Here is a 57,671-nt window from a genome sequence, read left to right as displayed (position 1 = left end):
GCGTGACCGAAGGTGTCCGACGCCCGTGCGGCTCCGTGACGCTACGCGCACGCAAGGGGGACGGCCATGGCCGATCCCAAGGGATTCATGTCCACTCCGCGCGAGGAGTATCCGCGCCGGCCCGTCGAGGAGCGGGTGCGGGACTGGAACGAGGTCTACGTCCCCGGTGCGCTGCTGCCGATCATCGGGCGCCAGGCCGACCGCTGCATGGACTGCGGGGTCCCCTTCTGCCACGAAGCCTGTCCGCTCGGCAACCTGATCCCCGAGTGGAACGACCTCGTCTCGCGCGACGACTGGCGTGCGGCGAGCGACCGGCTGCACGCGACGAACAACTTCCCCGAGTTCACCGGGCGGTTGTGCCCCGCGCCGTGCGAGGCGGGCTGTGTCCTCGCGATCAACCAGCCCGCGGTCACCATCAAGAACGTCGAGGTGGCCATCGCCGACCGTGCCTGGGCCGACGGCTTCACGCCGCCGAGTCCGCCGGAGCGGCTCTCCGGGCGGACGGTAGCGGTGGTCGGATCGGGGCCCACCGGGCTCGCCGCCGCCCAGCAGCTGACCCGGGCCGGACACACCGTCGCCGTCTACGAGCGGGCCGACAGGATCGGCGGCCTGCTGCGGTACGGCATCCCCGCGTTCAAGATGGAGAAGCGCCACCTGGACAGGCGGCTGGAGCAGATGCGGGCGGAGGGGACCAAGTTCCGCACCTCGACGACGATCGGGCGGGACCTCACGGCGTCGGAGCTGCGGATGCGCTACGACGCCGTCGTGCTCGCCACGGGGGCCACGGCCTGGCGTGAACTGGACGTGACAGGGCGCGAGTTGAGTGGCATCCATCAGGCGATGGAGTATCTGCCGTTCGCCGACCGGGTGTGCGAGGGCGATCTGGAGGTCTCGCCTTTGTCCGCGGCCGGCAAGCACGTCGTCATCGTCGGCGGCGGCGACACGGGGGCGGACTGTCTGGGGACGGCGGTGCGCGAGGGAGCCGCGTCCGTGACCCAGCTCGACATCTATCCGCAGCCGGAGGAGGAGCGCGACCACGACGTCGAACCGTGGCCCACGTATCCGAAGATCTACCGGCTCTCGGCCGCGCACGAGGAGGCCCGGGACCTGGAGACGGCGCCGGCGGCGCACGCGGACGCGCGGCTCTTCGCCGCGTCCACGCTCCACTTCACCGGGGACGCGAGGGGACGGGTGCGTTCGCTGCACCTGGTCGAGGTGGACGCGGGGCGCCGTCCCGTCCCGGGTTCCGGCCGGACCCTCCCGGCCGACCTCGTGCTGCTCGCCCTCGGTTTCTCGGGTCCGGACCGGCACGACGGTCTGATCGACCAGCTCGGTCTGGCCCTCGACCCGCGCGGCACGATCACCCGCGACGCCGGTTTCGCGACCAACGTTCCGCGGGTGTACGCCGCCGGGGACGCGGCCCGTGGCCAGTCCCTCATCGTGTGGGCCATCGCCGAGGGCCGTGCGGTGGCGGCCGCGGTGGATCGCGCGCTGACCGGAATCTCCAGCCTGCCGGCGCCGATCGGTCCGTTCGACCGTCCCATGACGGCGTAGGCCGGGACCGCACGACCGGGGCGGGCGCGTACGGACGCCCCGCGGGACCCGAGGCGACCCGCCGACCGCGCCCGGCGCCTCTTGTCCCGCGCCCCGCCAACCGCGTCCCGGGTCCCAGGCCCCGCGCCCCGCCACGCCCCGCGCCAGCCTCCCGGCCCCGGGCCCCGGGCCCCGGGCCCGGCCCCGGCTCCGGGCTCCGGGCTCCGGCTCCAGGCTCCAGGCTCCAGCTCCGGGCTCCGGCTCCAGCTCCGGGCTCCGGCTCCAGGCTCCAGCTCCGGGCTCCGGGCTCCGGCTCCGGGCTCCGGCTCCGGGCTCCGAGCTCCGGAGTCCGGACTCCGGCTCAGCGCGTGTCCGTTCCGGCGATCTTCGCCGTCGCCAGCGCGACCCGGTTCCAGGTGTTGATCGTGAGGATCACGGCGAGGACGTGGGCCAGTTCCTGGTCGTCGAAGACCGCGGCGGCCCGCGCGTAGACGTCGTCCGGGACTCCGCCGTCGGCGACCAGGGTGACCGCCTCGGTGAGGGCCAGGGCGGCCCGCTCCCGTTCGGTGAAGAAGTGGCCGGCCTCGCGCCACACCGGGACCATGTGCAGCCGGTCCTCGCTCTCACCTGCCTTGCGGGCGTCGTTGGTGTGCATGTGGAGGCAGTACGCGCAGTGGTTGAGGTGCGAGGAGCGGATCTGGATCAGTTCGACGAGGGCCGGGTCGAGCCCCTCCCGGGCCGCCGCGTCGAAGCCGATCAACGCACGGAAGACCCTCGGAGCGGACTTCGCGAGGTCGAGACGCGGGCTCCCGGCGACGGCCGGCGGACCCACCACCGGGTTCACCACCGAGTTCACGGCCGGGTCCGTCGCCGGGTCAACCGTCGGGTCCACTGTCGGGTCCGTCGCCGGGTCAACCGTCGGGGTCATGGTCGGCGCCGCGCCGGCGTTCGTGCTCGTGCTCGTGTTCGTCGTCATGACCATGAACCTACGGGCGGGAAAGACCAGTTGTAGAGTTCACTTCCATGGCGGAATCATGGGTCAATTCTGCGGAGCGGATCGGCGCCGACCTGTATGTGGAGCTGTCCGGTCCGGGCGGACGCCGGGCCGCCCTGATCCGCGCGCTGCGCGACGCCGTACGCGGCGGAAGGCTGGCGCCGGGCACGCGGCTGCCGCCGTACCGCTCACTCGCCGCCGACCTGGGCATGGCGCGCAACACGGTCGCCGACGCGTACGCCGAGTTGGTCGCCGAGGGCTGGCTGACCGCCCGCCAGGGTTCGGGCACCCGGGTCGCCACGCCCCTGAACCAGTGGGGGAACAGCGCACCGCGGGGCGCCGCCGCGCGCGTACCGAAGAAGGCCCCCGCACCGCCCCGGGGCCCCCGGCACGATCTGCGGCAGGGCACGCCGGACGCGTCGTCGTTCCCGCGTTCCGCCTGGCTCGCCTCGTACCGGCGGGCTCTCCGGCAGGCGCCCACCGAAGCGTTCGGGCCGGGCGATCCGGCGGGGCGGCGCGAGCTGCGCGAAGCCCTCGCCGAATACCTGACCCGCACGCGCGGGGTGCGCGCCGACCCGGAGCGGATCGTGATCTGCTCCGGGTTCGCGCACGCTCTGCGGCTGTTGTTCCCGCGGGTCCTGCGGGGGCCGCTGGCTGTCGAGTCGTACGGCCTCGGCTTCCACCGCGAGTTGCTGGCCGCCGCGTCCGTACGGACCGTGCCGCTGGCCCTGGACGAGGACGGCGCCCAGGTGGGCGGGCTGGACCGGGAGCGGGCCGTACTGCTCACGCCGGCACACCAGTTCCCGACCGGCGGCCCGCTGCATCCGGAACGGCGGGCCGCGGTGGTCGACTGGGCACGCGCGCGCGGCGGACTGGTGCTGGAGGACGACTACGACGGGGAGTTCCGCTACGACCGCCGGCCTGTCGGCGCTCTACAGGGACTGGACCCGGAGCGGGTGGTCCACATCGGCTCGGTCAGCAAGAGCCTGTCGCCCGCGCTGCGGCTCGGCTGGATGGTCCTTCCGCAGCGGTACGTCGACGCCGTCCTCGCGGCCAAGGGCGAGCGGGAGGCCTGGGCGAGCACCCTGGACCAGCTGACGCTCGCGGACTTCCTCGCCTCGGGGTCGTACGACCGTCATGTGCGCCGTATGCGGCAGCGGTACCGGACGCGGCGCGACCGGCTCGTCGCGGCGCTCGCCGAGCGGGCGCCGCACATCGAGGTCACCGGGATCGCGGCCGGACTGCACGCGGTGCTGAGACTGCCGCCCGGGACCGAACGCTCGGCGGTCAAGGCCGCGACCTGGCAGGGGGTCGCGCTGGACGGACTGGCCGAGTTCCGGCACCCGCGGGCGACGATGTCCGTGCCGGACGGACTGGTCGTGGGATACGCGACTCCTTCGGAACACGCGTACGGGGCGGCCCTGGAGGCGTTGTGCGAGGCGCTGCCCCCGGGCTGACCGCTCTCGCCGCCACCGGGACGGCCACGCCCCGCACCGTCGTGCTTCTGGGTTCTGCGTCGTGCCTCCGGATTTCTTCTCGTATCCCGACGGGTGGCCAATTCATCACTGTTTTAGGGGGGTTCAACAGCATTCAACGGAGTTCAGGAGAAGGGCAAGGGGGTCAGAAGGGCAGATGGGTCAGAGGAGGTGGATGGGCCAGAGGAGGTGGGTGGGCCAAGGAAGGCAGAGGGATCAGGAGAGAAGGAAGTCCGCCACCCCTTCCTTCGCACCCTGGATGAACGCGGTCATCTCACCGGGCGTGTAGATCAGGGCGGGTCCGTCCGGGTCCGCCGACTGACGCACCGCGATCCGTCCGTCGGCCAGTTTCATCGCCTCCAGGCAGTTGCCGCCGTTGCCTCCGCTCCAGGGCTTGTGCCAGCCCTCGCTGCCGAGTTCACGGGCCGGCATTCCGTTGTAGATCCGCTCGTTGCGCATCCGCTGCTTGATGTTGTCCATTCACAACTCCTTGCGGAGATCCCGGAGGATCTCCTTCGTGCGATGTGCCGTCGCGGCCTGCGCCGCCATGCGGTCCATGACCTCGAGGTGGGTCGCCACCTCGGAACGCTCGTCCAGATAGACGGCGCCGGTCAGGTACTCGCTGTAGACCATGTCCGGGAGCTCCGGCATGGCAAAGCGAAACAGCACGAAGGGCCCGTACGTACCGGGGTGCGGCCCTGTGGAGAACGGGACGACCTGGAGCGTGACGTTGGGCAGCTTCGTGGATTCGATGAGCTTGTCGATCTGGGCCCGCATCACCTCGGGGCCGCCGACGGCGCGGCGCAGGGCCGTCTCGTCCATCACGGCCCAGATCCGGGGTGCGCCCTCACGGGTGAGCAGATCCTGGCGTTGCATGCGCAGCGCCACATGGCGCTCGATGTCCTCGGGTCTGGTCTGGCCCACGGCGCCCGATTTCAGGACACCACGGGCGTAGTCCTCGGTCTGAAGGATCCCGGGGACGAAGTGGGGTTCGTACGACCGGATGAGGATGGCCGCGCCCTCCAGGCTGACGTACATCGAGAACCAGCCCGGCAGGATGTCGTGGAAGCGCTGCCACCACCCGGGACGGTTGGCCTCCTCCGCCAGTTGCACGAAGGCCTCGGCCTCTTCGTCGGAGATCCCGTACGACTTCAGCAGCAGCTGGAGGTACGGGATCTTGAGGGAGACCTCGGCCATCTCCATCCGCCGGACCGTGGCGGGCGCGACGCGCAGGATGCGCGCGGCCTCCTCACGTTTGAGACCGGCGCGTTCGCGCAGGTCCAGCAGGCGTCGGCCGAGCACGACCTGACCGACCGTCGGCGCGGACCGCGGTTCGCTCACGTCCCACCTCCACTGAAGTCCTGTGAGTCCCGAACGGCACTGAGCCCCGAACGACACCGTTCTGCGGGCCGGACACCGAGTCCTGACAGAACGGGCGGCGCCGTCCGGGTTCCTTACGTCTCTTTCGACGGGTCCCAACTGGCGCCGCTCGGCGTGCTGTTGTCTGCAGTGTGCCATGGCGCTTCACAGAGTCACACGGCACTCTGCATTTTTCAGAGTGACACTTGCCAAGTGTCCGCGGCGAGACGATAGTGGCACGCGTGACTCCGTCCGCGCCTTTAGGAACAGACACCGCCGAAGACCGTTCCGGTCTCCGTGCCATCGCAGGGCTGCGCTCGCGCGCGGTTCGCGGGCGCCGGTTCCGCTTCGAGCTGGCCGCACACCCGGCTTCCGTCGCTCGGGCGCGACAGCTGACGCGCGCCCGGCTGGCAGGCTGGGCCCTGTCCGACGACACCTGTGACACGGCCGTCCTCGTCGTGTCCGAGCTGGTCACCAACGCCATCCTGCACAGCGCGAGCAGTCGGGTGGTGTGCGAACTGCACGACAACGACGACCTGGTGCGGATAGCCGTACGGGACGAGGGCCGCGCTCCCGGCGAACCGCGCCCCTCGCCGCGGCGCCCCGACGAGGAGCACGGCCGGGGCCTGCCGCTCGTCGCGGCCATGTGCCGGGCCTGGGGCGCCCAGGACACCGGGCCGGGGCTGCTGGTCTGGGCGGATCTGCCGCGCTGCCCCTCGACCGGCGCCGAATCGGCCAGGTCCGACCTCGGCTGGACCGCGAAGAAGCCGGCGTCCGAAGGCCGGGGCACCGGGACGGAAGCGTCGCGGGGCACCGGCGCCGGCACGGAAGCGGCGTGGGGTACCGGGACGGAAACGTCGTGGGGTACGGGGACCGAATGGCTGTGAGGGGTACGTCAGCCGCAGGACCCGCCGCTCAGGTCCTTGGCCTGGACACCCTGGTCCGCCTGAAGCGCGCACGGACCGTGTCCGGAGCCGTCAGACGTCTCCCCGTACCCGAGGGAATGGCCGTGCCGCTGGGGTGCGACGCGGTGGCGGTGCCCGCCCCGTTCGGGCCGCTGCTGCTGTCACGGCTGCCCCGCGTGGGCTGTGTCTACGCCGACAGGGCGCAGTGGTGGTGGCTCGTGCCCTCCGAGTCCGACGTGGCCCTGGACTGGCCCGCGCCCGCCCGTTACGCCACCGGCGCGGTCGTACCCGACGCCCCGCTCGCCCCCGGACTCATCCACCGACCGCACGGCACCCTGCCGTACACCCCGCCGATCCCCCTCTATCTGGCCCTGTGCCGGATCACGGGGACCACCCCCGTCTGGTCGCGCCCGATCAGCGTGTAGGCCGCCGTCACCGGGGGCTCCCGGCGGGTCCGAAGTGCGCCGGTCGCCACCCGTGCCCCGTCGCCGCCGTGCGTGAAGTGCCGCGTTCCTGGGGAGGGCACCGTTCGTCCGTACCCGGGGGAGGCCCATGGTGGGGAGTTCGGCAGGAGAGCCGGTGCAGAGGGCGACGCACACACCGGCGCCCGAGGAAGCACGGGAAACAGCGCAGAAGGCACCGCCGGACCCCGCGCAGGCCGCACCACCCGAACCGGAACGGGCCGCACCACCCGAACCGGCACGGGAAGCGCCACCCGAACCGGCACGGGAAGCGCCACGCGAATCCGCGCGGAAGGCACCGCCCGGCCCGGCGCGGAAGGCACCGCCCGGCCCGGCGCGGGAGCCCGCGCCGGACACGGACCAGGGGCCGCCGCAGGAAGCGCCCCCGAAGAAGACGCGTGACCGCGGCAAGACGGCACCCTCCGCCTCCGAACGCCTGCTCTTCGGCGGCCCCCTGCGCTACGACATGGGATGGTCCCAGCACTCCGACGCGTTCATGGAGTTGAACTTCCGCGCGATGGTGACGCGGCTGCCCGCGCTGCTCGCCTCCAGTTTCCGGCTCGCCTGGACGGCGGACCGCCGCGCCGCCCGTATCGTGCTCGTCGCCGAGCTGGCGCGGGGCGCGGCGCAGGCGGTGAGCCTGCTGGCCGTCAACAACGTGCTGGGCCGGCTGGTGTCGAGCGGCCCGGTCCAGGACCGGCTGCGCGGAGCCGCCCCTGCGTTGATCACGGTCGCCGTCGTGATGCTGCTCTCCGCGCTGCTGCGGGCGGCCTCCACCTACGCCACCGGACGTCTGGAACCCAAGGTGGAGCGGGTGGCGACCGAGCTCTATCTGGAGCGGGCGGCGGCCGTGGAGCTGTCCGCGATCGAGGACGACGCCTTCCACAAGCTGCTGGACACCGCGCAGTACGGTGCCACTTCGGCCCGGCGCATGATCGCGATCGCGACCCGCGTCGTGAACGCGATGATCTCCCTGATCGCGGCCGCGGGCGTGCTGACCGTGCTGCACCCGGCCCTGCTGCCGCTGCTCGTGACGATGACCCTGCCGAGCGCCTGGAGTTCCCTGACCATCGCCCGGCGGCGCTACGAGTCCTTCCACACCTGGGTGCAGCACGCCCGGGCCGGGCATCTGATCAGCAACCTGCTGACCGAGCCCGAGGCGGCTCCGGAGATCCGCGTGCACGGGGTCGGCCCGTTCCTGCTGCGCCACTTCCGCTCGATGTCGGAGACCGCCGAGGCGGAACAGGCCCGACTGGCCCGTCTCTCCGCCCGGACCGGCCTGATCGCGGCGGCCTGGACGGGGCTGGCCACGGTGGCGACGTACGCGACCCTCGGCGCGCTGCTGGTCACCGGCGCGATGGCGCTCGCGGTGGCGGGGACGGCCGTACTCGCGATCCGCACCGGCTCCGCGAGCCTCGACACCCTCGTCCTGGAGGTCAACTCCCTGCACGAGGAGGCCCTGTTCGTGGGGGACCTCCAGCGCCTGTACGTCGAGGCCGCCGAGCGCGCGATACCGGTGGGCGGCGATCCGCTCCCCGAGGATCCGAGTGAGATCCGCTTCGAGAACGTCACATTCACCTACCCGGGCGCGTCGACCCGGCCGGCGCTCGCGGATGTCACCCTGCGGGTGCCGCTGGGCAGGATCGTGGCGCTCGTCGGCGAGAACGGTTCGGGCAAGACGACCCTGGTGAAGCTGCTCGCGGGACTCTACGCGCCCGAGCGGGGCCGGATCCTGTGGGACGACGTCGACGTGGTGACCGTCGACCGGCAGCAACTGGCCGGGCGCATCGCGATGGTGGCGCAGGACTTCAAGCGGTGGCCGTTCACGGCCCGTGTCAATGTCGCGGTCGGCCGGGCCTCGGCCCCGCTCACCGACGAGCGCGTCGCGTCGTCGGTCGCGGAGGCCGGTGCCGAGGACGTGGTCGCCGACCTGCCCCGCGGCCTGGACACGCTCCTCGCCCGGGGGTTCAGCGGTGGACACGAACTGTCGGGCGGCCAGTGGCAGCGGCTGGGCATCGCACGGGCCGCGTACCGCCGCGGCCGCATCCTGATCGTGGACGAGCCCACCGCGGCCCTCGACGCGCGGGCCGAGCTGGAGGTGTTCGAGAAGATCCGGGCGCTGGCGGGCAGCGGGCAGACGGTCATCCTCATCACACACCGGCTGGCCTCGGTCCGCCACGCCGATCTGGTGCACGTACTCGAACAGGGCCGTCTCGTGGAGTCCGGCAGCCCCGACGAACTGCTCGCCTCGGGCGGCGTCTACGCCGAGCTGTACTCGCTCCAGGCGGAGCAGTTCACCTCGAAGGTGCCCGCGCCGAAGGCGGGTTGAACCGGCACGCAGCGCTACTCGACGAGTTCCCCGCCGCGCACGATCACCAGGAACGCGTCCGAGGCGAGGTCCATGACGACCTCCGCGGCCTGACCCTCCAGGCGGCACGCGTGCGCGAACTCCTCGGCGGGCCACGAACCGCGTGGTCCGCCGGCGGGAAAGCGCTCCAGCACCATTCGCCCGTTCACCCTGTACCTCCATGCAGCGCTGTACTTCAAAAGTTGAGCGACTCATAGAGTTAAACGCCGGAGGCGGGGTGCAGGGCTCGCCCGGTGACAGGACTGAGACGTAGCCGACACCTGTTCATCGCTTGGTGTGAGGGAGCTCTCCTGCCGCGCGCGTTTCCTTTCACTCCTCGTACGCGGCCGGTCCGCGTGCCCGGCCAGATCCTCGTATCCGGCCCGGCCTTCGTATCCGGCCCGGCCTTCGTATCCGGCCCGGTACTCGTATTCCGGCTCAGTCCTCGTACTCATCGTGGTAGCGGATCCGCTCGCTGCCCGCCGGCGCGCCGAGTACGGACGCCCGTCCCGCGGGCCGCTCCCACTCCTCCTGCCGCCCGAGCGCCGTGAGATCCAGCAGGGTGGTGGTGGAACCGAGCCCGTCGAGTCCGCGCTCGTAGGTGGAGTACGTGTGGAACACCCGGTCGTGTTCCCGCAGGAAGCAGCTCATCCCCGGCCGCTCGTAGGGTTCGTCGCCCCCGAAGGATGCCTGGAAGTCGTAGTTGAAGTCGCTCTCCCGGGAGGAGTACCAGGGCAGCGTCCAGCCCATGCGGGCCTTGAACGGCAGGATCTTCGTGTACGGCGCCCGGGAGACGGCGGCGAACTCGGTGCCGCGGGCGCGCAGATGCGCGAGGTGCCCGATCTGGTCGAGGAAGGCCGAGCAGCTGCGACAGCCCGCATCCCACTCCGGCGCGAACATGAAGTGGTAGACGACGAGTTGGTGGCGCCCCGCGAAGAGGTCGAGGAGCGTCGCCTTCCCGTCGCCGCTCTCGAACACGTACTCCTTGTCGACCTCGACCATGGGCAGGCCGCGCCGCTCCGCGGCCAGCGCGTCCCGCGCACGCGTGGCGGCCTTCTCCTTGGCCAGCAGTTCCTCGCGCGCGGTGCGCCACTCCTCACGCGAGACGATCCTGGGAAGCGTCATGTGTCCCTCCTACCGAACGGTGCCTTCGGTGTGGTGACCGGACGCGGGCACGGAACTCATCGGTGGATCACCAAGATTTTTTGACCGCGTTCCGTGCCGTCCCGCCGGCGGCCGCGCCAGGCAGTCGCCGCGCCGTCGTCGGACCGCCGCCGCGGTGTCCCCGGCCTGCCGCCGCACTGTCGCCGTGTTGCCGCCGCGCTGTCCCCGGGCGGCGTTCAGCCCGCGAGCCGCGTGGGGGCGGGCCGCTGACCGTCCCGTGGTGGGGCCGCCGACCCCGCCCGTCGTCCGGCGAGTTCGTCGAGTTCTTCGAGGAGTTCGGCGACCCGCCCGGTGTGCCGGGAGGTGAGCCGCCCGGTGTCGTCGAGCTGTACGGCGCAGGCGGTCGTGGTGTCGACCAGCCGTTCGAGGGTGGCCGCGACCTCGTCCGTGCCCTCGGCGTGCCGGGCCAGCGCGGGAAGCTCCGCGGCGGCGACGTCGATCACGGCGCGGGCCTCGGCCAGCGACCGGTAGGCCTCACGGCGCAGCACCCACCGGCCTGTCCGGTCGTCCGTCGTGCCGTCGTCCAGGACATGGGCGAGATAGGCGTGGGCGGCCTCGGCGGCGCGGGTGAGCCGGGCCCGTACCCCTCCCGCGCGCTGCCCGAGCGCCGGCAGATGCCCGACGAGCAGCACGATCGCGCACGCCAGCAGCGTCTCGCCGATCCGGTTCCAGGAGGCCTGCGGTTCTCCTCCCACCACGACCAGGCAGAGCACGAGGACGGTGACGACGGCGGTCTGCGCGGCGAAGTGCCGGGTGGCGACGGGGATCAGCGCGCCGCAGAGCGCGACCAGGGCGACCGGCCCGGCCGGCCTCGGCAGCAGCGCGGCGAGGCCGGCGAAGACGACGGCGCCCAGCACGGTCCCCGCGGCCCGGCAGATCACCCGCGAGGCGAGCGGTCCGAGATCGGGCTTGACGAGGAAGACGGCCGTGGCGGGGAGCCAGTACCAGTGAGGGTGGCTGCCGTACCAGCGGGTGTGGTGCAGGGCCTGGGCGACGGCCGCGCCGGCGCCGAAGCAGAGACCGACGCGCAGCCCGTACTCGCGTCCGCCGGAACCGAAGGCGGTGCGCACGAGGGACGGGGCGGTCCGGCGCCGGATGTGCGGGCGCTGTCCGGCGCCGCTCCTGCCTCCTTGCTCTCCCTGCCCTCCCCGGGCTCCCTCGCCCCTCTGGCCCCTGTCACCTCTCAGGCCCCTTCCACCTCTCCGGCATCCGCCGCCCCTCCCGCCTTCACCGCCCCTCCGGCCCTCCCTGTCGAAGGTGTCGGCCGCGTGCAGCAGCGCGTCGTCGAGGGCGCGCAGGGCGGGCGCGGAGCGGGCGGGCGCGGGCAACGCGCCGGTGTGCGTGCCGGTGCGTACGGCGACGGCGAGTCGACGTGGCCCCTGCGCGGCCCGCGCTGGTAACGGGTCGCCCGCCCAGGCGAGGGCGGTCGCGGCCTCGGCGAGCGGCAGTGCGGCGGCGTACTGGGCGTGCAGTCGGCGCTCGGCCGCGCAACCGGCGCGGCGGCGCAGCCGGGGTCCGTCGAGCGCGTCCTGGGCGTGATCGAGTGCGGCGGTGAGCGCGGCCCGGTGGCGGGGCGCGTCCGGCCCCCCGACCGCTTCGAGCAGCGCGGCGACCGCCTCGTACACCGCGCCTACGGCGTGCCGCTCTCCGTCGAACCGGTAGTCCCCGGCGGTGGCTCCGGGGGTGGGCAGGGCGAGCCGCAACGCGAGCAGCCAGCCGGCCCCGCCGAGGAAGAGGAGCGCCCGCTGCCAGCCGGGCTCGGGCAGGGGCATCCCGGCCCCGATGGCGGAGGCGACGAGCAGCTGCGTCCCGGCCGCGCTCGCGACGGGACCGACCGCGCTGACGGCTCCGGCGAACAGCCCGAGCACCGTGAGAAGCAGGGTGAGCGTCACCGCCCCGGCGTACTGTCCCGCGTACGAACCCGCGAGCAGTCCACCGGCTCCCGCGAGCGCCGGCACTCCGAGCCGCCTGACCGCGGCCCGACGGCTTCCCGGCCGGTCGTTGATCCCGGCGAGCATGGCGCCGAGGGCCGCGACGACACCGGCGGAGGTGTCGTGGCTCAGTACGGCGACGAGCAGGAGGGGTCCGGCGGCCAGGGCACCTCGTACGACCGCGTTCCAGGGCACGGGGCCCCGCTGCGTGCGCAGGGCGTGGGCGAGCCAGGGCGGTACGGCGGCGCTGAGGCGGGACACGGGGCTCCAGTCGGGCGAGGGCGGGGTGCCTTCGGGCGACATCGGCCGGGCTCTTCAGGACCAGGGTAGTTCGCCTGCCCGGACGGAAAGGGCCGCGGGCGTTTCGACGAGGTGACGCTTTTCGGGAGATCCGCGTTCTTTATGAACGCAACTCCGTTCGCGCCCACGGAAAACGGATGCGGAACGGGAACGGGAAGCGTATCCGGGAACGGGAAGCGGGTCCGAGGGCGTAGCCGGCCCCCGGACCCTGTGATGCCACCCAATTCACACGCCGGCACGCTTGAGGACCCAGGTCAGTCGTTATGTCGCCGCGTCCTGCCTTTGGACCACCACGCATCGAGCTGCGCGGGCTGGACTTGAACCAGCATCTCGACGTACTGGGGCCTGGGCCCGGTCGATCCGGCGATCGGCGGCGAATGCTGAGTCTGGAGCAAGAGTCTGAGATTGATCACGGTCTGCCTCTGCCAATTGGGCTACCGCGGCGCGTGGGCACTGTGGGGGTGCCGTTGGGTGCCGCGGGGAGGGATCGAACCTCCACTGGAACCGTGCCTTTCACGACAAGCCTCAGTTTCAGCTTGCGCTCCTCGCGCGCCCCGGCCGTGGTGCGTCGTGGCCGGGGAGATCATGAGGCTACCCGAACAGGTAGCCGAAAACGGAGTCACCGACGCGCTGGTCGACGACGTCCACGCCGTTCGCCTCCTCACGGGCGAACTTGACGGCCTGCTGCAACTTCTCGACGCGGTCGAGGAGTTCGTTCACGCGCCGGGCGGGCAGGGCGCCGGAGAACTTCACGGTCGTCCAGTAGCCGACGGGAATGTCCTCGTAGTACACCTCGACCTGCGCGGGGTGCTTCTCGGTGGCCTCGGCCTTCACGTGGTTGCGCGGGACCTTCTTCGTCCGCAGGGTGCGGACGGGCTCGGTCTTCCACGCGTCGGTGGAGGGGTCCTGCACCCAGGACTCGGAGGCGTCGAGAACCGGCAGCTTCCTGACGAAGGTGTTGATGTCGGTGAGCTGCTTCTCGAGGAACAGCAGGTAGGAGACGGGCACATCGGCGACGAGCACCCGCCCGTCCACCTTCACGTCCGCGCGGGCCGCGCAGTTGGCCCAGTCCTTGGTGGCGGTCACATCGAACAGCCGCGTGAGCGTCCCCGCGGTGTCCCGCAGCACGTCCTCCGCCTGCACCTGCACCCGGGTGGACTCGGGCGGCAACTGCTCGCCCTCTTCGTCCTTCGGCTGATAGGTCCGCGAGATACCGGCCAGCAACGCGGGCTTCTGCAGCCCGTGATGGGCTGCCGTCAGGTCCTGATGGGACTTGGACTTGACGCCCTTCTCCACTGCGATGATCTGATTGAGTTTCGCCACGTCGGTGACGTTAGCAGTGACAACGGGACCTTTTCGAAGGGTTATTCGGCGCCGGCTTCCCGGACCCGGGTCACGGGCCCCTACGGAATGCGCCGGGCCACGAAGCCGACGAACTCGGTCCAGGCGACCGGCGTGAGGCTCACCACGGGTCCCGTCTTGTCCTTCGAGTCACGAACGTGCGTGACTCCCGGCCGGGAGGCGACCTCGACGCACTCGCCGCCCGCCCCGCTGCTGTAACTGCTCACGAACCAGGCCGACTCGGGGGTGGCGCTCACAGACTCTTCGACGCTCATGTCTCTCCCAGCAACTTCACAATGAGGACCAGCGATTCACGCGGAGTGAGCGCCTGTGCCCGGAGGATGCCGTACTGCTCCTCGATCTCCCGGACCGGCTTCCGCTCGGTGTAGAGGCGGCTGTCTTGTTGCGCCTCCACGTAGGCGATCCTCCGCCCTTCCTTCGTCTCGATCAAGGTGAACGGGCCGGCCAGTCCGGAGTGCTCTTCTCGCTCGGTCGGCATCACCTGGATTTCCACGTTACGCCTCTGTCCGTGGAGCAGGATCTGCTCAAGTTGCCCACGCATCACGCCCCGTCCACCCAGCGGGCGAAGCAGTACCGACTCCTCGATGACGAAGCTGAGAGTGGGCAGCGGCGAGCGGCAGAAAATGTGCTGCCGGGCCAGGCGTGCGGTGACCCTCTGTTCGACAGTCTCCTCATCCAGCAGTGGCCGCCAGTTCGCGAACACCGAGCGCGCGTATTCCTCCGTCTGCATGAGACCAGGTACCGCCTGATTCGCGTACACATGCAGCTCAACCGCCTCGGTCTCCAACCTGGCCGCATCCCTGAAGAACGCCGGATACTGCGCCCGAGCCACCTCCTCCTTCCCCGCCCTCAACACCCCACTCGCACCCAACACTTCATCGGCGCTGTCGATGAACCTGGGCGGAGGGATCCGCCTCCCCTGCTCGAACGAGGCGATCGTCGACGCCGAGTACCCCGTCCGCGCCCCCAACTCCGCCCGATCCACCCCGGCCCGCTCCCGGAACAGCTTCAGCTGACGCCCGAACACGTGCAGGATCCCCGCACCGGACTCGTACTCGCCCTCCGCCCGCTGCTCCTCCACGCGCGACACCTCCGTACGTACGCACCACCGGCACCCCGAACCCGCATCCGTTCCCGCAATCAACGGGGCGCGCGGGCGGCCGGTCACGCCTCACTCCGCGTACAACCGCACCGCCGGCCACGTACAACGGACGGCGGTCAGCGCGTCATGCCTGTTCAACGCTACGCACACGCCGCGACCGTTACCCCCATGAAGCCCGTGACTCCCCCACAAGGGCATATGCCGCAACGCCTCGCGCCCGCACGTGAGTTCGCCATGCGGTTCACGTCGACCCCACGCGGCGCACGGCTCGCCCGCCGTCTCGTCTCCCACCGCCTGAACGAATGGGGCCACCCGTACACCTCGCCCGCCAACGAGACCGTCACCCTCATCGCGGCGGAACTCACCGCGAACGCGGTCCGGCACGGCCACGTCCCCGGCCGCGACTTCCACCTCAGCCTCACCGGGACCGGGGGCGCCCTACGGATCGAGGTCACCGACACCCTTACCGAGAGGCTCCCCGTCCCGGGACCACAGGCGCCGGACGGCGAGTCCGGCCGCGGCCTGCTCCTCGTCGACGCCCTCGCCCACGACTGGGGACTCGCCCCGCGCCCCGCCGCACCCGGAAAAACGGTGTGGGCCGAGGTACGCCTCCCCCCGCCGGCGGACACGCCCTGAACACGTCACGCGGAGGCCTCTCACGGAACGCGCCCGCGCCCCCCTCTCGCCCAGGTACCGGAGGGCCGGGGGCGCGCGACGGAAGCACGGCCGGCGCAGGGTGCGCGGTGAACGAGGGAACCTGGGCGAGGGGGGAAGCCGGTCAGCGGAGGGCGTACCTGTCCGTCGCCGCCACCAGCGCGTCCACCACCCCGGTCGCTCCCATGGTGTGCCCCACGTCGTCCACGACGACCAACTCGCTGTCGGGCCAGGCCCGGTGGAGCCGCCAGACGACGCCCAGCAGGTTCCCGAAGTCGAGACTGCCCTGGACGAGCGTGCCGGGGATCCCCTTCAGCAGAGGAGCGTCCCGGAGCACCACGCCCTCGTCGTTCCCCTCCCCCAGGAAGTGGTCACTGCCGAAGTAGTGCGTGACGGTGCGCGCGAACCCCATACGGAACTCCGCGTCCTCGTACCGTGGCACGGATCGCGGCGGCGCCGGCGCGATCGCCGTCTCCCAGTCGGTCCAGGCGCGCGCCGCCCGTGCCCGCACCTCGGCGTCCGGCGATTCGAGCAGCCGGCTGTAGGCGGCCGCGAGATTCCCCCGGCGCTCGCCCTCGGGCAGTTCGGCGAGGAACCGCTCGAAGGCCTCGGGGAAGATCGTGCCGAGGCCCCGGGTCAGCAGGGCCACTTCGGGGTTCGAGCCGGTGGCCACCGCGGTCAGCACCAGCTCGGAGACGACGTCCGGACACGTCTGCGCGTAACGCAGTCCGAGCACCGAGCCCCAGGACACCCCCCACACCAGCCAGCGTTCGATGCCCAGACGGCGTCGCAGCAGTTCCAGGTCCCCGATCACGTGTGCGGTCGTGTTGACGCTCATGTCGGTGCCGTGGGCGCTCGCGTGCGGGGTGGAGCGTCCGCAGCCGCGCTGGTCGAGCAGCACGATCCGGTACTTGGCGGGGTCGCAATAGCGCCGGAACGAGGGGCCGCAGCCGGAGCCCGGGCCGCCGTGCAGCATGAGCGCAGGCTTCCCGTCCGGGTTTCCGCAGACCTCCCAGTGGACGCGGTTGCCGTCCCCGACGTCGAGCATTCCGTGGTCGTACGGTTCGATCTCCGGATACAGGCCCATCGGAGGAGGCTAGCCGCCCTGCGGCCGCGTCGTCAGCCCCGCCGCCGAGGCCGCCGTGCGCAGCACCTCCCGCAGCATGGCGGGGGTCAGCCGTCCCGTGAACGTGTTCCGCTGGCTGACGTGGAAGCAGCCGAAGACGTCGAGCGGCGTGGGCGACGTGAGGGTGACCCGGGCTCCGTGCGCGAACGCCGGGCGGGGCCGCGGCACCTCCCAGCCCGCCCGGGCGAAGGCGGGCAGCGCGGCCTGCCAGCCGAAGGCGCCGAGAACGACGACCGCGCGGAGGGAGGGCCGCAGCAGTTCCAGTTCGCGCACCAGCCAGGGCCGGCAGGTGTCGCGCTCCTCGGGGGTGGGCTTGTTGGCGGGCGGGGCGCAGCGCACGGGCGAGGTGATCCGTACGCCGCGCAGGGTCAGCCCGTCGTCCGCGCTGACGGCCGTTTCCCGCGAGGCCAGTCCCACCTCGTGCAGCGCCGCGTAGAGCACGTCTCCCGAGCGGTCCCCCGTGAACATGCGGCCGGTGCGGTTGGCGCCGTGCGCGGCCGGCGCGAGACCGACGATCAGCAGCGACGCGTCGGCCGGGCCGAAGCCCGGGACCGGGCGGCCCCAGTACGTCTGGTCGGCGAAGGCGGCACGTCGGGTGCGGGCCACTTCCTCGCGCCACTCCACCAGCCGCGGACAGGCCCGGCACCCCGCGATGCGTCCGTCCAGTTCCGCCAGGTCCGCCACGTCCGCCGCGGCGGCGGGATCGGGCGGGCCCGCGGGACCCGCCGGACCCCTGATGCCCGTGCGACCCGTGCCGCCTGTTCGATCTGCGGAACCCGTGAGATCGCCGCTGTCCATCGGGCCTCTGTCCATGACCCCCACCGTACGACCGGGACCCCACCGTGCGACCGGGAGGCCCCACCGGCCGCCGCCCCGCGTGGGTCGGCGTGACGGAAATGCGGCCCGGCCCGGCGACGTCTTCTAGAGTCGGGGCATGGCTTCTGAGGGTGCGGACGTCGAACGGGACGACGAGAAGAAGAGCGCGGACGACGGGACAACGGCTTCCGGCGACACGGTGGCTGCCGGCGACACGGTGGCTGCCGCCGTCGCCGCGCGCCCGGCGGGCGGCGAGAGCGTGCGCGTCGACAGCTGGATCTGGTCCGTACGTCTGGTCAAGACCCGCTCGACGGGCGCGACCGCGTGCAGGGGCGGTCATGTCCGGGTGAACGGCGAGCGCGTCAAACCCGCGTACGCGGTGCGCGTGGGCGACGAGGTCCGCCTGCGGCACGGGGGCCGGGAGCGGATCGTCGTGGTGAAGCGGGTGATCCGCAAGCGGGTCAGGCCGCCCGTCGCGGCCGAGTGCTACGTGGACAACAGCCCGCCGCCCCCGCCGCGCGAGGCCGTCGCCCCGGCCGGGGTCCGCGACCGGGGCGCGGGGCGCCCGACCAAGCGCGACCGTCGCGAGCTGGAGCGCCTCCGGGGCCTCGGTGGTCCCGAGGCCCCCTGACACCACGCCGTCACGGGTCGGCGGCAGACCGGCACGGGTCGGCACCAGGCCGTCACGGGTCGGCACCAGGCCGTCACGGGTCCCCGGCCCCGGAGACCTGGCCCCCGAGACCCTGCGGACCGGGCCTCCGGAGGCCTTGGCCCGGCGGCTCCGCGACGGCCGTCCCGGTCACCCGTGACCGGTCACCGATCACCGGTCACCGGTCGCGCTCGTGACCGGCCCCCGTCCCCGACGCGGTAGAGGGGCTCTCCGTCACCGCCGGAGAGCCCCTCGACCCCGTACAGCGCTCACGCCCGGCGTCGTACCAGCCGGACCAGCTCGGCATTGTGACTCCTGCGTGCCCACGCGATCAGCGCGAGCGGCAGGATCAGGACGAGCGGGGTCGCCACGTACGGTCCGTGCACCACCGTGACGTTGACGATGAAGGCGCCGACCATCAGCGCGCTGAGCGCCACCGCCGCCACCGAGGACAGCAGCGGGATCAACAGGGCCACGCCACCGGCGAGTTCGAGCGTGCCGATGATGTACATGCCCGCGCTGCCCCAGCCGAGCTTGTCGAAGGACTCGGCCGCCGACGGGTGCGCGATGAGCTTGGGCAGGGCGCTCGCGAACGCGTAGAAGAGACCGAGGACGATCTGCAGGGCGCTCAGCGCGATCCGCGGAGCCCGGCCGCGCGGGGTGCGGGAGCGCGACGCGGTGGCCGGGGTGGCGGGGACGGTGGTCTCGGACATGGGGTCTCCTGTGCGAAGCGGTACGAGGTGCTGTCGCAGGGATAGACCGGACGGGCATCGGGAACTCATCGCCAGCACCCGGGGCGGTTCTACAGCGCGAACCAGCCGTGTCCGACGTACCAGTGCCCGCCGTCCCGCAGATGGTCCCCCACCGCCCGCTCCACGGCACTCCGCCTCGGCAGGTCACGGGTCGGCAGCTCGGGGTCGCCGAAGACGAACCCGACCGGCACCCCGTCGTCCGGGGTCGTCTCCTGGTAGGCGACGCGGAAACGTTCCTGGAAGCGCATGATGTTCGAGTCCGCCGGCAGATACCGCCCGAGCTGCGGATCCAGCAGCCAGGAGTGGCACTCCGCCACCTCGTAGCGCTCGTCGGGGTAGTGCCGGGCGAAGAACTCCCGCGCCAGGGCGAGCGACCGCTCACAGGCGGCGGGCGACAGCGGCCCGCGGAAGTCGGCTATGTGCACGCTCAGACAGGGATCGCCCGGTCCTGAGCCGAGGCCCGCCGCCGCGACCGCACGGCCGGTGCGCCGGCCGAGCCGGGCCCGCTGGAACTGCAGCCGCCCCAGCTGGAACAGCTCGCCGTGGAAGTGCAGGGCGATCCACCAGGGGAAGAGCAGACCCGCCGTGCCGAGCCGTCTGCGATGGACCGCCACATGCCGCCCGAGGTCGGCGAGGGTGCGCCGGGACACGTCGTCGGGGATACCGCGAGCGTGGTGGTAGGCACGGACGTACGGGAGCGCCGCGACGAAGACGTAAAGGTGGAAGCAGCGCCCGAGGGGTCCCGTCGAGGCGGGGAACGCGGGCGGTTCCCATCCCCTGCCGATCTCCCCCATGTCCCGTACGAACCGGGCGACGCACCGCGTGAGCAGCGTCATCGCCTCCGGGTCCGCGGCGAGCCGGGAGCGCAGTGCGACGAACTCGTTGACGTGTTCGTGGGCCACGGACAGGTCGAGCAGGATGTCCGCCAGCTCGTCCGCGTCGGGAAGCACCGCCTCCGCCCGGGGCGCGCCCTCGCCCTCCAGGTCCCGCAGCCACTCGGCGAGCCTCGCGTCCGCCCGCAGCGCCTCCAGCAGCACTGTCGCCTCCCCCGTCGGTCCGGCCTTCGTCCCTTTGGTGAACGTGCACGACGAGAGTACGTTTTCGAGTAGGAACGGCGGTCCGGGAACGGTGATCCCGATGCGTACAGGCAGTGAACCGACGACAGCGCGCAGTGCTCTGCGGATGCGCTTCTGGCTGAGTGCCTGGGGCCTGGCGTGGGCGGTCTTCGGGACGGCCGCGTTCGCGCTGGCCGGACGGCCCGGGTGGGCCGCCGCCTGCGGCGTGCTGTGGCTGGTGGCCACCGTGGACATGACCATGATCCTGTGGCACATCCACCAGGGCCCGCACTACCAGCCCAGCCGTGACATCCCGCCGTACCGGCCGCCGGAGCACCATCCCTAGGCCCCTGCGGACGCCCTGTCCGCCGTCCATGGCCACGGCGGCCATCCGTACGGGCCCCGGCGCCCCCTGAGCCCCGGCGGGCTGCCGTGGGCCTCAGGTCGCCACCCGTGGGTCCGGTGCAGGGGTTCGCGAGGGCCGACGGATCGCGGGATCCCCGCGTACCGGCGGATCTCAGGGTGCCGCGTCCCGGCCACCCCGGACCGGTCCCGGGAGCGCGTGGCTCGCGGTCGCGGCGGCCTAGGAGTCGAAACGCGCGGCTTCCAGGTACTGCGGTTTCGGATCGAGTGCCGCCGCCAGTCTGAAGTGCCGCTTGGCCTGCTCGGGGCGGAGCTGGCGCTCATAGGTGCGGGCGAGCGCGAAATGCGCGAACGCGTTGTCCGGCTCGCGCTCCAGCACGATGGTGAACTCCAGCTCGGCGGGCCGCAGTTGCGCGGCGGCGAAGAAGGCACGCGCGCGCAGCAGCCGGGCCGCGGTGTTCTCCGGATGCGCGGCGATCACCGGGTCGAGCAGCTTCACCGCGCCCCGCGGGTCACGCGCGGCAAGCAGCTGCTCGGCGGCACGGAAGTCGATGACATGCGTCTCCGGAGTACGTCCGGTCGGTCCGCTGGTCTCGGGCACGGCTCAGTCCTTCCCTCACTTCACGGGTTCAACGCCCCGGACGAGGGCCGCTATTCCTCGCGAGCGTGCGCCCGGCGCACGAGATCCGCCCATACCTCCCCCACGCGCCGCTTCAGCTGCTCCAGGGGTACGTCGTTGTCGATGACGACATCGGCGATCGCGAGACGCTGCTCGCGGGTGGCCTGGGCGGCCATGCGGGCGCGGGCGTCCTCCTCGGTCATGCCGCGCAGCCGCACCAGCCGGTCGAGCTGGGTCCCGGGAGCGGCGTCCACGACGATCACGAGGTCGTACAGCCCTCCGAGGGCGTTCTCGGCGAGGAGGGGCACGTCGTGGACCACCACGGCGTCGGGCGGGGCGGCGCTCTCCAGGGCGCGGGATCGGGCCCCCACCAGAGGGTGCACGATCGAGTTCAGGACCGCGAGTCTCCCGGGGTCGGCGAAGACGATCGAGCCCAGTCCGGGGCGGTCCAGGCCGCCGTCCGGTGCGAGCACCTCCGTGCCGAAGGCCTCGACCACGGCCGCGAGCCCGGGAGTTCCGGGTTCGACGACCTCCCGCGCGATACGGTCCGCGTCGACCAGGACCGCGCCGTGCTCGACGAGGAGCCGCGACACCTCGCTCTTGCCGGCGCCGATACCGCCGGTCAGGCCCACCTTCAACATGCCGGAAAGACTAGGGCCTGCCCCAGGCGGACACCGGCGCGGCCCCCATCCGTCGAAGCGGCGCCCGGCCCGCGACGGCGCCGCGGCCGACCGGGCACGGTCCCCCGGCCGTGTCGGCCCTGACGCCGGGCCGTCGCGCTCAGCGTGTCGGACGTGGCGCGGGCCGTGGGCCCCGACCGTGCCGGACGTGGCCCACGGCCGTGTCCGACGTGGCGCCGGGCCGTGTCGGGCCCTTCCCACCGGGCGGGCGCGGCCCGGCGATCCGGTGCGAGGGGCCGGACACGGCCTACGAGTCGCCTTCGCGCTCCGCGAGGAATCGCTCGAACTCCAGCCCGATCTCGTCCGCCGACGGAATCTCCACCGGCTCCGCGAGCATGTTGCCCCGCGTCTCCGAGCCCGCCGCGGCGTCGTACTGGTGCTCAAGTCCCTGGACGAGGGAGACGAGTTCCTCGTCGCCCTCCTGGACCTGCCGGTCGATCTCCGTCTGGGTGCGGTGCGCCTCGTTGCGCAGCGAGTGCGCGATGCCGGGGAGCACCAGTCCCGTCGCGCCCGTGATGGCCTCCAGGACCGTCAGCGCGGCGTCCGGGTACGGGGAACGGGCGATGTAGTGCGGAACGTGCGCGGCGACGCCCAGCACGTCGTGCCCGGCCTCCATGAGGCGGTACTCGACGAGGGCCTCGGCGCTGCCCGGCACCTGCGCCTCGTCGAAGGGGCTGCGGTGACCGGGCACCAGGTCGGTGCGGTTGCCGTGCGGGGTGAGGCCCACGGGACGGGTGTGCGGAACGCCCATGGGGATGCCGTGGAAGTTCACCGCGAGCCGGACGCCGAGCCGCTCCACGATCTGCTGGACGGCGGCGGCGAAGCGCTCCCACTCGACGTCCGGCTCGGGGCCGGACAGCAACAGGAACGGCGCGCCTGTCGCGTCCTGGACGAGCCGCACGTCGAGCGCGGGCTCGTCGTAGTCGGTCCACCGGTCGTGCTTGAACGTCAGCAGCGGGCGGCGCGCCCGGTAGTCCACCAGCCGGTCGTGGTCGAATCGGGCCACGACCTGGTGGGGCAGCGAGTCGAGCAGCCGGTCGACGATCTGGTCGCCCGTCTCACCCGCGTCGATGTATCCGTCGAAGTGGTAGAGCATGACCAGTCCGGCCGACTCCTGGGCGAGCGCCATGTCCACCACGGCCAGGCCCTTCGGCTCCCATGCGTACAAACCCTGCGGATCAAGCACTGTGACCGCTCCTCCTCGTGTCCGTACTCGACAACAGGGCACCGAGCGCGGGCATTCCCGTCCCGCGCGCCGCGTCCCTGCCGCGTCTCCACCGCCGCCTCGTCGTTTCGTCCCGTCCGCCACGAGCGGCCGGGGGTGCCCCGCGGTGACGGGACCGCGGGTGCCGGCCGCGCGCACGCCACACGCCGGTGCGGGGACAGCACGCGCGCGTGGGGCGTCGCGTGGAACGTTACGACGCCGGCGCACGCGTGTGGAGCGCGGCGCTCGGTCCGGCGGGCCGCCGCCTCGGTGTCCCCGTCCGTGTTCGTGAACACCGCGACGGGGACGCCGAGCCCGGACGCGGAGGCGGGTCCGACGATGCCCCCGTCCACGACCACGACCTTCGCGGCACCCCTCCCGGTAGGCGTGAACTCGCCCGACTTCGGTGCGCGGGAGGGCTGTTCAGGCCGAGCGACCCGCACGGCGGGCGCGAGAACGAGGGCTCCCCCGGTGACGAGTCACCGTGCCCGCACCGCCGGTCCGACCGGTGGTGCGCGGGAACGCGCGCCGGCTCGGCGCACTCGATCGCTCCCGTGTCGCCACGCCGTCGGCCCCCCTCTCGCTCGCGAGTGACCCGGAGACCCCGGCAACAGCCGGCCGGGGCGGCGCGGTTGCTCGCGGATCCGCCACCTCTCCCTCCTCGCACACCGGCCAGGTACGGACCTTGACGCGGACCCAAGGCCCCCTTACGTTCATATAGGCGCCCAGAGTTCATGTACAGGAACACTCTTCTTGCGAACCGACGGGAAGGTCACCCCCACATGCGTATCCGACGCACGCTTCTCCTCCCCCTGCTCGGCGCGACCCTGGTCACGGGCGGGGTGCTGGCGTCAGCGCCCACCGCGGCCGCGGCCCAGACCATCGAGGTCGCCACGGCCGCGCAGCTGAAGTCGGCGCTCACCTCCGCCGCGCCCGGCGACACCATCCACCTCGCCGACGGCACGTACACCGGCAACTTCAAGACGACGACGGCCGCGAGCTCCGGCTCCCGCATCACCCTCACCGGCTCCTCGAAGGCCGTCCTCACTGCGGGTGGCGGCTACGGGCTGCACCTCAACGGCGCCTCGTACTGGACGGTCCGGGGCATCACCGTCACCGGCGGCCAGAAGGGCATCATGATCGACTCGGCGAAGGGCGTCGTGGTCGACACGGTCACCGTCCACGGCCTCGACATGGAGGGCGTCCACTTCCGCAACTCCAGCACGGACGGCGTGATCAGGAACTCGAGGATCTACGACACCGGCAACGACGGCCGCGGCATGGGCGAGGGCGTCTATGTCGGCACGGCCGGCGGGACCTCGGACAAGAGCGACCGCGTCGAGATCACCGGCAACACGATCGGCCCGGACGTGGGCGGCGAGAACGTCGACATCAAGGAGGGCACCACGGGTGCGCGCATCACCGGCAACACCTTCGACGGCAGCGGTCTGACCGGTGCCAACTTCGACGACTCCTGGGTCGACGTGAAGGGCAACGGCGTCCTCGTCGAGAACAACAAGGGCACGGCCACCACGAACGACGGCTACGAGACCCACACCCAGCAGTCCGGCTGGGGCTGCGGCACGGTGTTCCGCGGCAACACCTCCGACCTGCGGGGCGCGTCGGGCGACAAGCAGCTGGCGGTCAACGTCACGAACTACAGCGCCTCGTGCAGGACCACCGTGTACGCGTCGAACACGGTGACGGGCGGCAAGGGGCTCACCAACATCACCGTGACCCCCTGACCCGACCGGGAACAACGGCCCCCCATGGAAGTGGGCCCGCACCGAATCGGTGCGGGCCCACTTCTTTCAGCTACTGCCTAGCGGGGAGCCTTTCAGCTCTGGCCGCCGGCGAGCTTCTCGCGGAGGGCAGCCAGGGCCTCGTCCGACGCCAGGGCGCCGGAGGTGTCGTCCGACTCCGAGGAGTACGAACCGCCACCGGAGGCGGCCGGAGCCGCGCTGGAGGTGCTGGCACCCTCGGCCTCGGCCTGAGCGTCCGCCTCGCGGGACTTGATGACCTGGGCCTGGTGCTGCTCGAAGCGCGTCTGCGCCTCGGCGTACTGCGTCTCCCACACCTCACGCTGGGACTCGAAGCCCTCGAGCCAGTCGTTGGTCTCGGGGTCGAAGCCCTCGGGGTAGATGTAGTTGCCCTGGTCGTCGTAGGACGCCGCCATGCCGTACAGGGTCGGGTCGAAGTCGACCGACGCCGGGTCGGCACCGAAGGCCTCGTTGGCCTGCTTCAGCGAGAGGCTGATGCGACGGCGCTCGAGGTCGATGTCGATGACCTTGACGAAGATCTCGTCGTTGACCTGGACGACCTGCTCCGGAATCTCCACGTGGCGCTCGGCCAGCTCGGAGATGTGGACCAGACCCTCGATGCCCTCGTCCACGCGGACGAACGCACCGAACGGAACGAGCTTGGTGACCTTACCCGGGACGACCTGACCGATCTGGTGCGTCCGGGCGAACTGCTGCCACGGGTCTTCCTGCGTCGCCTTGAGCGACAGGGAGACACGCTCGCGGTCCATGTCGACGTCGAGGACCTCGACGGTGACTTCCTGGCCGACCTCGACAACCTCGGAGGGGTGGTCGATGTGCTTCCAGGAGAGCTCGGAGACGTGCACCAGACCGTCGACGCCACCCAGGTCCACGAAGGCACCGAAGTTGACGATCGAGGAGACGACGCCGGAGCGGACCTGACCCTTCTGGAGGGTGGTGAGGAACGTCTGGCGAACCTCGGACTGGGTCTGCTCCAGCCAGGCACGGCGGGACAGGACCACGTTGTTGCGGTTCTTGTCCAGCTCGATGATCTTGGCCTCGAGCTCCTTGCCCACATAGGGCTGGAGGTCGCGGACACGGCGCATCTCGACGAGGGAAGCCGGCAGGAAGCCACGGAGGCCGATGTCGAGGATGAGACCACCCTTGACGACCTCGATGACGGTACCGGTGACGATGCCGTCCTCTTCCTTGATCTTCTCGATGGTGCCCCAGGCGCGCTCGTACTGGGCGCGCTTCTTCGAGAGGATCAGGCGGCCTTCCTTGTCCTCCTTCTGGAGAACAAGGGCTTCGATCTCGTCACCGACGGCGACGACCTCGTTCGGGTCGACGTCGTGCTTGATCGAGAGCTCGCGGCTCGGGATGACACCTTCGGTCTTGTAACCGATGTCGAGCAGGACCTCGTCCCGGTCGACCTTCACGATGACGCCGTCGACGATGTCGCCGTCGTTGAAGTACTTGATCGTCTCGTCGATCGCGGCGAGGAAAGCTTCCTCGTTACCGATGTCGTTGACCGCTACCTGCGGCGTGGTAGAGGTGGTCTCGGTGCTGCTCGTCATGTGGGAAAGGGCTCCGGTACGGACAGAGAGTCGTAGGTACTGCTTACGCCGGGAGCCCGTTTCGCTCTGCAGAAGGCCGGACAGCCAAGGAAGCGCCGGACCGGACCGTGTTCTACCGAACACCACCGGTGGCGCCTCGAAAACCGAGGGGACATACATACAGATGCGAGCGCAGCCTGCTACGTCTGAGGAGCGCAGGCCCGCAGCGCAACTTGTAGCATACGGGGGCAGCCGGGCAGGGTCAATGCGCGAAGGCGCACACCCGGGGCGGATCGCCGCAATCCCGGCACAAGACCTGTCCCAAGAGGCCACGCGGGCCCTCATCGGCCCCTGCCGTGACACTCCCGGGGCGGGTCGAGGGGACGAGCCCGCAGATTAATACGAGGGAGCCGATCATCCAAGAGCCCGAACCGTTCGAACCCGGAGCCACCCGGCGCGACGCGGACGTCACGGAGAGTTCCCGTGCCAATCGCAGCTGGTGGGACCGGAACGCGGACGACTATCAGACAGAGCACGGCACGTTCCTCGGGGACGACCGATTCGTGTGGGGGCCCGAGGGTCTCGACGAGGTGGAGGCCGAACTGCTCGGCCCGCCGGAGGACCTCAAGGGGAAGGACGTCCTGGAGATCGGAGCCGGCGCGGCCCAGTGCTCACGCTGGCTGGCGGCCCAGGGCGCCCGCCCGGTCGCCCTGGACCTCTCCCACCGCCAGCTCCAGCACGCGCTGCGCATCGGCGGCGGGGTGCCGCTGGTGGAGGCCGACGCGGGCGCGCTGCCGTTCGCGGACGGCTCCTTCGACCTCGCGTGCTCCGCGTACGGGGCGCTGCCGTTCGTCGCCGACCCGGTGCGGGTGCTGCGCGACGTGCACCGCGTCCTGCGTCCCGGCGGCCGCTTCGTCTTCTCCGTGACGCATCCGGTCCGCTGGGCCTTCCCGGACGAACCCGGTCCGGAGGGACTGTCGGTCTCCGCCTCCTACTTCGACCGCACTCCCTACGTCGAGCAGGACGACGAGGGCCGCGCGCTGTACGTCGAACACCACAGGACGGTGGGCGACCGAGTGCGTGACGTGGTGGCCGGGGGCTTCCGGCTCGTGGACCTCGTCGAACCGCAGTGGCCCGCCTGGAACACCCAGGAGTGGGGCGGCTGGTCCCCGTTGCGCGGGAACCTGATCCCGGGGACCGCGATCTTCGTGTGCCTGCGGGACTGAGACCGCCCCCGCCCGTCCCGCCCCTCTCGCCCCTCTTGTCCGGGTCTCCCGTCTCCCCCGTCGCCTCCCCACCTCGCCGCGCGCGGTCGTACGCGCGAGGAGGCGTGTTTGACGCCCGTGAGAGACCTCGTACGAGACTGGGGGCGTGATCCGTACCGACGCCCTCGACCGGCTGCCCGTCCGTTCCGCCGTGCCCGCGCTGCGCGACGCCCTGGAGGAGCACGGTGCGGCGGTGCTGTGCGCGCCGCCGGGCACCGGCAAGACGACGCTCGTGCCACTGGTTCTCGCCGGGCTCGTCGGACGGGGCCCGGCACGCCGGGTGCTGGTCGCCGAACCACGGCGGATCGCGGCCCGGGCCGCGGCCCGGCGGATGGCGTGGCTGCTCGGCGAGCAGGTCGGCGCGAGCGTGGGTTACACGGTGCGCGGGGAGCGTGTCGTGGGGCCACGCGCGCGCGTGGAGGTCGTCACCACGGGAGTGCTCCTGCAACGGCTGCAGCGGGACCAGGAGCTCGCGGGCGTCGACGTGGTGATTCTCGACGAGTGCCACGAACGGCATCTGGACGCCGACACGGTGGCCGCCTTCCTCCTGGACGTCCGGGCCGCGCTCCGCCCCGAACTGCGGCTCGTGGCCGCGTCCGCCACGACCGACGCCGAGGGCTGGGCCCGGCTGCTGGGCGGGGCGCCCGTCGTCGAGGCGCGGGGGATCTCATATCCGGTGGAGGTGGTCTGGGCGCCTCCGGCACGGCCCGTGCGTCCGCCGCACGGCATGCGGGTCGATCCCGCTCTGCTCGCACACGTGGTGGCGGTGGTGCGGCGGGCGCTGGCCGAGTGCGACGGGGACGTGCTGTGCTTCCTGCCCGGCGTGGGGGAGATCGCACGGGTCGCCGGACAGCTCGGGCACCTCGGCGGGACCGACGTGCTCCAGGTGCACGGACGGGCGCCCGCGGCGGTGCAGGACGCGGTGCTGGCCCCGGGTACCGGGCGCCGGGTGGTCCTGGCCACCTCCGTCGCGGAGTCGTCGCTGACGGTTCCCGGGGTGCGGGTGGTCGTGGACTCGGGGCTCGCGCGCGAACCCCGGGTGGACCACGCGCGCGGGCTGAGCGCGCTGACGACCGTGCGGGCCGCGCAGGCCGCCGGCCGGCAGCGGGCGGGACGGGCCGGCCGTGAGGCGCCGGGACGGGTGTACCGCTGCTGGTCCGAGGCGGAGGACGCCCGCCTCCCGCGTTTTCCCGCACCGGAGATCAAGGTGGCCGACCTCACGGCGTTCGCCCTGCAGGCGGCCTGCTGGGGCGACCCGGACGCGGCGGGACTGGCACTCCTGGACCCGCCGCCGGGTGGCGCGATGGCGGCGGCGCGCTCCGTCCTGACGGCGGTGGGTGCCGTGGACCCGGCGGGCCGCGCCACGCGGCGGGGTGTCCGCATGTCCCGGCTGGGCCTGCACCCGCGGCTGGCCCGGGCCCTGCTGGACGCGGCCGCCGAGGTCGGCGCGGACCGGGCGGCCGAGGTGGTCGCCCTGCTGAGCGAGGAGCCGCCGCGGGAGTACGGGGACGATCTGGCGGCGGCCTGGCGGGCGGCCCGGCGCGGCGGTGACGCCTACGCGGCGCGCTGGCGCACCGAGGCGCGCCGGCTGCGTTCGGCCACCAGGGCCGGCACGGACGCCGTCGGGAAGGCGCCGGCGAACCCGCCGTCGGGCATGAACCCGCCGTCGGACATACCGGAGGGCCTGTCGTCCGCCCCGCCGTCGCCGCCCGTCCGCGGCGCGTCCGCACACGGTGTGGACGCGGGTGCCGCGCACGGGGGCGGCGGGGACGCGGGCGGCCGGGCCGGGCCCGGGGACGACCGGGTCGCCGGACTGGTCGCCGCCCTCGCGTTCCCCGAGCGCCTCGCACGGGCGCAGGGCGGCTCGTACCTGATGGTGAACGGGACCCGCGCCGACGTCGGCGACGGCTCCGCCCTGCGGGACGCGCCCTGGCTGGCCGTCGCCGTGGCCGACCGTCCCGTCGGCGCCGGGCACGCGCGCGTGCGGCTCGGGGCGGTGGTGGACGAGGGGACGGCCCGGCGCGCCGCCGCGAGCTTCGCCACCGGCGGCGAGGAGGTCCACTGGTCCGAGGGCGATGTCGTCGCACGGCGGGTCGAGCGGCTCGGCGCGCTGGAGCTGGCGGTGCGCCCGCTCACGAACGCCGCCCCCGGGCTCGTACGCGAGGCGCTGCTGGAGGGGCTGCGGGCGGACGGGCTCGGGCTGCTGCGGTGGTCCCCGGACGCCGAGGCGCTGCGCCGGCGGCTCGCCTTCCTGCGGCTGCGTGTCGGCGCTCCCTGGCCCGACGTCGGCGACGACGGGCTCCACGCGCGCGTGGACGAGTGGCTGGAGCCGGAACTGAGCCGCGCGCGGCGGCGGGCCGATCTGGCCCGCATCGACGCCGGGCAGGCACTGGCCCGGCTGCTGCCCTGGGCCACCGGTGAGGCCGCCCGGCTGGACGAGCTCGCGCCCGAGCGGATCGAGGTGCCCAGCGGGTCCAGGATCCGGGTCGACTACGGCAATCCCGAACAGCCCGTCCTCGCCGTCAAGTTGCAGGAGATGTTCGGCCTCCACGAGTCACCCGCCGTGGCCGGGGTGCCCGTCCTCGTCCATCTGCTGTCGCCCGCCGGGCGGCCCGCGGCGGTCACCGCCGACCTCGCCTCCTTCTGGAAGGACGGTTACCGGGCGGTGCGGGCCGAACTGCGCGGCCGTTACCCGAAGCATCCGTGGCCCGAGGACCCGGCGTCCGCCGAGCCGACCCGCCATACGAACGCGCGGCTCAGGCGCTGACCGGTTCGGGCCGTGCCGCGCGGGTGGGCGTGGGATCGTCCGGGCGCCGGCCGCGTGCCTCCAGGTAGAGGGAGAGGGACAGCAGGGCCGCGCCCAGGAGCAGCAGGCCCCAGGGGAGGTAGGAGGTCATCACGAGGACCAGGGTGCGGTTCGACTTGACCAGGGCGACGGTGTGTTCGATGTAGTCCTCGCGCATCTTCACGTGCCCGGAGAAGGCGGTCACCTTGGCGCGGCCGCCGAGCAGTGTGCCGCCGCGCAGTTCCTCCTTGTGGATCTCCTCGCCGTAGACCGGCGCGCCGGTGACCGGTTCGACCCAGAACCTGCGGACGGTCGTGTACCAGCGTGTCGTACCGGTCTTGGCGACGGACCGCGCGGTGATCCCCTGGACGGGCATGACCTTGGGGAACGCGACCTTCGTCCAGGGGATCGTCTGCTCGAAGTAGTAGACCGCGACGCCGCGGAAGGTCCGGGTGCCCTCGTAGTGGATGGGGGCCGAGGTGCGGGTCTGCGCGTCGAAGTACTCGTAGTCCCGCTTCTCCGTCCGGAAGGGCCACTTGAACTCGATGCCGTCGCGCCGGACGGGGTCGCCGTCGACCGACTCGCCGGTCGCGTGGACGGGTTCCTGGGTGTGGGCGTCGAAGATGTAGCGCTCGGGGAGCTTGGAGACCATCTTCCCGTCGGGGCCCTGCACATAGGAGAGGGAGTCCCAGACGACGACGTCGCGGCCCGCCGTCCGCTCGATCCGGTCGGAGGCCTCGACGTTGCCCCTGAGGGTCTGCACGACGGTGACCTCGGGGACCTTCTTCGCCTTCATGGTGGCGTAGTCGAGCAGGGTCGCGTCCTTCGCCTCCAGGACCATGTCCTGGTACTGGTTCGCGGGGATCTTCGCCACCCGCGGGAACACGTACCAGCGCAGCAGCGGGGACAGCGCCGCGCAGAACACGGCGAGGGCGAGCAGGATCAGGCTGGCCTTGCGGCGCATCTCGACGGCCCTCCCGGCTGGTCACGGATGCTTGGGGACGGTGGTGAGCAGCGGCTTCGGCGACGTCCCGCCGGCCGGTGAGCCCAGGGCGGTGATGGTGAACACCAGGGCCAGTGCCACGGCGAGACCGGTCGCGGCGGCGATGAGGGCACGCATACGGGGCCTCCCGGAAGCCTGGAGCTGATGCACCGTCAGGTCGGGCACGGTAGCAACGGGGGGCCGAGATGAGAACACGTCGCGCACACGACGAGGGCGCCCCTCCGCCGGAAGCGGAGGGGCGCCCTGGTGGCACGGGGGCCGCGGGTGGTCCTGGCGGGGACCACGGGGGCGTGGTGGGCGTGGTGGCCGTGCGGTCCCGGTGGGGACTGCGCGGCCGCGCCCGACTACGGCGTGGCCGAAGCGGACGGGGTGGCCGAGGAGGACGGCGTGGCCGGGTCGGACGGCGTGTCCGTGGCGGCCGGGGCCACCTTCAGCTCGACCGTCAGCGTCGCGCCGCCCGTCGTGGTGACGCGGAGCAGGAACGTGCCGGCCGTGTCGTCCGCGTACAGCTTGGGGAGCACGAGCGCGCCGTCCGCGTCGGTCGTGAGGTCCGTGAGGGTGCGGACCGTCTTGCCGTCCGCGTCCTTGAAGTACGGGCCCTTGTCGTTCTCGGTCGCGTCGTCCGCCGACTTCACGAGCGTGGCGGTGGCCGCGACCTTCCCCGCGACGGCACCCTTGTAGGTGGCCTTCAGCCGGACCTGGTCGGCGAACTCGCCGCCCGGTACGCAGGTCAGCTCGGTGTCGCCGGTGCGGGTCAGGGCGTCGGCCTGGCGCGCGGTGACCGTCGCCGCGTAGTCGAGGCCGCTCAGAGTGCGGCCCACGACGGTGGCGCGGACGGTGAACGCGCCGGTCTTCTCGCCCGCCACGAGCGCCGGCGCGGTCGCCGTGCCCTTGCTGTCGGTGACCACCGTGGCGACGCTCTCGCCGCCCGTGAAGGTGCTGTCCGTGTCGCCGACGATCAGGAACCGGACGCGGACCTTCGCGACCGCCTTGCCCGCCTTGGTCTCGGTGCGCACCGCGACCTTGGAGGCGAACGTCCGGCCCGCCGTCGCGGTGAGCTTCCCGGAGCCCGCGTCCTCCAGGTGGTCCACCGTCTCGGTGGGCGTGGGAGGCGTGGCGGGCGGCGAGGTCGAGGGGGAATCGGGCGTGGTGGGGTTCGAGGGGCTCGTCGAACCGCCGCCGCCGGGCTTGGTGGTGCTCGGCTTCGAGTCGGGCGTCGACGGCGTTGAGGGCGACGGGTCCGGGCTCGCCGTGGAGTCGCCGCTGCCGTGCGAAGGCAGGGTGCCCGTGCCGTCCGGCACCTCGTGGGTGCCCTTGCGGTAGTACTCCAGCCACGACAGCACCGTGTCGAGGTAGGCCGTCGAGTTGTTGTAGCCGAGGATCGCCGCGTTCATCTGCGCCTGCACGGACAGGTCACGCCCGGACCGGCACAGGTAGTGACCGGCCGCGAGTGCCGCGTCGTAGACGTTGTTGGGGTCCTTCTTGCCGTCGCCGTTGCCGTCGCGGCCCGCCCACGCCCAGGTGGAGGGGATGAACTGCATGGGGCCCACCGCGCGGTCGTACGCGCTGTCGCCGTCGTACGCGCCGTTGTCCGTGTCGGCGATCAGCGCGAAGCCGTTGCCGTCGAGCTTGGGACCGAGGATCGGCGAGAACGTCGTACCGTTCGCGTCGACCCGGCCGCCGCGCGCCTGCCCGGACTCGACCTTCCCGATGGCCGCGAGGAGTTGCCAGGGCAGATTGCACTCCGGCTTGGACGCGCGCAGCGAGGTCTCGGCCCGCTTGTAGGCGTCGAGCACCGTCGCCGGTATGCCGGCCTCGGCCTCGCCCACCGAGACGGGCGTCCCGATGGTCGGCGACGGGCTCGGATTGGGACTCTTCAGCGGCGGCAGGTCGGTGTAGTAGGGCGAGTTGCCGGTCGCGCCACCCTCACCGCCGAGGGCGCCGGCGCTCGCGTCGGCCGAGGGCTGGGCGCCGCTCGCCTGTCTGCCGAGGTCCTCGGTGGCCACTCCGGGTGCCTGGGAAGCGGACAGAGCCGCCACCGCTGCCGCGGCCACGGCGGTGGACGCCGCGCCCTTGCGCAGTCTGCCGAAATGCGCCGCCATTGAGTGAACCCCTCCCGTGGACGACCGTCCGCGCTCCGCGCGTTCGCCTGCACTGTGACGCAGGTGACCCTACGACAACTTCCGTCGCCCGGGCACCCGTTCGTGCCCGATTTTCACCGGTTGGCCATGTTCGATTGTCCGGTGGGACACCCACCCCGAGCGGGCCGTCCGGACCTTCTCACGCGTCTCTCATAATGGCCTCCGGTGATCACCGGAGACGATGCCTTCGAACGATGTCAGTCACAGGGGGACGTTTTGCCCTTCACCCTCAGCCACGCGGCGGCCGTACTGCCCGCCGTGCGCGGCGACGGAAGCGGCCGGAGCCGACTCGTGCCGGCGGTCCTGGTGGCCGGCTCGTTCGCTCCCGACATGACCTATTACGCGGCGAGCGTGCTACCCGGAGCGATGGAATTCGGCGAGTTCACCCACTCGTTCACCGGTGTCCTCACCTTCGACGTGCTCGTCGCCTGGGCCCTCGTGGGAGTCTGGCTGGTCCTGCGTGAGCCGTTGGTGGCCCTGCTGCCGCGGACCCGTCAGGGACGGCCCGCGGGGTTGCTGCGCTGCGGGACGGCCCGCCGCGAGCCCGGTGCGTCCCTGACGCTGTGGTGGTACGTGTCCGCGGTGCTCGGCGCGCTGACGCATGTCGTGTGGGACGCGTTCACGCATCACGACCGGTGGGGGGTGCGGCTGCTGCCCGCGCTGGGGCGGGACGTCGGGGGCACGCCCCTGTTCATGTACGCGCAGTACGGCACCTCGATGGCGGCGGCCGTGGTGATCGTGGTCTTCGTGGTCGTCGCGCTGCGCCGGACGCCTCCCGGCGATCCGGTGGGGGTACCCGTGCTGTCGCGTCCCGACCGGTGGTTCGCGGCGGCCGTGATCGGCGGCTGCGCGGTCGCCGCCGCCGGGCAGCGGGCCGCGCGCTGGTGGGCCTACCGGGGCTCTCGCGCGAAGCCTTGGGAACTGATCCCGACCCTGTGCTTCGGCGCGGGCGCGGGTCTCGTCCTCGGCCTCGCGCTGTACGCCGTCGCCGTCAGGGTGTGGCGTCCCGTTCCGGTCCTTCCCGGCCCGGCAGCCACGCGTACGGAGCCGAGCCGTACGGCACCTCGCTGACCCCGTCCCGCGCGGCCGGGCTCCGGACGGCGCCGCGCCCCTGACCCAGGCCGCGGTGGACGGCCCGGGCGATGCGCTCGATGGTGCGGGCCCCGTACGCCGTCGTCGGGTTGTCGTGCGAGAGGACGACGATGCGGCAGGTCCTGCCGGTGCTCGTGAACGCGCCGACGCTGTGCACCCGCCAGCCGTGCGCGGACCGGGGCAGCCGGCCGTTCTCCGGGTGCGCCCTCGGACCGCCCGGCGTGCCGGCGCGACTGCTCCGGCGCGACGCGCCGCGGAGGTGACCGAGCAGGTCCAGTCCGTGCACGCGGGCCTTCAGGAAGGAGCCCGAGCCGGCGACCATGTCCGGCAGGCGCAGCGCCGCGATGCCGTCCGCGACGGTGACCAGGGGGCTGAGGGTGGCGAGCTCCCACCGGTCCAGGGTGTGCCGGAGCCGCTCCGCCCCGCGCGGGGCGGCCCTCGTCGCCGCGGCCTCGGCGAAGCTCTCCGGGTCGTACTGGCACTCGCTCGCGAGGTCGCAGGTCGCCCCGGCGCCGTCGGCACGCACCGCCGGGGCGAAGGTGTCCCGGTGTGCGGCCGGTGCCGGCCCGACGTCACGGGACGCGGGCCCGGCGGGCCCGGCGGGATCGGGGGCGCGGCCGGGACGGCGGGCTTCGGGCGTCTGAGCGGTGCTCGCGTCCGCGGCCACCGCGGGCACCGGCGCGGACAGCGCGGGGGCGATGCCCGCGGGCAGGGCCGTGCGGCGGTGGAGTATGCGTATACCCATGCCCGCATCCTCGCGGTCCCCCTGCGCGGGGGGCGTCTTTGCGGGGGCCACGCGGGTGACGGGCTCTCCGAGGGATGAACGGGAGACGGCCGATCCCTGATCCCGGGGCGCTCGGCCTCCCTGTTTCCGGGGCTCGGCCACCCCTGGTCTCGCTGCTTCCGGGGTTTCGGGTCCCCGGTGTTTCCAGGCTTTCGGGTCCCCCGGTCCCCGGTCCGCCTGCTTCCGGGCACCCGGCTCCCGGCTTCTGGGCTCCCCGGCTCACGGCTCACGGCTCACCGCTCACCGCTCACCGCTCACCGCTCACCGCTCACCGCTCACGGCTCACGGCTCACGGCTCACGGCTCACGGCTCACGGGCAGGGTGCCGGATCCGGCACGGGGAGGCGGCTCCGGCATCGGGGCGGCTCCCGCACGGGAAGGCGGCTCCGGCGCAGGAAGCCGGGTTCCGGCGCGGGGCGACGGGGCGGTGCCGTCGCCCGTGGGCGCACCCGGTGTTTCAGCGGGTACCGGCAGCCACCCATCGGTTCCGGTCAAGGCCGGCCGGTTCGCCGCCGGAGGTCCTGGCTCACGGCGCCGACGTCGTGGCGGGGCATCCGGCCCGGCACCAGGTGGTACCGGGCCGTGGCCCGAGAACCCCGGGTTCCTGGAATCCCGAGGAACCCCGGGAACCCCCCGAGAGCCCTGATCCAGCCGGCGCCGCGACTAGTGCGCCGCCGATTCCCAGTCGGCTCCCGAGCCGACGGAGACGTCGAGCGGGGCCCGGAGCGCGACGGCCGACGCCATCTCGCGGCGGAGCAGCTCCTCGGTCTTCGCACGCTCACCCGGGGCGATCTCCAGGACGATTTCGTCGTGGACCTGGAGGAGCATGCGGGACTTCAGACCGGCCTCGCGCAGGGCCCGGTCGACGTTCAGCATCGCGATCTTGACGATGTCCGCGGCCGTGCCCTGGATCGGCGCGTTCAGTGCCATGCGCTCGGCCATCTCGCGACGCTGGCGGTTGTCGCTGTTCAGGTCGGGCAGATAACGGCGCCGCCCGAAGAGGGTCTCCGTGTAACCCGTGGCACGCGCCTCGTCCACGACCCGGCGCAGATAGTCCCGGACACCACCGAAGCGCTCGAAGTACGTGTCCATCAGGGCACGCGCCTCACCCGCCTCGATGTTCAGCTGCTGGGACAGGCCGAACGCCGACAGCCCGTACGCCAGGCCGTACGACATGGCCTTGATCTTGCGGCGCATCTCCGCGTCGACCGCCGAACGCTCGACCGAGAACACCTGGGACGCCACCGTCGTGTGCAGGTCCTCACCCGAGGTGAACGCCTCCAGCAGGCCCTCGTCCTCGGACAGGTGGGCCATCACCCGCAGTTCGATCTGGCTGTAGTCCGCGGTCATCAGCGACTCGAAGCCCTCGCCGACGACGAAGCCGCGGCGGATCGCGCGGCCCTCCTCCGTACGCACCGGGATGTTCTGCAGGTTCGGGTCCACCGACGACAGACGGCCCGTCGCGGCCACCGTCTGGTTGAACGTGGTGTGGATACGGTGGTCCGCGGCGATCGTCTTGATCAGGCCCTCGACGGTCACACGCAGCTTCGCCTGCTCGCGGTGGCGGAGCATGATGACGGGCAGCTCGTGGTCGGTCCGCGTGGCCAGCCAGGCCAGCGCGTCCGCGTCCGTCGTGTACCCCGTCTTCGTCTTCTTCGTCTTGGGCAGGTCGAGCTCCCCGAAGAAGACCTCCTGGAGCTGCTTGGGCGAGCCGAGGTTGAACTCGTGGCCCACGGAGGCGTGCGCCTCCTTCACCGCCTGCTGCACGGCGGCCCCGAACATCTGCTCCATGGCTTCCAGGTGCGCCCGGTCGGCCGCGATGCCGTACCGCTCCAACCGCGCCAGCAGCGCCGACGTGGGCAGCTCCATGTCCCGCAGCAGATCGGCCGCGCCGACCTCCGGCAGCTTCTCGTCGAACGCCTCGCCGAGGTCGAGGATCGTGCGGGCCTGCGCCATCAGCGCCTCGGCCTCGGCCCCGTCGTCCGCGCCGAAGGCCAGCTGCCCGTCGGCCGCGGCGGCCGGACCCAGCTCCCGCCCGAGGTACTCCAGCGACAGCGCGTCCAGAGCGAAGGAACGCCGGCCCGGCTTGACCAGATACGCGGCGAGCGCGGTGTCCATGGACACGCCCTCGACGCTCCAGCCGTGCTCGGCGAAGACCCGCATCACACCCTTGGCGTTGTGCAGCACCTTCGGCTTCGCGGGGTCGGCGACCCACCGCGCGAACGCGTTCTCGTCGGCCTCGTCCAGCTCCGAGGGGTCGAACCAGGCGGCGGCCCCCTCCGCCGCGGCGAGCGCGATCTCCGTCACCGAACCGGCGCCCAGCGCCCACGCGTCGACCGTGGCCAGACCCAGGACCGCGTCGCCGTGCTCGGCGAGCCACGGCTTCAGCTCGCCCGCGCCCAGCACCACACCGTCCAGCTCGACACCCGCGACGACCGGCGCCGCGGTCTCGGCCTCCTGCGCCCCCGGGTCGACGGCGAACAGCCGCTCCCGCAGCGAGGGGTTACGGATCTCCAGGGTGTCCAGGACCATCGACACGGCCGTACGGTCGTACGCCGCACGCTCCAGGTCGGTGACCGCCCCCGGCAGCTCCACGTCCTTCACCATCTCCGTGAGACGGCGGTTGAGGCGCACCGCATCCAGGTGGTCGCGGAGGTTCTGGCCGGCCTTGCCCTTCACCTCGTCGACGCGCTCGACCAGCTCCGCGAACGAACCGAACTGGTTGATCCACTTCGCGGCCGTCTTCTCACCGACACCCGGAATGCCCGGCAGGTTGTCCGACGGGTCACCGCGCAGCGCCGCGAAGTCCGGGTACTGCGCCGGCGTCAACCCGTACTTCTCGACGACCTTCTCCGGAGTGAACCGGGTCAGCTCGGAGACACCCTTCGTCGGATAGAGGACCGTCGTGTGCTCCGAGACCAGCTGGAAGGAGTCACGGTCACCGGTGACGATCAGGACCTCGAAGCCCTCGGCCTCGGCCTGCGTGGCGAGCGTGGCGATGATGTCGTCGGCCTCGAAGCCGTCCACCGCGAACCGCCGCGCGTGCATCGCGTCCAGCAGCTCACCGATCAGCTCGACCTGGCCCTTGAACTCGTCCGGGGTCTTCGACCGGTTCGCCTTGTACTCCGTGAACTCCTCGGAGCGCCAGGTCTTGCGTGAGACGTCGAACGCCACCGCGAAATGCGTGGGCGACTCGTCACGCAGCGTGTTCGCCAGCATCGACGCGAAACCGTAGATCGCGTTCGTCGGCTGGCCGCTCGCGGTCGTGAAATTCTCCGCGGGCAGCGCGAAGAACGCGCGGTACGCCAGCGAGTGCCCATCCATGAGCATCAGACGCGGACGGCTCGTACCTGCGGTCTTCTCGGTCTTCTTCGATGCTGTCTCTGCCACACCCCCGATCCTGCCACGCCCCACTGACAGCGCGGACCGTCCGCGACCGACCGCACGCATCACCACCGGCGCGTGCGAGGATCGAACAGGTACCGCACACAGGCACGCGAAGGGGTTCAGCGATGGCCAGCAAGCCGCCCAAGAGCGATCCGGTCCAGGACGCGCCACAGGTCGCCGAACCGAAGCACGCGGCGGCCGGGCTGCCCGCGATCGGACACACCCTGCGGATCGCCCAGCAGCAGATGGGCGTGCGCCGCACCGCGCTCACCCTGCTCAGGGTCAACCAGAAGGACGGCTTCGACTGCCCCGGCTGCGCCTGGCCCGAGCCGGAGCACCGGCACACGGCGGAGTTCTGCGAGAACGGCGCGAAGGCGGTCGCCGAGGAGGCGACCCTGCGCCGGGTCACCCCCGGCTTCTTCGCCGAGCACCCCGTCACCGACCTCGCCGGCCGCAGCGGCTACTGGCTCGGACAACAGGGCCGCCTCACCCACCCCATGTATTTGCCCGAGGGCGCCGACCACTACGAGCCGGTGACCTGGGAACGCGCCTTCGACATCGTCGCCGACGAGCTCACCGCGCTCGACTCGCCCGACGAGGCCCTTTTCTACACCTCCGGACGGACGAGCAACGAGGCCGCCTTCCTCTACCAGCTCTTCGCCCGCGAGCTCGGCACGAACAACCTCCCCGACTGCTCGAACATGTGCCACGAGTCCTCGGGTTCCGCCCTCTCGGAGACCATAGGCATAGGCAAGGGCAGCGTCCTGCTCGACGACCTCCACCAGGCGGACCTCATCATCGTCGCCGGGCAGAACCCCGGCACGAACCACCCCCGCATGCTCTCCGCCCTGGAGAAGGCCAAGGCCAACGGCGCGAAGATCATCAGCGTGAACCCGCTCCCCGAAGCGGGCCTGGAGCGCTTCAAGAACCCGCAGACCCCACAGGGCATGCTCAAGGGCGCCGCCCTCACGGACCTGTTCCTGCAGATCCGCCTCGGCGGCGACCAAGCCCTCTTCCGCCTCCTGAACAAGCTCGTCCTCGACACCGAAGGCGCCGTCGACGAGGACTTCGTCGCCGAGCACACCCACGGATACGAGGAGTTCGCGGCCACCGCCCGCGCCGCCGACTGGGACGAGACACTCACCGCGACCGGCCTCACCCGCGCGAAGATCGACGAAGCCCTGGCCATGGTCCTCGCCTCGCGGCGCACCATCGTCTGCTGGGCCATGGGCCTCACCCAGCACAAGCACTCCGTGCCGACCATCCGCGAAGTCGTCAACTTCCTGCTGCTGCGCGGCAACATAGGCCGCCCCGGCGCGGGCGTCTGCCCGGTCCGCGGCCACTCGAACGTGCAGGGCGACCGCACCATGGGCATCTTCGAACGCCCCGCCCCCGCCTTCCTGGACGCCCTGGAGAAGGAGTTCGGCTTCGCCCCGCCCCGCGAACACGGCTACGACGTCGTCCGCGCCATCCGCGCCCTGCGCGACGGCGACGCGAAGGTCTTCTTCGCCATGGGCGGCAACTTCGTGTCCGCGTCCCCCGACACCGAGGTGACCGAGGCCGCCATGCGCCGCGCCCGCCTCACCGTGCACGTGTCGACGAAGCTCAACCGTTCGCACGTGGTCACCGGCGCCCGCGCGCTGATCCTGCCCACCGTCGGCCGCACCGAACGCGACCTCCAGGGCAGCGGCGAACAGTTCGTCACCGTCGAGGACTCCATGGGCATGGTCCACGCCTCACGCGGCCGCCTGGAGCCCGCGAGCACCCACCTGCTGTCCGAACCGGCCATCGTGTGCCGCCTCGCCCGCCGCGTGCTCGGCGACGACTCCCGCACCCCCTGGGAGGAGTTCGAGAAGGACTACGCGACCGTGCGCGACCGCATCGCCCGCGTGGTCCCCGGCTTCGACGACTTCAACGCGCGCGTGGCCGACCCCGCGGGATTCGCCCTCCCCCACGCCCCGCGCGACGAACGCCGCTTCCCCACCGCCACGGGCAAGGCCAACTTCACCGCCGCGCCCGTCGAGTACCCGAAGCTCCCCGAGGGCCGGCTGCTGCTGCAGACCCTGCGCTCGCACGACCAGTACAACACCACGATCTACGGCCTGGACGACCGCTACCGGGGCATCAAGAACGGCCGCCGGGTCGTCCTGGTCAACCCCGAGGACGCGCGCGCGCTCGGCGTCGCCGACGGCTCGTACGTCGACCTGGTCAGCGAATGGCAGGACGGCCTCGAACGGCGCGCCCCCGGATTCCGCGTCGTGCACTACCCGACCGCCCTCGGCTGCGCCGCCTCCTACTACCCCGAGACCAACGTCCTCGTCCCCCTCGACGCCACCGCCGACACCAGCAACACCCCGGCCAGCAAGTCCGTCGTGATCCGTCTGGAACAATCGGCCACCGACTGAGCGTTCGCTCAGGACGTCAGCAAGAGAGATCGACGACGATCGGAGCCGGCCCCCATGGGCGAGCAGAGCCACGTGAAGTTCCCGCAAGAGGTCCTCGACGAGTACGCCGCGCTCGGCGTCGACCTGCCCGCCCTCTTCTCCGCGGGCCACCTCGGCACCCGCATGGGCGTCCAGATCGTCGAGGCCTCCGCGGACCGGGTCGTCGGCACCATGCCCGTGGAGGGCAACACCCAGCCGTACGGACTCCTGCACGGCGGCGCCTCCGCCGTCCTCGCGGAGACCCTCGGCTCCGTCGGCTCCATGCTGCACGGCGGCAGCTCCAAGATCGCCGTCGGCGTCGACCTGAACTGCACCCACCACCGCGGAGCACGCTCCGGCCTCGTCACGGGCGTGGCCACACCCGTCCACCGGGGACGCTCCACGGCCACGTACGAGATCGTCATCACGGACGAGGACGGCAAGCGCGTGTGCACCGCGCGGCTGACCTGTCTGCTCCGGGACGTACGCCCCGGCGACGAACAGCACGTGCGCCCCCAGGACTGACGCCCGCCCCGCACGGACACCGGATCCGTCCGCCGGCCCCGCCCGTCACATCGACGGACGGGCGGACGGCGGACACCCGGACCCGTCGAACACAGGCGCGGACGCGGCCGATCAGTACGGGCACAGCCAACGGACACGGGCGCACCGCGCGACTCCCGGCCGAGTGGGCACGGCACCAGGGGAGTTGAACCCCACCCCGGCACCGGCGCCCGCCCGTCACCCCGTCACAAGGACCCGACGACACGGGAGTTGCGACCCGCCGAACCCGTGGACCCGGGAACCCGGCACGGACAGGCCCGGACGAACACCCGCACGACGAATCCCCGCAGCGCCAACTCCCCCGCGCCTCAGCCGAATCACGCCCCGTCGTCCCCGACTCGGCGCGCCCGCGGCACAGTTGTGACGTCTCCCCCGCATACGGGACCATCACCACCTTCACCGGACTTCACGCCCGGACCCCACCGCATGCGATCTTTACCGCGCGGCCCGGGACAACCCACCGGATCACGGCCCACACCTCCGTGACCGAGCGTTCCGGACTCCCTCACGACACCGAACTCCTCCACGCCCGACGTAACGCTGCGTAACACGCACGCAATACAGCACCGGAGTTCGCCCTTCGAAGCCCAGTACTCCGGGGATCTTTCCGCGTTCCTCCGCCCGACCTGCGATGCCTTCCCACCCTGACGCTCACCTACGCACAACCGGAAGTGCGGATTCTCAACATGTGGACTTCGCAGAATTTCCGCCAAACCGGCTGAGAGCACCCTTCCTCGAAGCTCACCAACCAGCACGTCATAACAAGAAAGTCACAAGCCAGCCCACCACGATGCCGGGGCCCACAGACAGGCTTAGAGTCACGGCCAGTCACCGCGCCGCCGGGCGCGTCTGCAGCACGGCATCTGTAACACCAGTACGGCCCGGCGAGACTCACAGCGGCTCAGCCGAGCTGCTGCGCCAGGGAGAGGAATCATCGTGCGACAGCGTTCTTTGGTCATACTCACCTCCGTGCTCACCACTGGAGCACTCACGCTGACCGCCTGCGGTTCGCGCGACGACGGTGGGAACAAGGACAGCGGCAAGAAGACCGAGATCATCATCGGTGTCGACGCCCCGCTGACCGGTCAGAACTCCGCCACCGGCCTCGGCATCCAGGGCGGCGTCCAGATCGCCGTCGACGACGCCAACAAGAACAACACCGTTCCCGGCGTGACCTTCAAGGTCCAGGCGCTCGACGACAAGGCGATCCCCGCCAGCGGCCAGCAGAACGCCACCGCCCTCGTCGGCAACGACAAGGTGCTCGGCGTCGTCGGCCCGCTCAACTCCGGTGTCGCCACCCAGATGCAGCAGGTCTTCGCGACCGCCGGCCTGGTCGAGATCTCGCCCTCCAACACGGCGCCCGAACTCACCCAGGGCAAGAACTGGCAGACCTCGAAGTCCCGCCCGTTCAAGACGTACTTCCGCACCGCCACCACCGACGCCCTCCAGGGCGGCTTCGCGGCCGAGTACGCGACCACCACGCTCAAGAAGAAGAACGTCTTCGTCGTCGACGACAAGCAGACCTACGGCGCCGGTCTGGCCAAGCTGTTCAAGGCCGGCTTCACCAAGGGTGGCGGCAAGGTCGCGGGCGAGGACCACGTCAACACCGGCGACACCGACTTCTCCGCCCTCGTCACCAAGATCAAGAACTCCAAGGCCGACCTCGTCTACTACGGCGGCCAGTACGACGAGTCCGAGAAGCTCACCAAGCAGCTCAAGGACGGCGGCGCCAAGATCCCGGTGTTCGGTGGCGACGGCATGTTCAGCGACACCTACATCCAGACCGCCGGCAAGACCTCCGAGGGCGACCTCGTCACCTCGGTCGGCCAGCCCGTCGACTCCCTGGCCTCCGCCGCGGACTTCATCAAGAAGTACAAGGCTTCCGGCCTCAAGGGCGACTACGGCACCTACGGCGGTTACTCCTACGACGCCGCCACCGCCATCATCAAGGCGATCGGCAACGTCGTGAAGGACGGCAAGGTCCCCGACGGCGCCCGCGCCAAGATCGTCGACGAGGTCCAGAAGACGAAGTTCGACGGCATCGCCGGCCCCGTCTCCTTCGACGAGTTCGGTGACACCACCAACAAGCAGCTCACCGTCTACCAGGTCGTGGCCGGCAAGTGGAAGGCCGTCAAGAGCGGCACGTTCAACGGCTGATCCGATCTGATCCCCTCGGATCCGATCCGCCGCTAGCACAACCCCAGGGCCGCGCGGCCTCGACCACACGTCACCGCGCGGCCCGCTCCATACTCCCTTTCACTCTCCCCACCCACATGGAGGCCATGCGGTGAACACCCTGCCGCAGCAGCTGGCCAACGGGCTGTTCCTCGGCTCGATGTACGGGCTGATCGCCATCGGCTACACGATGGTGTACGGCATCGTCCAGCTCATCAACTTCGCCCACGGCGAGATCTTCATGACCGGAGGCTTCGGCGCACTCACGGTCTACCTCTACGTCCTGCCCGACGGCACATCCATGTGGATAGCCCTTCCGGCGATGCTCATCGGCGGAGGCCTCGTCGCCGTCCTGATCGCCGTCGGGGCGGAACGGTTCGCCTACCGTCCACTGCGCGGCGCACCACGCCTCGCACCCCTCATCACCGCCATCGGCCTCTCCCTCGCCCTCCAGCAGGCCGTCTTCAACTGGTACCCGGACGCCAAGACCGACCGCAAGTTCCCCCAACTCGACTTCGGCCCCTGGCACCTCGGCTCCATCAGCGTCCAGAGCGGCTCCGTCTTCGTCATCATCGCCGCCCCCCTCTGCATGGCGGCCCTCGCGATCTTCGTCCGCATGTCCCGCACCGGCCGCGCCATGCAGGCCACCGCCCAGGACCCGGACACCGCCCAGCTCATGGGCATCGACACCAACAAGATCATCGTGATCGCCTTCGCGATCGGCGGCTTCTTCGCCGCCGTGGCCGCCATCGCCTACGGCCTGCGCTACGGCACCATCCAGTACAACATGGGCTTCCAGATGGGCCTCAAGGCCTTCACCGCGGCCGTCCTCGGCGGCATCGGCAACATCTACGGCGCCATGATCGGCGGCCTCGTCCTCGGCCTCGCCGAAACCATGGCCACCTCCTACATCGACGGCATCCCCGGCATGCAGCAGCTCGGCGGCGGCGGCTGGTCCTCCGTCTGGGCCTTCGTCCTCCTCATCCTCGTACTGCTGTTCAGACCACAGGGTCTGGTCGGCGAACGCGTCGCGGACAGGGCGTGAGCACCATGGCAACCACCGAGAACACCGCAGAGAACACCACCGGGGTCGCCGCACCCACGGCCGGCCTGATCGCCCTCCCGCAGACGGTCGCCCGCGTCCTCATCGCCGTCGGCGCCATCGGCACCATCGCCAGCGCCTTCATGTCGTGGACCTACACGGCCGACTTCCCCGGCGACCTCACCTACTACGGCTCCCCCGCCGGCCTCCAGGTCCTCGCCCTCGTCGCGGGCGCCCTCGCCCTCCTCTTCGCGCTCACCCACTACGGCATCCGCGGACTGCGCTGGCTCAACCCGACCGCCGCCACCGCACCGGTCGTCCTCGCCACCGCCTCCGCGTTCGCCATCAGCTGGTTCAGCGCCATCGCCATCGCCGTCGACCTCAAGGGCATCGTCGCCCTCGACCCCGGCGCCTACGTCGCCGCCGTCGCCTCCCTCATCGCCCTCCTCGGCGCCCTGGCACTCCCCAAGCCCGGTGACACCTTCAAGGACTACGTCACCAAACCCGAACACCTCCCCGCCGCCGCACAACTCCCCGCCTGGGGCGAGCGCCTCGTCATCACCGGCGCCACCGCCGTCGCACTGATCGTCTTCACCTACGGCATCGGCGTCGACCCCGACGCCAGCGAGACCTTCATCGGCTACCTGCTGCTCGTCGTCCTCGGCGTCTGGGCCCTCCAGTCCGCCGGACTCTTCGACCGCTTCGCCGAACTCAACGTCCGCCACAAGGGATTCGCCACCTCCATGGCGTTCCTCGCCGCGGCGATCTTCCCCTTCGTCGAGAACGACGAACACAACGCCAACCTCGGCGTGAACATCCTCGTCGTCGCCACCGTCGCCCTCGGCCTCAACATCGTCGTCGGCCTCACCGGCCTCCTCGACCTCGGATACGTCGCCTTCCTCGGCGTCGGCGCCTACGCCGCCGCCCTCGTCTCCGGCTCCGAGTTCTCCCGCTTCTCCGGCGTCCAGTTCCCCTTCTGGGCCGCCATGCTCACCGGCATGGCAGCGTCGCTCGTCTTCGGCGTCCTCATCGGCGCCCCCACCCTGCGACTGCGCGGCGACTACCTCGCCATCGTCACCCTCGGCTTCGGAGAGATCTTCCGCATCACCGTCAACAACCTCGACGGCTCCTCCGGACCCAACCTCACCAACGGCCCCAACGGCATCTCGATGATCCCGGACCTCAACATCTTCGGGTTCAACTTCGGCAACGCCCACGAGATCGGCTCGCTCACCCTCGGCCGCTTCGCCAACTACTTCCTGCTGATGCTGATCATCACCGGCATCGTCGTGATCGTCTTCAACCGCGCCGCGGACTCCCGCATCGGCCGCTCCTGGATCGCCATCCGCGAGGACGAGACCGCCGCCACCGCCATGGGCATCAACGGCTTCCGCGTCAAGCTCATCGCCTTCGCACTCGGCGCCTCCCTCGCCGGCCTCGCCGGCACCGTCAGCGCCCACGTCGGCTACAGCGTCAACCCGGCCCCGTACCAGTTCGCCGGCTCCGTGCCCCCGAACTCCGCGTTCCTGCTCGCCGCGGTCGTCCTCGGCGGCATGGGCACCGTCAACGGCCCCATCCTCGGCGCCACCCTGCTCTACCTCCTCCCCGAGAAGCTCGGCTTCCTGAAGGAGTACCAGCTCTTCGCCTTCGGCCTCGCGCTCGTCATCCTCATGCGCTTCCGCCCCGAAGGCATCATCGCCAACCGTCGCCGCCAACTCGAGTTCCACGAGGCCGACGAGACCATCGACATCCCCGAACAGGGCCTGCCCGACTCCACCGTCGGCGTCACCAAGGCAGGGGCGTGACCCACATGACCACCACCACAGCCCCCAGCCCCGTCCTCGAGGCCAGCGGCGTCACCATGCGCTTCGGCGGCCTCACCGCCGTACGCAGCGTCGACCTCACCGTCAACAGCGGCGAGATCGTCGGCCTCATCGGCCCCAACGGCGCCGGCAAGACCACCTTCTTCAACTGCCTCACCGGCCTCTACGTCCCCACCGAGGGCAAGGTCTCCTACAAGGGCACGGTCCTGCCGCCCAAGCCCCACCTCGTCACCAGCGCCGGCATCGCCCGCACCTTCCAGAACATCCGGCTCTTCGCCAACATGACCGTCCTGGAGAACGTGCTCGTCGGCCGCCACACCCGCACCAAGGAAGGCCTCTGGTCCGCCCTCCTGCGCGGCCCCGGCTTCCGCAAGGCCGAAGCCACCTCCCGCGAACGCGCCATGGAACTGCTGGAGTTCATCGGCCTCGCCCACAAGGCCGACCACCTCTCCCGCAACCTCCCCTACGGCGAACAGCGCAAGCTCGAGATCGCCCGCGCCATGGCCAGCGAACCCGGCCTCCTCCTCCTGGACGAGCCCACCGCCGGCATGAACCCGCAGGAGACCCGCGCGACCGAAGACCTCGTCTTCGCCATCCGCGACCGCGGCATCGCCGTCCTCGTCATCGAGCACGACATGCGCTTCATCTTCAACCTCTCCGACCGCGTCGCCTGCCTCGTCCAGGGCGAGAAGCTCGTCGAAGGCACCTCGGACGTCGTCCAGGGCGACGAACGCGTCATCGCCGCCTACCTCGGCACCCCCTTCGAAGGCGCCCCCGGCGCCGACGAACTCGCCGAGGTCGAGGCAGCCGAAGCCGGCGGCGCCGGCACAGCGGCGACCACACCGGCCGACGCCACCGTGCCCGCACAGGCCACGGAACCGGACGCGGAGACGGAGACGCCGGAGACCACGGAAACGGCACCGGCCACGGAGACCGCGGAACCGGCAACGGCCTCGGACACACCGGAGACCACGGAACCCGGCGAAACCCCGGACGCCCCCGACGCCCCGGCAGTCCCCGCCACCACCGAGACCCCGGAAGCCGCCCAGGACGACGCCTCCGCGGAGAGCACCACCAGCAAGGAAGGAAACGCCCAGTGACCGCACTGCTCGAGGTCGAAGACCTCAAGGTCGCCTACGGCAAGATCGAAGCCGTCAAGGGCATCTCCTTCTCCGTCGAAGCCGGCCAGATCGTCACCCTCATCGGCACCAACGGCGCGGGCAAGACCACCACCCTGCGCACCCTCTCCGGCCTCCTCAAGCCGACCTCCGGCCGCATCACCTTCGACGGCCAACCCCTGGACGGCATCCCCGCCCACAAGATCGTCTCCCTGGGCCTCGCCCACTCCCCCGAGGGACGCCACATCTTCCCCCGGCTGACGATCACCGAGAACCTCCAGCTCGGAGCCTTCCTCCGCACCGACAAGGCAGGCATCGAGAAGGACATCCAGCGCGCCTACGACCTCTTCCCCATCCTCGGGGAACGCCGCAAGCAGGCCGCCGGAACCCTCTCGGGCGGCGAACAGCAGATGCTCGCCATGGGCCGCGCGCTCATGTCCCAGCCCAAACTGCTCATGCTCGACGAACCCTCCATGGGCCTCTCACCGATCATGATGCAGAAGATCATGGCCACCATCGCCGAACTCAAGTCCGACGGCACGACCATCCTCCTCGTCGAACAGAACGCCCAGGCGGCGCTCTCCCTCGCCGACCAGGGACACGTCATGGAAGTCGGCAACATCGTGCTCTCCGGAACCGGACAGGACCTCCTGCACGACGAGTCCGTACGCAAGGCCTACCTCGGCGAGGACTAGAACCCCGCCCACAGCCGAAGAGGCCCGCGCCCCTCGTGGGGACGCGGGCCTCTTCGCGCGCTCGCACGCGACGGGACTAACCCTTCGGCGACTTCTTCTCCGCGGCGTCCGCGATGACCGCCTCCGCGACCTGCTGCATCGACATCCGACGGTCCATCGACGTCTTCTGGATCCACCGGAACGCCGCCGGCTCCGTCAGGCCGTACTCCGTCTGGAGCACCGACTTCGCCCGGTCCACCAGCTTCCGCGTCTCCAGCCGCAGACTCAGGTCCGCGACCTCCTGCTCCAACTGCTTCAGCTCCGCGAACCGGGACACGGCCATCTCGATCGCCGGCACGACATCGCTCTTGCTGAACGGCTTCACCAGGTACGCCATCGCACCCGCGTCACGCGCCCGCTCCACCAGATCGCGCTGCGAGAACGCCGTCAGCATCAGAACCGGGGCGATGCCCTCCTCCGCGATCTTCTCCGCCGCCGAGATCCCGTCCAGCTTCGGCATCTTCACGTCGAGGATCACGAGGTCCGGCTTGTGCTCACGGGCCAGCTCGACTGCCTGCTCACCGTCCCCCGCCTCACCCACGACGGAGTAGCCCTCTTCCTCGAGCATCTCTTTCAGGTCGAGACGGATCAGCGCCTCGTCCTCGGCGATGACGACACGGGTCGTCAGCGGAGGCACGTGCGACTTGTCGTCGTCGGCGACGGGCTGGGGCGACTCGGGGGCGGTCACGGGGGCTCCTCGTTCAGGGGCGGGTACTGCTCCCAAGAGCGTACCTAGCTGCGGTAAGGTGGTCACACGGCGGGTGACCGCTGACCTTCGTTTCGAAGGAAGCCCCGGTAGCCCAGCGGCAGAGGCGATGGATTCAAAACCCATACAGCGTCGGTTCGAATCCGACTCGGGGCACTTTTCTTTGGATTCCAAGGTCGTCAATCAAAAGCGGATGTTCCCATTCTGGTGAACATCCGCTTTTCGCTGCGTGCCATTCACTCCGTTTCCGCAGAGTGGCCACATGTACGACATCGGCACGCGCAAGCGAGCGCTGACACTGGTCGCGCAGGGGCACAGCCTCAACTCCGCGAGCAGGGCGACCGGCGCCTCCCGGTCCGCGATCCGTTCCTGGCAGTCACGCCTGGACCCGCTACCACGGATGCGGAACACGCCCTGTTCCAGATGCGGCCCCCTCACCGAGGCGCCTCCGGACACAGCGGCCTACAGCTACCTCCTCGGGCTCTACCTCGGAGACGGCTGCATCAGTCCTGGCGTGCGAGCGGGCCACTTTCTCCGCATCGCCTGCGCTGACAGCTGGCCGGGCCTGATCGAGACATGCGCCGCCGCCGTCGAAGCGGTCAACCCCAGCGCGAGGTCGAGCCGGTCGCAAGCGGGCGGGTACGTGTCCGTCGTCGCGTACAGCCGGCACTGGCGCTGCCTCTTCCCCCGGCACGGCCCCGGCAAGAAGCACGAGCGCCTCATCGTCCTCGAACCCTGGCAGCAGGAGATCGTCGGCGCCCACCCCTGGGAATTCGTCCGGGGCCTCATCCACTCCGACGGATGCCGGATCACCAACTGGACCACCCGTATGGTCGGCGGTGAACGCAAGCGCTACGAATATCCCCGGTACTTCTTCACCAACGTGTCGGACGACATCCGGCGGCTCTGCACCGACACCCTCGACACGCTCGGCGTCCGGTGGACGCACTGCACCCGCGGTGGAAACCCGTACAACATCTCCGTCGCCCAGAAGGCCTCCGTCGCCCTCATGGACACCCACGTCGGCCCCAAGTACTGACGGGGATCGCCTACTTGGGGCTGTCGTCCTCGCCGACGTGGTGGACGCGGACCAGGTTCGTCGTGCCGGAGACGCCGGGCGGGGAGCCGGCCGTGATGACCACGATGTCGCCCTTCTTGCAGCGGCCGTACTTCAGCAGCAGTTCGTCCACCTGGTCGACCATCGCGTCCGTGGAGCCGACGTGCGGGCCGAGGAAGGTCTCCACGCCCCACGTCAGGCTGAGCTGGGAGCGGGTCGCCGGGTCGGAGGTGAAGGCGAGCAGCGGGATCGGGGAGCGGTAGCGGGAGAGGCGGCGGACGGTGTCGCCGGACTGGGTGAAGGCGACGAGGAACTTGGCGCCGAGGAAGTCGCCCATCTCGGCCGCGGCGCGGGCGACGGCGCCGCCCTGGGTGCGGGGTTTGTTGCGTTCGGTGAGGGGTGGCAGGCCGGTGGCGAGGAGGTCCTCTTCGGCGGCGGTGACGATGCGGGCCATGGTGCGGACGGTCGCGACGGGGTATTTGCCGACGCTGGTCTCGCCGGAGAGCATGACGGCGTCGGTGCCGTCGATGACGGCGTTGGCGACGTCGGAGGCTTCGGCGCGGGTGGGGCGGGAGTGGTCGATCATCGAGTCGAGCATCTGGGTGGCGACGATGACCGGTTTGGCGTTGCGCCTGGCGAGCTTGATGGCGCGCTTCTGGACGATGGGCACCTGTTCGAGGGGCATTTCGACGCCGAGGTCGCCGCGGGCGACCATGATGCCGTCGAAGGCGGCGACGATGCCGTCGATGTTCTCGACGGCCTGGGGCTTCTCGACCTTGGCGATGACGGGGAGGCGGCGGCCTTCCTCGTCCATGATGCGGTGGACGTCGTGGATGTCGTCGCCGGTGCGGACGAAGGAGAGGGCGATGACGTCGAAGCCCATGCGCAGGGCCCAGCGGAGGTCTGCTTCGTCCTTGTCGGAGAGGGCGGGGACGGAGACGGCGACGCCGGGGAGGTTGAGGCCCTTGTGGTCGGAGACCATGCCGCCTTCGATGACGGTGGTGTGGACGCGGGGGCCGTCGACGGTGGTGACTTCGAGGCAGACCTTGCCGTCGTCGACGAGGATGCGCTCACCGGGGGTGACGTCGGTGGCGAGTCCGGTGTAGGTGGTGCCGCAGGTGTGGCGGTCGCCTTCGGCGCCTTCTTCGACGGTGATGGTGAAGGTGTCTCCGCGTTCAAGGAGTACGGGACCTTCGGTGAAGCGGCCGAGTCGGATCTTCGGGCCTTGAAGGTCGGCGAGGAGTCCGATGCTGCGGCCCGTTTCGTCGGCGGCCTTTCGCACCCGCTGGTAGCGGTCCTCGTGTTCGGCGTAGGTGCCGTGGCTGAGGTTGAAGCGGGCTACGTCCATTCCGGCGTCGACCAGGGCTTTGATCTGGTCGTAGGAGTCGGTGGCGGGGCCCAGGGTGCAGACGATTTTTGCTCGGCGCATGGTTTGAGCCTAGGCCTTACCCGTGGGTAGAGAATTGGCCGTGCATGACTACTCAACAACCTTTGCGTGAAGGATTATTGACAACTGTTGAATTGTGCGTGCGGCCGCTCCTATGAGCGGATGAGAGGCGGCGGGTGCGCGCCGCGGCCGTCCGGGGTTGCGCGGAGCGGCCTCCCGATGGTCCGGGTGGGGGATCGCCCGGTCACCGAGGGTGATGGTTTCGGGGGTCAGAGCCGGGGTGGGGCCATCGTGAACCGGGCGTTGACCTGGGCGTGGATGTGCTGGCGTTGGGGTTCGAGGTCGAGGGGCGGGGCTTCTTCGGGGGCGGCTCCGGCGAAGGACATGGAGCGCATGGCGCGGCCGGGGGCTGCGGGGTGGGACGGGGTGTTCTCGGCGCCGATGTCGGCGAGTTCGACGAGGGCGGCGAGGGTGGTGCCGAGGGCTTCGGCGTATTCGCGGGCGCGTTGGACGGCTTCTCGGACGGCTTGTTGGCGGGCTTGGCGGTGGGAGGGCGAGTCGGGGCGCAGGTCCCACCAGGGGCCGTCGATGCGGGTGAGGTCGAGGTCGGCCAGTCGGGTGGTGAGTTCGCCGAGTGCGGTGAAGTCGGTGAGTTCGGCGGTGATGTGGACGCGGCCGTGGTAGGCGCGGATGCGTTCGCCGCGGCCGTGTCTGGTGAGTTCGGGGCTGATGGAGTAGGTGCCGCTCTCGATGTGTTCGACGGCGTCGCCGTAGGACTTGATGAGGTCGAGGGCGGTGGTGTTGCGGCGGGTGAGGTCGGTGAGGGCTTCTCGGCGGTCGGTGCCGCGGGCGGCGACGGTGATGCCGATGCGGGCGATCTCGGGGTCGACTTCGAGGTGGGCTTCGCCGCGGACGGCGATGCGGGGTGCTTCGGGGGTGCCGTAGGGGAGGGAGGGTTGGGGTTGTTCCGTGGTGGGGGTCATGTGTTCCACTCTGTCATCGTGTGGGGGGTGTGCGGGGGTGGCTGGTCATCAGATGGAAACCTTCGGGCCCTGTTCGGGAGTGTCATGTGTGGGTCAGAATCTACGCGCGTCGTTGACCGATTCCCGAGGAGTCTGTGACATGTCTTTGAACCGCCGGAAGTTCCTGGAGAAGTCCGCCGTGACGGGTGCGGGGGTGGCGCTCGCGGGTGCGGTCGCGGCTCCGTCCGCGCAGGCCGCTGCGGAGTCGGTGGCGAGGGGTGGGAGGAAGCCTGTGAAGCGGTACTCCCTGACCGTGATGGGCACGACGGACCTGCATGGGCATGTCTTCAACTGGGACTACTTCAAGGACGCGGAGTACAAGGACAGCGCGGGCAACGCGCAGGGGCTGTCGCGGATCTCGACGCTGGTGAACGCGGTCCGCAAGGAGAAGGGGCGTTGCAACACGCTGCTGATCGACGCGGGTGACACGATCCAGGGGACTCCGCTGACGTACTACTTCGCGAAGGTGGATCCGATCACCGCGAAGCACGGTCCGGTGCACCCGATGGCGCAGGCGATGAACGCGATCGGGTACGACGCGGTGGCGTTGGGGAATCACGAGTTCAACTACGGGATCGAGACGCTGCGGAAGTTCGAGTCGCAGTGCGACTTCCCGTTGTTGGGGGCGAACGCGCTGGACGCGAAGACGCTGAAGCCGGCGTTCCCCCCGTATCTCATGAAGACGTTCCGGGTGCCGGGTGCGCCGGTGGTGAAGGTGGCGGTGCTGGGTCTGACGAACCCGGGTATCGCGATCTGGGACAAGGCTTATGTCCAGGGCAAGTTGGTGTTCCCGGGTCTTGAGGAGCAGGCCGCGAAGTGGGTGCCGAAGCTGCGTTCGATGGGTGCGGACGTGGTGGTGGTGTCGGCGCACTCGGGTGCGTCGGGTACGTCCTCGTACGGTGACCAGTTGCCGTACGTCGAGAACTCGGCGGCGTTGGTGGCGCAGCAGGTGCCGGGGATCGACGCGATTCTGGTCGGGCACGCGCACGCGGAGATTCCGGAGTTGAGGGTCACGAACGCGAAGACGGGGCGGACGGTGGTTCTTTCGGAGCCGCTGGCGTTCGCGGAGCGGTTGTCGGTGTTCGACTTCGAGTTGGTCTTCGAGAAGGGCCGGTGGCAGGTCGAGTCGGTGGCGGCGTCGGTCCGCAACTCGAACTCGGTGGCCGACGACCCGAAGATCACGCGGTTGCTGCGGGACGAGCACGCGTTGGTGGTGGAGTACGTCAATCAGGTGGTCGGTACGGCCACGGAGACGTTGACGACGGTCGAGGCGCGGTACAAGGACGCTCCGATCATCGATCTGATCACGAAGGTGCAGGAGGATGTGGTCAGGGCGGCTCTAGTGGGGACGGAGTACGCGTCGCTGCCGGTGATCGCGCAGGCCTCGCCGTTCTCGCGGACGTCGGAGATTCCGGCGGGTGAGGTGACGATCCGGGATCTGTCGAGCCTGTACGTGTATGACAACACGCTGGTGGCGAAGGTGATGACGGGTGCCCAGGTGCGGGCGTACCTGGAGTATTCGGCGAACTACTTCGTGCGGACCGCGGTGGGTGCGGTGGTGGACGTGGAGAAGCTGACCAACGCGAATGATCGTCCGGACTACAACTACGACTATGTGTCGGGGTTGGGGTACGACATCGACATCGCGCAGGCGGAGGGTTCGCGGATCAGGAATCTGACGTTCGGTGGTGTGGCGCTGGACGACGCGCAGCAGTTCGTGTTCGCGGTGAACAACTATCGGGCGAACGGTGGTGGCGCGTTCCCGTTCGTGGCGTCGGCCAAGGAGGTGTGGTCGGAGTCGACGGAGATCCGTACGCGTATCGCGGAGTGGGTGACGGCGAAGGGGACTCTCGACCCGAGGGAGTTCGCGTCGGTGGACTGGCGGCTCACGCGGGAGGGTACGCCGGTCTTCTAGTACCGCGCGGTGGTGTGAACGGCGTCGGTTCCCCTTTTTCCGGGGGGCCGGCGCCGTTGGCGTGTGGGGCGGTCCGGGGGTCGGTCGGGGGTGTTTCGGGGGCGGTGCGTCTCATCGTCCGTCGGCGAGGGGTGTGAGGGCCGGGCTGTGTCGTGTGGGTGGGATCTGTGGGTGGGGTTCGAGTCCGAAGGTGGTGAAGGCCGTTCGGCGTGGGAGTGGGTAGGGGTCCTTGCCGGTGAGGGAGTTGAGGATGGTGGCGCTGCGCCAGGCGGCGAGGCCGAGGTCGGGGGCGCCGACGCCGTGGGTGTGGAGTTCGGCGTTCTGGACGTAGACGCGGCCGTTGACGGAGGGGTCGAGGTGGAGGCGGAACTGGTCGTCGATGCGGGGGCGTTCGGAGTCGTCGCGGCGTAGGTAGGGGTCGAGTCCGGCGAGGATGCGGTCGAGGGGGCGTTCGCGGTAGCCGGTGGCGAGGACGACGGCGTCGGTGGTGAGGCGGCTGCGGGTGCCTTGTTGGCCGTGTTCGAGGTGGAGTTCGACTTTGGTGGTGGCGACGCGTCCGGCGGTGCGGACGGTGACGGCGGGGGTGAGGACGGCGTCGGGCCAGTCGCCGTGCAGGGTGCGGCGGTAGAGCTCGTCGTGGATGGCGGCGATGGTGTCGGCGTCGATGCCTTTGTGGAGTTGCCATTGGGCGGCGACGAGGCGGTCGCGTACGGGTTCGGTGAGGGCGTGGAAGTAGCGGGTGTAGTCGGGGGTGAAGTGTTCGAGGCCGAGTTTGGAGTACTCCATGGGGGCGAAGGCCTCGGTGCGGGCGAGCCAGTGGATCTTCTCGCGTCCGGCGGGGCGGTTCCTGAGGAGGTCGAGGAAGACTTCGGCGCCTGATTGTCCGGCGCCGATGACGGTGATGTGTTCGGCGGTGAGGAAGCGGTCGCGGTGGGCGAGGTAGTCGGCGGCGTGGATGACGGGGACGCCGGGGGCTTCGACGAGGGGTTTGAGGGCGTCGGGGATGTGGGGGGCGGTGCCGACGCCGAGGACGATGTTGCGGGTGTGGGTGCGGCCGAGGGCTTCGGCTTCTCCGTCGGTGCCGAGTTGGGTGAAGTCGACTTCGAAGAGGGCTCGTTCGGGGTTCCAGCGGACGGCGTCGACCTGGTGTCCGAAGTGGAGTCCGGGGAGGCGGTCGGCGACCCAGCGGCAGTAGGCGTCGTATTCGGCGCGCTGGATGTGGAAGCGCTCGGCGAAGTAGAAGGGGAAGAGGCGGTCGCGGTCCTTGAGGTGGTTGAGGAAGGACCAGGGGCTGGTGGGGTCGGCGAGGGTGACCAGGTCGGCGAGGAAGGGGACTTGGAGGGTGGCGCCGTCGATGAGGAGGCCGGGGTGCCAGTCGAAGCCGGGGCGCTGTTCGTAGAAGACGGTGTCGAGTTCGGGGAGGGGCTGGGCTAGGGCGGCGAGGGAGAGGTTGAAGGGGCCGATTCCGATGCCCACGAGGTCGCGGGGTGCTTCGGGTTCGTGGCGTGGGTGGAGGGGTGTCGGGGTCATCGGGGGGTGTGTCCTTCCACCAGTTTCAGGAGCGCGGCCAGGTCGTCCGGCCGGGTGTGGGGGTTGAGGAGGGTGGCTTTGAGCCAGAGGCGGTCGTCGAGGCGGGCGCGGCCGAGGACGGCGCGGCCGTCGTGGAGGAGTGTGCGACGTACGGCGGCGACGGCTTCGTCGGTGGCTCCGGCGGGCCGGAACAGGACGGTGCTGAGGGTGGGTGGGGCGTGGAGTTCGAGGCCGGGGCGGGAGGCGATGAGGTCGGCCAGGTCGGTGGCTCGGGCGCAGACGTGGTCGACGAGCGCGCCGAGGCCGGCGCGGCCGAGGGTTTTGAGGGTGACGGCGATCTTGAGGATGTCGGGGCGTCGGGTGGTGCGCAGGGAGCGGTCGAGGAGGTCGGGGAGTCCGGCTTCGGTGTCGTCGGTGGCGTTGAGGTAGTCGGCCTGGTGTCGCAGTGCGGTGAGGTCGTGGGGGTCCCGTACGGCGAGGAGGCCGGCGGCGATGGGCTGCCAGCCGAGTTTGTGAAGGTCGAGGGTGACGGTGTGGGCGCGGTCGAGTCCGTCGAGTGCGGGTCGGTGGCGGTCGCTGAAGAGGAGGCCCCCGCCGTAGGCGGCGTCGATGTGGAGGCGGGCGCCGTGGGTGGCGCAGACGTCGGCGAGGTCGGGCAGGGGGTCGATGAGTCCGGCGTCGGTGGTGCCCGCGGTGGCGGCGACGAGGAGGGAGCCGCGGGGGCCTCGGAGCGCGGTGAGGGCTTCGTCGAGGGCTACGGGGTCCATGGTGCCGGCGGGGGCGGGGACGACGACGGGGTCGGGCAGGCCGAGGAGCCAGGCGGCGCGGGGCAGTGAGTGGTGGGCGTTGGCGCCGTGGACGAGTTGGACGGCGCTGTGCGCTTCTCGGGCGAGGAGTACGGCGAGTTGGTTGGATTCGGTGCCGCCGGTGGTGACGAGGGCGGTGGCTGTGCGGGTTCCGTCCGTCGTTCCGTAGATCTCCGCGGCGAGAGTGGTGGTGACGAGGGTTTCGAGTTCCGACGCGGCGGGTGCCTGGTCCCAGGAGTCCAGGGACGGGTTGAGGACGGAGGCGGCGAGGTCGGCGGCGGTGGCGACGGCGAGGGGCGGGCAGTGCAGGTGGGCGGCGCAGAGGGGATCGGCGGGGTCGGCGGAGCCTTCGGCGAGGGCGTGGACGAGGGTGCGCAGGGCGTCGTCGGTGCCGTGCCGGGGCAGGATGTCGCCGGCCGCGTCCCGTAGGCGCCGGGCGACGTCCTCGGGTCCTCCGGCGGGCAGGGGTCCGCCGCGTGCGGTGCTGCCGGTGCGGAGTGCGTCGAGCACGGTGTCGAGCAGTGGCCGCAGTGCGCCGGGGCCTTCGGGACCTGAGGCGAGGGGCGGCGTGCTCATGGGTGTCCTCCGGTGGGCGCGCGGCAGGGGGTCCAAGCCTGTACGGGATGGGGGCGGCGCGCCCGCAGAGCACAACGATCTGACCCGAATGGGGGTACCGCCGTGGGGAGGAATGGTGAGTAAAGGGGCGGAGGTGACGGGGGGTGTTCGGGAGCCGGGTGGGGTGCGGT

Annotated in this window: 48 protein-coding genes and 1 tRNA gene; 22 read left to right on the top strand and 27 right to left on the bottom strand. The window is 71.1% G+C overall.

What is annotated here, in order from left to right; all coding sequences use genetic code 11:
• The first annotated feature begins 66 nt into the window (after positions 1-66).
• Entirely contained in the window at positions 67-1,554 is a 1,488-nt protein-coding gene (locus GFH48_RS29755; RefSeq protein ID WP_153291183.1) for a glutamate synthase subunit beta, read from the top strand.
• Positions 1,555-1,894: 340 nt separating this feature from the next.
• Here GFH48_RS29755 and GFH48_RS29750 read toward each other — a convergent pair whose 3' ends face one another.
• Entirely contained in the window at positions 1,895-2,461 is a 567-nt protein-coding gene (locus GFH48_RS29750; RefSeq protein ID WP_153293179.1) for a carboxymuconolactone decarboxylase family protein, read from the bottom strand.
• Between the two features lie 95 nt (positions 2,462-2,556).
• Between GFH48_RS29750 and pdxR the strand changes: the two genes are divergently transcribed.
• Positions 2,557-3,984, top strand: coding sequence for a MocR-like pyridoxine biosynthesis transcription factor PdxR (pdxR, locus tag GFH48_RS29745; RefSeq protein WP_153291182.1), 1,428 nt, complete (start codon positions 2,557-2,559; stop codon positions 3,982-3,984).
• A 234-nt stretch (positions 3,985-4,218) separates the two neighbouring features.
• Here the strand turns inward: pdxR and GFH48_RS29740 are convergent, their stop codons facing one another.
• Positions 4,219-4,482 (bottom strand): DUF397 domain-containing protein, encoded by a 264-nt coding sequence (locus GFH48_RS29740; protein ID WP_148013473.1) that lies wholly within the window; start codon positions 4,480-4,482, stop codon positions 4,219-4,221.
• On the bottom strand, positions 4,483-5,343 hold the full coding sequence (locus GFH48_RS29735; protein WP_153291181.1) for a helix-turn-helix domain-containing protein: 861 nt from the start codon (positions 5,341-5,343) through the stop codon (positions 4,483-4,485).
• 251 nt (positions 5,344-5,594) lie between these two features.
• Between GFH48_RS29735 and GFH48_RS29730 the strand changes: the two genes are divergently transcribed.
• From GFH48_RS29730 to GFH48_RS29720, 3 genes are all read left to right on the top strand, one after another.
• Positions 5,595-6,248, top strand: a complete 654-nt coding sequence (locus GFH48_RS29730) for an ATP-binding protein (protein WP_153291180.1) — start codon at positions 5,595-5,597, stop codon at positions 6,246-6,248.
• Positions 6,239-6,691 (top strand): hypothetical protein, encoded by a 453-nt coding sequence (locus tag GFH48_RS29725; RefSeq protein ID WP_153291179.1) that lies wholly within the window; start codon positions 6,239-6,241, stop codon positions 6,689-6,691. Before GFH48_RS29730 ends, GFH48_RS29725 begins: the two co-directional genes overlap by 10 nt.
• Positions 6,692-7,193: 502 nt before the next feature.
• Positions 7,194-9,056 carry an ABC transporter ATP-binding protein gene (locus GFH48_RS29720; protein ID WP_153293178.1) on the top strand — a complete coding sequence of 621 codons (1,863 nt, stop codon included), beginning with the start codon at positions 7,194-7,196 and terminating at the stop codon, positions 9,054-9,056.
• Between the two features lie 14 nt (positions 9,057-9,070).
• Here the strand turns inward: GFH48_RS29720 and GFH48_RS29715 are convergent, their stop codons facing one another.
• The 6 genes from GFH48_RS29715 to GFH48_RS29690 all read right to left on the bottom strand — a co-directional run bounded on the left by GFH48_RS29715 (position 9,071) and on the right by GFH48_RS29690 (position 14,912).
• Positions 9,071-9,244, bottom strand: coding sequence for a hypothetical protein (locus GFH48_RS29715; protein WP_153291178.1), 174 nt, complete (start codon positions 9,242-9,244; stop codon positions 9,071-9,073).
• Positions 9,245-9,512: 268 nt separating this feature from the next.
• On the bottom strand, positions 9,513-10,199 hold the full coding sequence (locus tag GFH48_RS29710) for a DUF899 domain-containing protein (RefSeq protein ID WP_153291177.1): 687 nt from the start codon (positions 10,197-10,199) through the stop codon (positions 9,513-9,515).
• A gap of 215 nt (positions 10,200-10,414) precedes the next feature.
• Positions 10,415-12,472 carry an FUSC family protein gene (locus tag GFH48_RS29705; protein ID WP_153291176.1) on the bottom strand — a complete coding sequence of 686 codons (2,058 nt, stop codon included), beginning with the start codon at positions 12,470-12,472 and terminating at the stop codon, positions 10,415-10,417.
• 588 nt (positions 12,473-13,060) lie between these two features.
• On the bottom strand, positions 13,061-13,792 hold the full coding sequence (locus GFH48_RS29700) for a DUF7873 family protein (protein WP_153291175.1): 732 nt from the start codon (positions 13,790-13,792) through the stop codon (positions 13,061-13,063).
• An 80-nt stretch (positions 13,793-13,872) separates the two neighbouring features.
• A complete protein-coding gene (locus tag GFH48_RS29695) occupies positions 13,873-14,085 on the bottom strand; it encodes a DUF397 domain-containing protein (RefSeq protein WP_153291174.1) in 213 nt (70 codons plus the stop codon).
• On the bottom strand, positions 14,082-14,912 hold the full coding sequence (locus tag GFH48_RS29690; RefSeq protein ID WP_153291173.1) for a helix-turn-helix domain-containing protein: 831 nt from the start codon (positions 14,910-14,912) through the stop codon (positions 14,082-14,084). The genes GFH48_RS29695 and GFH48_RS29690 overlap by 4 nt, the downstream gene beginning before the upstream one ends.
• Before the next feature lie 189 nt (positions 14,913-15,101).
• Between GFH48_RS29690 and GFH48_RS29685 the strand changes: the two genes are divergently transcribed.
• Positions 15,102-15,569 carry an ATP-binding protein gene (locus GFH48_RS29685; RefSeq protein ID WP_322747008.1) on the top strand — a complete coding sequence of 156 codons (468 nt, stop codon included), beginning with the start codon at positions 15,102-15,104 and terminating at the stop codon, positions 15,567-15,569.
• Positions 15,570-15,711: 142 nt separating this feature from the next.
• Here GFH48_RS29685 and pip read toward each other — a convergent pair whose 3' ends face one another.
• Both pip and GFH48_RS29675 read right to left on the bottom strand, forming a co-directional pair.
• Positions 15,712-16,674, bottom strand: a complete 963-nt coding sequence (pip, locus tag GFH48_RS29680) for a prolyl aminopeptidase (protein ID WP_153291172.1) — start codon at positions 16,672-16,674, stop codon at positions 15,712-15,714.
• Positions 16,675-16,683: 9 nt separating this feature from the next.
• Positions 16,684-17,526, bottom strand: coding sequence for a uracil-DNA glycosylase (locus GFH48_RS29675; RefSeq protein ID WP_228121022.1), 843 nt, complete (start codon positions 17,524-17,526; stop codon positions 16,684-16,686).
• 121 nt (positions 17,527-17,647) lie between these two features.
• Between GFH48_RS29675 and GFH48_RS29670 the strand changes: the two genes are divergently transcribed.
• On the top strand, positions 17,648-18,160 hold the full coding sequence (locus GFH48_RS29670; protein WP_153291171.1) for an RNA-binding S4 domain-containing protein: 513 nt from the start codon (positions 17,648-17,650) through the stop codon (positions 18,158-18,160).
• Between the two features lie 287 nt (positions 18,161-18,447).
• Here the strand turns inward: GFH48_RS29670 and GFH48_RS29665 are convergent, their stop codons facing one another.
• Together GFH48_RS29665 and GFH48_RS29660 are read right to left on the bottom strand one after the other, a co-directional pair.
• A complete protein-coding gene (locus GFH48_RS29665) occupies positions 18,448-18,891 on the bottom strand; it encodes a DoxX family protein (RefSeq protein ID WP_153291170.1) in 444 nt (147 codons plus the stop codon).
• An 89-nt stretch (positions 18,892-18,980) separates the two neighbouring features.
• Positions 18,981-19,967, bottom strand: a complete 987-nt coding sequence (locus GFH48_RS29660) for an acyltransferase domain-containing protein (RefSeq protein WP_153291169.1) — start codon at positions 19,965-19,967, stop codon at positions 18,981-18,983.
• A 100-nt stretch (positions 19,968-20,067) separates the two neighbouring features.
• On the opposite strand from GFH48_RS29660, the gene GFH48_RS29655 reads away from it, so the two are divergent.
• The gene (locus GFH48_RS29655) at positions 20,068-20,331 is read left to right on the top strand and encodes a DUF6343 family protein (protein ID WP_153291168.1); all 264 of its coding nucleotides are present in this window, start codon (positions 20,068-20,070) and stop codon (positions 20,329-20,331) included.
• A 237-nt stretch (positions 20,332-20,568) separates the two neighbouring features.
• Here the strand turns inward: GFH48_RS29655 and GFH48_RS29650 are convergent, their stop codons facing one another.
• The 3 genes from GFH48_RS29650 to GFH48_RS29640 form a co-directional block, all read right to left on the bottom strand.
• A complete protein-coding gene (locus GFH48_RS29650) occupies positions 20,569-20,949 on the bottom strand; it encodes a tetratricopeptide repeat protein (RefSeq protein ID WP_153291167.1) in 381 nt (126 codons plus the stop codon).
• Positions 20,950-20,999: 50 nt separating this feature from the next.
• Positions 21,000-21,608 carry a dephospho-CoA kinase gene (gene coaE, locus GFH48_RS29645; RefSeq protein ID WP_153291166.1) on the bottom strand — a complete coding sequence of 203 codons (609 nt, stop codon included), beginning with the start codon at positions 21,606-21,608 and terminating at the stop codon, positions 21,000-21,002.
• A 286-nt stretch (positions 21,609-21,894) separates the two neighbouring features.
• Entirely contained in the window at positions 21,895-22,833 is a 939-nt protein-coding gene (locus GFH48_RS29640) for a PAC2 family protein (protein ID WP_153291165.1), read from the bottom strand.
• An 800-nt stretch (positions 22,834-23,633) separates the two neighbouring features.
• Here GFH48_RS29640 and GFH48_RS29635 point away from each other — a divergent pair.
• The gene (locus GFH48_RS29635) at positions 23,634-24,596 is read left to right on the top strand and encodes a right-handed parallel beta-helix repeat-containing protein (RefSeq protein WP_153291164.1); all 963 of its coding nucleotides are present in this window, start codon (positions 23,634-23,636) and stop codon (positions 24,594-24,596) included.
• A gap of 92 nt (positions 24,597-24,688) precedes the next feature.
• Here GFH48_RS29635 and rpsA read toward each other — a convergent pair whose 3' ends face one another.
• The gene (rpsA, locus tag GFH48_RS29630) at positions 24,689-26,188 is read right to left on the bottom strand and encodes a 30S ribosomal protein S1 (RefSeq protein WP_153291163.1); all 1,500 of its coding nucleotides are present in this window, start codon (positions 26,186-26,188) and stop codon (positions 24,689-24,691) included.
• Positions 26,189-26,523: 335 nt separating this feature from the next.
• On the opposite strand from rpsA, the gene GFH48_RS29625 reads away from it, so the two are divergent.
• A complete protein-coding gene (locus tag GFH48_RS29625) occupies positions 26,524-27,393 on the top strand; it encodes a class I SAM-dependent methyltransferase (RefSeq protein WP_153291162.1) in 870 nt (289 codons plus the stop codon).
• A 145-nt stretch (positions 27,394-27,538) separates the two neighbouring features.
• On the top strand, positions 27,539-30,199 hold the full coding sequence (locus GFH48_RS29620) for an ATP-dependent RNA helicase (RefSeq protein WP_153291161.1): 2,661 nt from the start codon (positions 27,539-27,541) through the stop codon (positions 30,197-30,199).
• On the opposite strand, the gene GFH48_RS29615 is transcribed toward GFH48_RS29620, so the two are convergent.
• From GFH48_RS29615 to GFH48_RS29605, 3 genes are all read right to left on the bottom strand, one after another.
• Complete coding sequence (locus GFH48_RS29615; protein ID WP_153291160.1) at positions 30,189-31,181, bottom strand: DUF3068 domain-containing protein; 993 nt, start codon at positions 31,179-31,181, stop codon at positions 30,189-30,191. The two genes, GFH48_RS29620 and GFH48_RS29615, sit on opposite strands and share 11 nt — an antisense overlap.
• 21 nt (positions 31,182-31,202) lie before the next feature.
• The gene (locus GFH48_RS29610) at positions 31,203-31,337 is read right to left on the bottom strand and encodes an SPW_0924 family protein (protein WP_153291159.1); all 135 of its coding nucleotides are present in this window, start codon (positions 31,335-31,337) and stop codon (positions 31,203-31,205) included.
• Between the two features lie 227 nt (positions 31,338-31,564).
• Positions 31,565-33,322 (bottom strand): lytic transglycosylase domain-containing protein, encoded by a 1,758-nt coding sequence (locus GFH48_RS29605; RefSeq protein ID WP_153291158.1) that lies wholly within the window; start codon positions 33,320-33,322, stop codon positions 31,565-31,567.
• 255 nt (positions 33,323-33,577) lie between these two features.
• Between GFH48_RS29605 and GFH48_RS29600 the strand changes: the two genes are divergently transcribed.
• Positions 33,578-34,432: a DUF4184 family protein gene (locus GFH48_RS29600; RefSeq protein ID WP_153291157.1), complete on the top strand. Its 855-nt coding sequence runs from the start codon at positions 33,578-33,580 to the stop codon at positions 34,430-34,432.
• On the opposite strand, the gene GFH48_RS29595 is transcribed toward GFH48_RS29600, so the two are convergent.
• Entirely contained in the window at positions 34,353-35,198 is an 846-nt protein-coding gene (locus GFH48_RS29595; RefSeq protein WP_153291156.1) for a hypothetical protein, read from the bottom strand. The genes GFH48_RS29600 and GFH48_RS29595 overlap by 80 nt on opposite strands.
• A 701-nt stretch (positions 35,199-35,899) precedes the next feature.
• Positions 35,900-38,626: a DNA polymerase I gene (gene polA / locus GFH48_RS29590; RefSeq protein ID WP_153291155.1), complete on the bottom strand. Its 2,727-nt coding sequence runs from the start codon at positions 38,624-38,626 to the stop codon at positions 35,900-35,902.
• A 122-nt stretch (positions 38,627-38,748) separates the two neighbouring features.
• On the opposite strand from polA, the gene GFH48_RS29585 reads away from it, so the two are divergent.
• From GFH48_RS29585 to GFH48_RS29555, 7 genes are all read left to right on the top strand, one after another.
• Complete coding sequence (locus GFH48_RS29585) at positions 38,749-41,028, top strand: FdhF/YdeP family oxidoreductase (protein ID WP_153291154.1); 2,280 nt, start codon at positions 38,749-38,751, stop codon at positions 41,026-41,028.
• 54 nt (positions 41,029-41,082) lie between these two features.
• On the top strand, positions 41,083-41,571 hold the full coding sequence (locus tag GFH48_RS29580) for a PaaI family thioesterase (protein WP_153291153.1): 489 nt from the start codon (positions 41,083-41,085) through the stop codon (positions 41,569-41,571).
• A gap of 975 nt (positions 41,572-42,546) precedes the next feature.
• Positions 42,547-43,767 carry a branched-chain amino acid ABC transporter substrate-binding protein gene (locus GFH48_RS29575; protein WP_153291152.1) on the top strand — a complete coding sequence of 407 codons (1,221 nt, stop codon included), beginning with the start codon at positions 42,547-42,549 and terminating at the stop codon, positions 43,765-43,767.
• A gap of 130 nt (positions 43,768-43,897) precedes the next feature.
• The gene (locus tag GFH48_RS29570; RefSeq protein ID WP_153291151.1) at positions 43,898-44,830 is read left to right on the top strand and encodes a branched-chain amino acid ABC transporter permease; all 933 of its coding nucleotides are present in this window, start codon (positions 43,898-43,900) and stop codon (positions 44,828-44,830) included.
• 5 nt (positions 44,831-44,835) lie between these two features.
• Complete coding sequence (locus tag GFH48_RS29565; protein ID WP_153293175.1) at positions 44,836-46,632, top strand: branched-chain amino acid ABC transporter permease; 1,797 nt, start codon at positions 44,836-44,838, stop codon at positions 46,630-46,632.
• A gap of 5 nt (positions 46,633-46,637) precedes the next feature.
• Complete coding sequence (locus GFH48_RS29560) at positions 46,638-47,750, top strand: ABC transporter ATP-binding protein (RefSeq protein ID WP_228121020.1); 1,113 nt, start codon at positions 46,638-46,640, stop codon at positions 47,748-47,750.
• Entirely contained in the window at positions 47,747-48,463 is a 717-nt protein-coding gene (locus GFH48_RS29555) for an ABC transporter ATP-binding protein (protein WP_153291150.1), read from the top strand. The genes GFH48_RS29560 and GFH48_RS29555 overlap by 4 nt, the downstream gene beginning before the upstream one ends.
• 76 nt (positions 48,464-48,539) lie before the next feature.
• On the opposite strand, the gene GFH48_RS29550 is transcribed toward GFH48_RS29555, so the two are convergent.
• Positions 48,540-49,190 (bottom strand): ANTAR domain-containing response regulator, encoded by a 651-nt coding sequence (locus GFH48_RS29550; protein WP_153291149.1) that lies wholly within the window; start codon positions 49,188-49,190, stop codon positions 48,540-48,542.
• A gap of 101 nt (positions 49,191-49,291) precedes the next feature.
• Between GFH48_RS29550 and GFH48_RS29545 the strand changes: the two genes are divergently transcribed.
• Positions 49,292-49,364, top strand: a tRNA-Leu gene (locus GFH48_RS29545).
• Positions 49,365-49,470: 106 nt separating this feature from the next.
• A complete protein-coding gene (locus tag GFH48_RS29540) occupies positions 49,471-50,247 on the top strand; it encodes a helix-turn-helix domain-containing protein (RefSeq protein WP_153291148.1) in 777 nt (258 codons plus the stop codon).
• Positions 50,248-50,257: 10 nt separating this feature from the next.
• Here the strand turns inward: GFH48_RS29540 and pyk are convergent, their stop codons facing one another.
• Together pyk and GFH48_RS29530 are read right to left on the bottom strand one after the other, a co-directional pair.
• Entirely contained in the window at positions 50,258-51,694 is a 1,437-nt protein-coding gene (gene pyk, locus GFH48_RS29535; RefSeq protein WP_153291147.1) for a pyruvate kinase, read from the bottom strand.
• Positions 51,695-51,921: 227 nt separating this feature from the next.
• A complete protein-coding gene (locus GFH48_RS29530) occupies positions 51,922-52,635 on the bottom strand; it encodes an SIMPL domain-containing protein (protein ID WP_153291146.1) in 714 nt (237 codons plus the stop codon).
• A gap of 139 nt (positions 52,636-52,774) precedes the next feature.
• On the opposite strand from GFH48_RS29530, the gene GFH48_RS29525 reads away from it, so the two are divergent.
• Positions 52,775-54,589 (top strand): bifunctional metallophosphatase/5'-nucleotidase, encoded by a 1,815-nt coding sequence (locus tag GFH48_RS29525; RefSeq protein WP_153291145.1) that lies wholly within the window; start codon positions 52,775-52,777, stop codon positions 54,587-54,589.
• 111 nt (positions 54,590-54,700) lie between these two features.
• On the opposite strand, the gene GFH48_RS29520 is transcribed toward GFH48_RS29525, so the two are convergent.
• The gene (locus GFH48_RS29520) at positions 54,701-56,119 is read right to left on the bottom strand and encodes a lysine N(6)-hydroxylase/L-ornithine N(5)-oxygenase family protein (protein WP_153291144.1); all 1,419 of its coding nucleotides are present in this window, start codon (positions 56,117-56,119) and stop codon (positions 54,701-54,703) included.
• Positions 56,116-57,501 (bottom strand): pyridoxal phosphate-dependent decarboxylase family protein, encoded by a 1,386-nt coding sequence (locus GFH48_RS29515; protein ID WP_153291143.1) that lies wholly within the window; start codon positions 57,499-57,501, stop codon positions 56,116-56,118. Before GFH48_RS29515 ends, GFH48_RS29520 begins: the two co-directional genes overlap by 4 nt.
• Positions 57,502-57,671 lie beyond the last annotated feature (170 nt).

Source organism: Streptomyces fagopyri (assembly GCF_009498275.1).
Taxonomy (GTDB): Bacteria; Actinomycetota; Actinomycetes; order Streptomycetales; family Streptomycetaceae; genus Streptomyces; species Streptomyces fagopyri.
The sequence above is the reverse complement of the archived record's forward strand: the minus strand, read 5'-3'. Positions and strand labels throughout refer to the sequence as shown.

Excerpts from the sequence above, each read along its gene's own strand:
- GFH48_RS29755 (WP_153291183.1), top strand. The coding sequence starts at position 67 with ATGGCCGATCCCAAGGGATTCATGTCCACTCCGCGCGAGGAGTATCCG.
- GFH48_RS29750 (WP_153293179.1), bottom strand. The coding sequence starts at position 2,461 with ATGACCCCGACGGTTGACCCGGCGACGGACCCGACAGTGGACCCGACG.
- pdxR (WP_153291182.1), top strand. The coding sequence starts at position 2,557 with ATGGCGGAATCATGGGTCAATTCTGCGGAGCGGATCGGCGCCGACCTG.
- GFH48_RS29740 (WP_148013473.1), bottom strand. The coding sequence starts at position 4,482 with ATGGACAACATCAAGCAGCGGATGCGCAACGAGCGGATCTACAACGGA.
- GFH48_RS29725 (WP_153291179.1), top strand. The coding sequence starts at position 6,239 with ATGGCTGTGAGGGGTACGTCAGCCGCAGGACCCGCCGCTCAGGTCCTT.
- GFH48_RS29720 (WP_153293178.1), top strand. The coding sequence starts at position 7,194 with ATGGGATGGTCCCAGCACTCCGACGCGTTCATGGAGTTGAACTTCCGC.
- GFH48_RS29710 (WP_153291177.1), bottom strand. The coding sequence starts at position 10,199 with ATGACGCTTCCCAGGATCGTCTCGCGTGAGGAGTGGCGCACCGCGCGC.
- GFH48_RS29705 (WP_153291176.1), bottom strand. The coding sequence starts at position 12,472 with ATGTCGCCCGAAGGCACCCCGCCCTCGCCCGACTGGAGCCCCGTGTCC.
- GFH48_RS29695 (WP_153291174.1), bottom strand. The coding sequence starts at position 14,085 with ATGAGCGTCGAAGAGTCTGTGAGCGCCACCCCCGAGTCGGCCTGGTTC.
- GFH48_RS29685 (WP_322747008.1), top strand. The coding sequence starts at position 15,102 with ATGAAGCCCGTGACTCCCCCACAAGGGCATATGCCGCAACGCCTCGCG.
- pip (WP_153291172.1), bottom strand. The coding sequence starts at position 16,674 with ATGGGCCTGTATCCGGAGATCGAACCGTACGACCACGGAATGCTCGAC.
- GFH48_RS29675 (WP_228121022.1), bottom strand. The coding sequence starts at position 17,526 with ATGGACAGAGGCCCGATGGACAGCGGCGATCTCACGGGTTCCGCAGAT.
- GFH48_RS29670 (WP_153291171.1), top strand. The coding sequence starts at position 17,648 with ATGGCTTCTGAGGGTGCGGACGTCGAACGGGACGACGAGAAGAAGAGC.
- GFH48_RS29665 (WP_153291170.1), bottom strand. The coding sequence starts at position 18,891 with ATGTCCGAGACCACCGTCCCCGCCACCCCGGCCACCGCGTCGCGCTCC.
- GFH48_RS29655 (WP_153291168.1), top strand. The coding sequence starts at position 20,068 with ATGCGTACAGGCAGTGAACCGACGACAGCGCGCAGTGCTCTGCGGATG.
- coaE (WP_153291166.1), bottom strand. The coding sequence starts at position 21,608 with ATGTTGAAGGTGGGCCTGACCGGCGGTATCGGCGCCGGCAAGAGCGAG.
- GFH48_RS29635 (WP_153291164.1), top strand. The coding sequence starts at position 23,634 with ATGCGTATCCGACGCACGCTTCTCCTCCCCCTGCTCGGCGCGACCCTG.
- rpsA (WP_153291163.1), bottom strand. The coding sequence starts at position 26,188 with ATGACGAGCAGCACCGAGACCACCTCTACCACGCCGCAGGTAGCGGTC.
- GFH48_RS29615 (WP_153291160.1), bottom strand. The coding sequence starts at position 31,181 with ATGCGCCGCAAGGCCAGCCTGATCCTGCTCGCCCTCGCCGTGTTCTGC.
- GFH48_RS29610 (WP_153291159.1), bottom strand. The coding sequence starts at position 31,337 with ATGCGTGCCCTCATCGCCGCCGCGACCGGTCTCGCCGTGGCACTGGCC.
- GFH48_RS29605 (WP_153291158.1), bottom strand. The coding sequence starts at position 33,322 with ATGGCGGCGCATTTCGGCAGACTGCGCAAGGGCGCGGCGTCCACCGCC.
- GFH48_RS29595 (WP_153291156.1), bottom strand. The coding sequence starts at position 35,198 with ATGGGTATACGCATACTCCACCGCCGCACGGCCCTGCCCGCGGGCATC.
- GFH48_RS29585 (WP_153291154.1), top strand. The coding sequence starts at position 38,749 with ATGGCCAGCAAGCCGCCCAAGAGCGATCCGGTCCAGGACGCGCCACAG.
- GFH48_RS29580 (WP_153291153.1), top strand. The coding sequence starts at position 41,083 with ATGGGCGAGCAGAGCCACGTGAAGTTCCCGCAAGAGGTCCTCGACGAG.
- GFH48_RS29565 (WP_153293175.1), top strand. The coding sequence starts at position 44,836 with ATGGCAACCACCGAGAACACCGCAGAGAACACCACCGGGGTCGCCGCA.
- GFH48_RS29560 (WP_228121020.1), top strand. The coding sequence starts at position 46,638 with ATGACCACCACCACAGCCCCCAGCCCCGTCCTCGAGGCCAGCGGCGTC.
- GFH48_RS29540 (WP_153291148.1), top strand. The coding sequence starts at position 49,471 with ATGTACGACATCGGCACGCGCAAGCGAGCGCTGACACTGGTCGCGCAG.
- pyk (WP_153291147.1), bottom strand. The coding sequence starts at position 51,694 with ATGCGCCGAGCAAAAATCGTCTGCACCCTGGGCCCCGCCACCGACTCC.
- GFH48_RS29530 (WP_153291146.1), bottom strand. The coding sequence starts at position 52,635 with ATGACCCCCACCACGGAACAACCCCAACCCTCCCTCCCCTACGGCACC.
- GFH48_RS29525 (WP_153291145.1), top strand. The coding sequence starts at position 52,775 with ATGTCTTTGAACCGCCGGAAGTTCCTGGAGAAGTCCGCCGTGACGGGT.
- GFH48_RS29520 (WP_153291144.1), bottom strand. The coding sequence starts at position 56,119 with ATGACCCCGACACCCCTCCACCCACGCCACGAACCCGAAGCACCCCGC.
- GFH48_RS29515 (WP_153291143.1), bottom strand. The coding sequence starts at position 57,501 with ATGAGCACGCCGCCCCTCGCCTCAGGTCCCGAAGGCCCCGGCGCACTG.